This window comes from Pseudooceanicola endophyticus, assembly GCF_018760365.1.
Lineage (GTDB): Bacteria > Pseudomonadota > Alphaproteobacteria > Rhodobacterales > Rhodobacteraceae > Pseudooceanicola > Pseudooceanicola endophyticus.
Map to the genome: position 1 here is coordinate 1 of NZ_JAHIAB010000009.1, position 56,035 is coordinate 56,035.

55 protein-coding genes (1 of these 55 cut by a window edge) are annotated in these 56,035 nt (G+C 67.7%); 36 read left to right on the plus strand and 19 right to left on the minus strand.

Annotated features, from left to right (window positions below; translation table 11 throughout):
- The coding region (locus KM176_RS15315) for an electron transfer flavoprotein subunit beta/FixA family protein (protein WP_408004260.1) at positions 1-307 on the minus strand (307 nt) is incomplete at its 3' end.
- A 27-nt stretch (positions 308-334) separates the two neighbouring features.
- Positions 335-2,785, minus strand: a complete 2,451-nt coding sequence (locus KM176_RS15320) for a GcvT family protein (RefSeq protein WP_160895013.1) — start codon at positions 2,783-2,785, stop codon at positions 335-337.
- Between the two features lie 186 nt (positions 2,786-2,971).
- On the opposite strand from KM176_RS15320, the gene KM176_RS15325 reads away from it, so the two are divergent.
- Positions 2,972-3,529 (plus strand): helix-turn-helix domain-containing protein, encoded by a 558-nt coding sequence (locus KM176_RS15325; RefSeq protein WP_311136168.1) that lies wholly within the window; start codon positions 2,972-2,974, stop codon positions 3,527-3,529.
- Positions 3,530-3,628: 99 nt separating this feature from the next.
- The gene (locus KM176_RS15330) at positions 3,629-5,296 is read left to right on the plus strand and encodes a GMC family oxidoreductase (protein WP_160895012.1); all 1,668 of its coding nucleotides are present in this window, start codon (positions 3,629-3,631) and stop codon (positions 5,294-5,296) included.
- 4 nt (positions 5,297-5,300) lie between these two features.
- Here KM176_RS15330 and KM176_RS15335 read toward each other — a convergent pair whose 3' ends face one another.
- Positions 5,301-6,236: a LysR family transcriptional regulator gene (locus KM176_RS15335; protein WP_160895011.1), complete on the minus strand. Its 936-nt coding sequence runs from the start codon at positions 6,234-6,236 to the stop codon at positions 5,301-5,303.
- 131 nt (positions 6,237-6,367) lie between these two features.
- Between KM176_RS15335 and KM176_RS15340 the strand changes: the two genes are divergently transcribed.
- The 8 genes from KM176_RS15340 to KM176_RS15375 all read left to right on the plus strand — a co-directional run bounded on the left by KM176_RS15340 (position 6,368) and on the right by KM176_RS15375 (position 14,097).
- The gene (locus tag KM176_RS15340; protein WP_160895010.1) at positions 6,368-8,362 is read left to right on the plus strand and encodes an oxidoreductase; all 1,995 of its coding nucleotides are present in this window, start codon (positions 6,368-6,370) and stop codon (positions 8,360-8,362) included.
- Positions 8,363-8,505: 143 nt separating this feature from the next.
- Positions 8,506-9,453, plus strand: coding sequence for an ABC transporter substrate-binding protein (locus KM176_RS15345; protein ID WP_215558799.1), 948 nt, complete (start codon positions 8,506-8,508; stop codon positions 9,451-9,453).
- Positions 9,454-9,517: 64 nt separating this feature from the next.
- Positions 9,518-10,474: an ABC transporter ATP-binding protein gene (locus tag KM176_RS15350; RefSeq protein ID WP_160895009.1), complete on the plus strand. Its 957-nt coding sequence runs from the start codon at positions 9,518-9,520 to the stop codon at positions 10,472-10,474.
- The gene (locus KM176_RS15355) at positions 10,432-10,587 is read left to right on the plus strand and encodes a hypothetical protein (protein WP_160895008.1); all 156 of its coding nucleotides are present in this window, start codon (positions 10,432-10,434) and stop codon (positions 10,585-10,587) included. The genes KM176_RS15350 and KM176_RS15355 overlap by 43 nt, the downstream gene beginning before the upstream one ends.
- Positions 10,584-11,492: an ABC transporter permease gene (locus KM176_RS15360; RefSeq protein ID WP_160895007.1), complete on the plus strand. Its 909-nt coding sequence runs from the start codon at positions 10,584-10,586 to the stop codon at positions 11,490-11,492. Before KM176_RS15355 ends, KM176_RS15360 begins: the two co-directional genes overlap by 4 nt.
- Positions 11,492-12,310 carry an ABC transporter permease gene (locus tag KM176_RS15365; RefSeq protein WP_160895006.1) on the plus strand — a complete coding sequence of 273 codons (819 nt, stop codon included), beginning with the start codon at positions 11,492-11,494 and terminating at the stop codon, positions 12,308-12,310. The genes KM176_RS15360 and KM176_RS15365 overlap by 1 nt, the downstream gene beginning before the upstream one ends.
- A 329-nt stretch (positions 12,311-12,639) precedes the next feature.
- A complete protein-coding gene (locus KM176_RS15370) occupies positions 12,640-12,804 on the plus strand; it encodes a hypothetical protein (protein WP_160895005.1) in 165 nt (54 codons plus the stop codon).
- 174 nt (positions 12,805-12,978) lie between these two features.
- Positions 12,979-14,097: a porin gene (locus tag KM176_RS15375; RefSeq protein WP_160895004.1), complete on the plus strand. Its 1,119-nt coding sequence runs from the start codon at positions 12,979-12,981 to the stop codon at positions 14,095-14,097.
- A gap of 226 nt (positions 14,098-14,323) precedes the next feature.
- On the opposite strand, the gene KM176_RS15380 is transcribed toward KM176_RS15375, so the two are convergent.
- Positions 14,324-15,451: an S-(hydroxymethyl)glutathione dehydrogenase/class III alcohol dehydrogenase gene (locus KM176_RS15380; RefSeq protein ID WP_160895003.1), complete on the minus strand. Its 1,128-nt coding sequence runs from the start codon at positions 15,449-15,451 to the stop codon at positions 14,324-14,326.
- 225 nt (positions 15,452-15,676) lie between these two features.
- Between KM176_RS15380 and KM176_RS15385 the strand changes: the two genes are divergently transcribed.
- Positions 15,677-16,699, plus strand: coding sequence for a GlxA family transcriptional regulator (locus KM176_RS15385; RefSeq protein WP_160895002.1), 1,023 nt, complete (start codon positions 15,677-15,679; stop codon positions 16,697-16,699).
- Positions 16,700-16,742: 43 nt separating this feature from the next.
- Here the strand turns inward: KM176_RS15385 and KM176_RS15390 are convergent, their stop codons facing one another.
- Positions 16,743-17,345, minus strand: a complete 603-nt coding sequence (locus tag KM176_RS15390) for a superoxide dismutase (RefSeq protein WP_160895001.1) — start codon at positions 17,343-17,345, stop codon at positions 16,743-16,745.
- 88 nt (positions 17,346-17,433) lie between these two features.
- Here KM176_RS15390 and KM176_RS15395 point away from each other — a divergent pair, with 88 nt between their 5' ends.
- The 11 genes from KM176_RS15395 (at position 17,434) to KM176_RS15445 (ending at position 28,950) form a co-directional block, all read left to right on the plus strand.
- Positions 17,434-18,099, plus strand: a complete 666-nt coding sequence (locus KM176_RS15395) for a helix-turn-helix transcriptional regulator (protein WP_236045331.1) — start codon at positions 17,434-17,436, stop codon at positions 18,097-18,099.
- Positions 18,096-18,560 carry a group III truncated hemoglobin gene (locus KM176_RS15400; protein ID WP_160895000.1) on the plus strand — a complete coding sequence of 155 codons (465 nt, stop codon included), beginning with the start codon at positions 18,096-18,098 and terminating at the stop codon, positions 18,558-18,560. Before KM176_RS15395 ends, KM176_RS15400 begins: the two co-directional genes overlap by 4 nt.
- Positions 18,561-18,843: 283 nt before the next feature.
- Complete coding sequence (locus KM176_RS15405) at positions 18,844-19,788, plus strand: LysR family transcriptional regulator (protein WP_160894999.1); 945 nt, start codon at positions 18,844-18,846, stop codon at positions 19,786-19,788.
- The gene (locus KM176_RS15410; protein ID WP_160894998.1) at positions 19,779-20,699 is read left to right on the plus strand and encodes a LysR family transcriptional regulator; all 921 of its coding nucleotides are present in this window, start codon (positions 19,779-19,781) and stop codon (positions 20,697-20,699) included. Before KM176_RS15405 ends, KM176_RS15410 begins: the two co-directional genes overlap by 10 nt.
- 338 nt (positions 20,700-21,037) lie before the next feature.
- Complete coding sequence (locus KM176_RS15415) at positions 21,038-22,633, plus strand: ABC transporter substrate-binding protein (protein WP_202397850.1); 1,596 nt, start codon at positions 21,038-21,040, stop codon at positions 22,631-22,633.
- 49 nt (positions 22,634-22,682) lie between these two features.
- Positions 22,683-23,657, plus strand: coding sequence for an ABC transporter permease (locus KM176_RS15420; protein WP_160894997.1), 975 nt, complete (start codon positions 22,683-22,685; stop codon positions 23,655-23,657).
- Entirely contained in the window at positions 23,657-24,571 is a 915-nt protein-coding gene (locus KM176_RS15425; protein ID WP_160894996.1) for an ABC transporter permease, read from the plus strand. The genes KM176_RS15420 and KM176_RS15425 overlap by 1 nt, the downstream gene beginning before the upstream one ends.
- Entirely contained in the window at positions 24,571-25,587 is a 1,017-nt protein-coding gene (locus KM176_RS15430) for an ABC transporter ATP-binding protein (RefSeq protein ID WP_236045332.1), read from the plus strand. Before KM176_RS15425 ends, KM176_RS15430 begins: the two co-directional genes overlap by 1 nt.
- Positions 25,584-26,660, plus strand: coding sequence for an ABC transporter ATP-binding protein (locus KM176_RS15435; protein ID WP_160894995.1), 1,077 nt, complete (start codon positions 25,584-25,586; stop codon positions 26,658-26,660). The genes KM176_RS15430 and KM176_RS15435 overlap by 4 nt, the downstream gene beginning before the upstream one ends.
- Complete coding sequence (locus tag KM176_RS15440) at positions 26,657-28,117, plus strand: M20 family metallopeptidase (protein WP_202397849.1); 1,461 nt, start codon at positions 26,657-26,659, stop codon at positions 28,115-28,117. The genes KM176_RS15435 and KM176_RS15440 overlap by 4 nt, the downstream gene beginning before the upstream one ends.
- 11 nt (positions 28,118-28,128) lie before the next feature.
- Positions 28,129-28,950: an alpha/beta fold hydrolase gene (locus KM176_RS15445; protein ID WP_160894994.1), complete on the plus strand. Its 822-nt coding sequence runs from the start codon at positions 28,129-28,131 to the stop codon at positions 28,948-28,950.
- On the opposite strand, the gene KM176_RS15450 is transcribed toward KM176_RS15445, so the two are convergent.
- From KM176_RS15450 to KM176_RS15480, 7 genes are all read right to left on the minus strand, one after another.
- On the minus strand, positions 28,902-29,792 hold the full coding sequence (locus tag KM176_RS15450) for a MurR/RpiR family transcriptional regulator (protein ID WP_236045333.1): 891 nt from the start codon (positions 29,790-29,792) through the stop codon (positions 28,902-28,904). The two genes, KM176_RS15445 and KM176_RS15450, sit on opposite strands and share 49 nt — an antisense overlap.
- 56 nt (positions 29,793-29,848) lie before the next feature.
- On the minus strand, positions 29,849-30,820 hold the full coding sequence (locus KM176_RS15455; protein ID WP_160894993.1) for a hydroxyacid dehydrogenase: 972 nt from the start codon (positions 30,818-30,820) through the stop codon (positions 29,849-29,851).
- Positions 30,820-31,641, minus strand: coding sequence for an HpcH/HpaI aldolase family protein (locus KM176_RS15460; protein WP_160894992.1), 822 nt, complete (start codon positions 31,639-31,641; stop codon positions 30,820-30,822). Before KM176_RS15460 ends, KM176_RS15455 begins: the two co-directional genes overlap by 1 nt.
- 19 nt (positions 31,642-31,660) lie before the next feature.
- Positions 31,661-33,181 (minus strand): tripartite tricarboxylate transporter permease, encoded by a 1,521-nt coding sequence (locus tag KM176_RS15465; protein WP_202397848.1) that lies wholly within the window; start codon positions 33,179-33,181, stop codon positions 31,661-31,663.
- 23 nt (positions 33,182-33,204) lie between these two features.
- Positions 33,205-33,669, minus strand: coding sequence for a tripartite tricarboxylate transporter TctB family protein (locus KM176_RS15470; protein ID WP_160894990.1), 465 nt, complete (start codon positions 33,667-33,669; stop codon positions 33,205-33,207).
- Between the two features lie 71 nt (positions 33,670-33,740).
- Positions 33,741-34,694, minus strand: a complete 954-nt coding sequence (locus KM176_RS15475; RefSeq protein ID WP_160894989.1) for a tripartite tricarboxylate transporter substrate binding protein — start codon at positions 34,692-34,694, stop codon at positions 33,741-33,743.
- A 433-nt stretch (positions 34,695-35,127) separates the two neighbouring features.
- On the minus strand, positions 35,128-36,330 hold the full coding sequence (locus KM176_RS15480; protein ID WP_160894988.1) for a phosphopentomutase: 1,203 nt from the start codon (positions 36,328-36,330) through the stop codon (positions 35,128-35,130).
- Between the two features lie 403 nt (positions 36,331-36,733).
- On the opposite strand from KM176_RS15480, the gene KM176_RS15485 reads away from it, so the two are divergent.
- From KM176_RS15485 to KM176_RS15520, 8 genes are all read left to right on the plus strand, one after another.
- A complete protein-coding gene (locus tag KM176_RS15485; RefSeq protein ID WP_160894987.1) occupies positions 36,734-37,627 on the plus strand; it encodes a helix-turn-helix domain-containing protein in 894 nt (297 codons plus the stop codon).
- A gap of 142 nt (positions 37,628-37,769) precedes the next feature.
- Entirely contained in the window at positions 37,770-38,783 is a 1,014-nt protein-coding gene (locus KM176_RS15490) for a TRAP transporter substrate-binding protein (RefSeq protein WP_160894986.1), read from the plus strand.
- Between the two features lie 101 nt (positions 38,784-38,884).
- Positions 38,885-39,391 carry a TRAP transporter small permease gene (locus KM176_RS15495; RefSeq protein WP_160894985.1) on the plus strand — a complete coding sequence of 169 codons (507 nt, stop codon included), beginning with the start codon at positions 38,885-38,887 and terminating at the stop codon, positions 39,389-39,391.
- The gene (locus tag KM176_RS15500; protein WP_160894984.1) at positions 39,388-40,671 is read left to right on the plus strand and encodes a TRAP transporter large permease; all 1,284 of its coding nucleotides are present in this window, start codon (positions 39,388-39,390) and stop codon (positions 40,669-40,671) included. The genes KM176_RS15495 and KM176_RS15500 overlap by 4 nt, the downstream gene beginning before the upstream one ends.
- 172 nt (positions 40,672-40,843) lie before the next feature.
- Positions 40,844-41,056, plus strand: a complete 213-nt coding sequence (locus KM176_RS15505; protein ID WP_160894983.1) for a DUF1127 domain-containing protein — start codon at positions 40,844-40,846, stop codon at positions 41,054-41,056.
- A 312-nt stretch (positions 41,057-41,368) separates the two neighbouring features.
- A complete protein-coding gene (locus KM176_RS15510) occupies positions 41,369-42,514 on the plus strand; it encodes an isochorismate synthase (protein WP_160894982.1) in 1,146 nt (381 codons plus the stop codon).
- Between the two features lie 8 nt (positions 42,515-42,522).
- Positions 42,523-43,155 (plus strand): isochorismatase family protein, encoded by a 633-nt coding sequence (locus tag KM176_RS15515; RefSeq protein WP_160894981.1) that lies wholly within the window; start codon positions 42,523-42,525, stop codon positions 43,153-43,155.
- The gene (locus KM176_RS15520) at positions 43,152-43,925 is read left to right on the plus strand and encodes an SDR family oxidoreductase (RefSeq protein WP_160894980.1); all 774 of its coding nucleotides are present in this window, start codon (positions 43,152-43,154) and stop codon (positions 43,923-43,925) included. Before KM176_RS15515 ends, KM176_RS15520 begins: the two co-directional genes overlap by 4 nt.
- Before the next feature lie 12 nt (positions 43,926-43,937).
- On the opposite strand, the gene KM176_RS15525 is transcribed toward KM176_RS15520, so the two are convergent.
- Complete coding sequence (locus tag KM176_RS15525) at positions 43,938-44,393, minus strand: Lrp/AsnC family transcriptional regulator (RefSeq protein ID WP_236045334.1); 456 nt, start codon at positions 44,391-44,393, stop codon at positions 43,938-43,940.
- Positions 44,394-44,522: 129 nt separating this feature from the next.
- On the opposite strand from KM176_RS15525, the gene hppD reads away from it, so the two are divergent.
- Both hppD and KM176_RS24930 read left to right on the plus strand, forming a co-directional pair.
- A complete protein-coding gene (hppD, locus tag KM176_RS15530; protein WP_160894978.1) occupies positions 44,523-45,635 on the plus strand; it encodes a 4-hydroxyphenylpyruvate dioxygenase in 1,113 nt (370 codons plus the stop codon).
- A gap of 4 nt (positions 45,636-45,639) precedes the next feature.
- Complete coding sequence (locus KM176_RS24930) at positions 45,640-45,993, plus strand: Rieske (2Fe-2S) protein (RefSeq protein ID WP_160894977.1); 354 nt, start codon at positions 45,640-45,642, stop codon at positions 45,991-45,993.
- A gap of 35 nt (positions 45,994-46,028) precedes the next feature.
- Here KM176_RS24930 and KM176_RS15540 read toward each other — a convergent pair whose 3' ends face one another.
- Complete coding sequence (locus KM176_RS15540) at positions 46,029-46,697, minus strand: SGNH/GDSL hydrolase family protein (protein ID WP_160894976.1); 669 nt, start codon at positions 46,695-46,697, stop codon at positions 46,029-46,031.
- 419 nt (positions 46,698-47,116) lie between these two features.
- On the opposite strand from KM176_RS15540, the gene KM176_RS15545 reads away from it, so the two are divergent.
- The 4 genes from KM176_RS15545 (at position 47,117) to KM176_RS15560 (ending at position 51,367) form a co-directional block, all read left to right on the plus strand.
- Positions 47,117-48,013: a carbohydrate ABC transporter permease gene (locus tag KM176_RS15545; protein WP_160894975.1), complete on the plus strand. Its 897-nt coding sequence runs from the start codon at positions 47,117-47,119 to the stop codon at positions 48,011-48,013.
- Positions 48,010-49,116, plus strand: a complete 1,107-nt coding sequence (locus KM176_RS15550; protein WP_160894974.1) for an ABC transporter ATP-binding protein — start codon at positions 48,010-48,012, stop codon at positions 49,114-49,116. The genes KM176_RS15545 and KM176_RS15550 overlap by 4 nt, the downstream gene beginning before the upstream one ends.
- Before the next feature lie 18 nt (positions 49,117-49,134).
- Positions 49,135-50,376 carry an ABC transporter substrate-binding protein gene (locus KM176_RS15555; RefSeq protein WP_160894973.1) on the plus strand — a complete coding sequence of 414 codons (1,242 nt, stop codon included), beginning with the start codon at positions 49,135-49,137 and terminating at the stop codon, positions 50,374-50,376.
- Positions 50,377-50,473: 97 nt separating this feature from the next.
- Positions 50,474-51,367 (plus strand): carbohydrate ABC transporter permease, encoded by an 894-nt coding sequence (locus tag KM176_RS15560; RefSeq protein WP_160894972.1) that lies wholly within the window; start codon positions 50,474-50,476, stop codon positions 51,365-51,367.
- A gap of 31 nt (positions 51,368-51,398) precedes the next feature.
- Here KM176_RS15560 and KM176_RS15565 read toward each other — a convergent pair whose 3' ends face one another.
- The 5 genes from KM176_RS15565 to KM176_RS15585 all read right to left on the minus strand — a co-directional run.
- Positions 51,399-52,595: a YbfB/YjiJ family MFS transporter gene (locus tag KM176_RS15565; protein ID WP_160894971.1), complete on the minus strand. Its 1,197-nt coding sequence runs from the start codon at positions 52,593-52,595 to the stop codon at positions 51,399-51,401.
- A gap of 8 nt (positions 52,596-52,603) precedes the next feature.
- Positions 52,604-53,083 carry a DUF2938 family protein gene (locus KM176_RS15570; protein WP_160894970.1) on the minus strand — a complete coding sequence of 160 codons (480 nt, stop codon included), beginning with the start codon at positions 53,081-53,083 and terminating at the stop codon, positions 52,604-52,606.
- 88 nt (positions 53,084-53,171) lie between these two features.
- Positions 53,172-54,077, minus strand: coding sequence for a choline/ethanolamine kinase family protein (locus tag KM176_RS15575; RefSeq protein ID WP_160894969.1), 906 nt, complete (start codon positions 54,075-54,077; stop codon positions 53,172-53,174).
- Positions 54,078-54,085: 8 nt separating this feature from the next.
- Positions 54,086-55,063, minus strand: a complete 978-nt coding sequence (locus KM176_RS15580) for a phosphotransferase (protein ID WP_160894968.1) — start codon at positions 55,061-55,063, stop codon at positions 54,086-54,088.
- 13 nt (positions 55,064-55,076) lie between these two features.
- On the minus strand, positions 55,077-56,035 hold the 3' portion of the coding sequence (locus tag KM176_RS15585) for an amidase (RefSeq protein WP_160894967.1). Its footprint extends 409 nt past the window's final position; 959 of the gene's 1,368 nt are visible here — the last part of the coding sequence; the start codon falls outside the window, past its right edge; the stop codon is at positions 55,077-55,079.

Below are 56,035 nucleotides of genomic sequence, written 5' to 3' on the forward strand. Positions count from 1 at the left end.
TGGCCACGGCCAGCGGTTCGATGTCCTGATGCACATCCTCGGCGGCCACCACCAGGATCGCCCGGTCGGCGCCCATGGCCAGCGCGGTGCGCAGCGTTTCCTGCGCCTGCTTCACGCCGACGGAAACCGCCACGACCTCGGTTGCGACGCCCTTCTCCTTCAGACGGATCGCCTCTTCCACGGCAATCTCGTCGAACGGGTTCATCGACATCTTCACATTGGCAAGATCAACCCCGCTCCCATCCGCCTTCACGCGGACCTTCACGTTGTAGTCGATCACCCGTTTCACCGGGACGATAATCTTCATCTTCATGTTCTCTCTGGAAGGGTCCGGTCAGCCCCGCATCCGTTCGGAGCGCGGATCGTAGAGCGGTTTGAAGCTGGCTTCCGCGGCATGGCGGACACCGGCGATTTCGATGTCGTAGGACGAGGCCAGCATCTCGGCCATGGTTTCGCCCGGGGTGCGGCAGGGCACGTAGCCCATGCCGATCGCCCCGCCAAGCGCATGGCCATAGGCGCCCGAGGTGACGAAGCCCACGATCTCTCCGTCGCGCAGGACGGGTTCGTTGTGGAACAGCAGCGGCTCGGGATCGCTCAGGCGGAACTGTACCATGCGGCGCGACAGCCCGGCCTCGCGCTTGCGCAGCACGGCCTCCCGGCCGATGAAATCCCCCTTGTCGGTCTTCACCGCAAAGCCGAGGCCGGCTTCCAGCACATGATCCTCGTCGGTGATGTCATGGCCGAAGTGGCGGAAGGCCTTCTCGATCCGGCAGCTGTCCATGGCATGGAGCCCGCAGAGCTTCAGCCCCATGTCCGCCCCGGCCTCGACCAGGGTCTCGAAGACATGGGCGGCCTGGTCGCTGCTGACGCACAGCTCCCAGCCCAGCTCTCCGACGTAGGACACCCGATGCGCGCGGGCCAGGCCCATGCCGATCTCGACCTCGCGGGCGGTGCCGAAGGGATGCGCCGCATTGGAGAAATCGTCCGGCGACACCCGGGCCAGCAGGTCGCGCGACAGCGGGCCCATCAGCGGGAAGACCGCTTCGGAAGCGGTGATGTCGGTGATCACGACCAGCGCGTCGCCGACATGACGGCGCAGCCAGGCCAGGTCACGTTGCAGCGTGGCGCCCGGCACGACCAGGTAATAGGCGGTTTCCGACAGCCGGGTGACGGTCAGGTCGCATTCGATGCCGCCGCGCGCGTTCAGCATCTGGGTATAGACGATCCGGCCCGCCGGCACATCCATCTGGTTGGCGCAGACCTTTTGCAGGAAGGCCACCGCGTCCGGACCCTCGACGCGGATCTTGCCGAAGGAGGTCATGTCGAGCAGGCCGACGCCCTCGCGCAGGGCCATGTGCTCTCGCCTGGAGTTCTCGAACCAGTTCTGCCGTTTCCAGCTGTAGCCGTAGGCCTGCTCCTGCCCCGGATCGGCGAACCAGTTGGCGCGTTCCCAGCCGGCGGTTTCGCCGAAGACCGCACCGGCCTGTTCAAGCTGTGCATGGACCGGAGAGCGGCGCACGCCCCGCGCGGTGTCGGGCTGACGATAGGGGAAGTGGTCGGCATAGAGCAGGCCCAGGGTTTCCGTCACCCGCGCCTTCAGGTAGCGGCGGTTGCGCTGGAAGGGCTGGGCGCGGCGGATGTCGACCTCCCACAGGTCGAAGGGCGGCTCTGCGTCGGTCATCCACTGCGCCAGCGCCATGCCGGCGCCGCCCGACGAAATGATGCCGATGGAGTTGTAGCCGGCGGCGACCCAGTAGTTCTTCAGCTCGGGCGCCTCGCCCAGGTAGTAGCGGTCGTCGGGGGTAAAGCTCTCGGGGCCGTTGAAGAAGGTGTGGATGCCCGCCTCGGCCAGCATCGGCATCCGGTGGATCGCCTTCTCGAGGATTGGCTCGAAATGGTCGAAGTCATCGGGAAGCTGATCGAATTCAAAGCTTTCCGGGATGCCGTTCATGCCCCAGGGCTTGGCCTTGGGTTCAAACGCCCCCAGCAGGATCTTGCCCGCGTCTTCCTTGTAATAGGCGCATTCGTCCGGAACCCGCAGCACCGGCAGCTGCGACAGTTCGGGGATGGTCTCGGTCACGATGTAGAAGTGTTCGCAGGCGTGCAGCGGCAGGGTGACGCCATTCTGCCAGGCCAGGTCCCGGCCCCACATGCCGCCGCAGTTGACCACGTGATCGCAGTCGATATGACCCGGTGCGCCGTCCTGTTCATAATCGACGCCGGTGACACGGCCATCCTTCTGAAGGACCCTGGTCACCTTGACCTGCTCGGCGATGATCGCGCCGCGCTGGCGGGCGCCCTTGGCCAGGGCCAGGGCGATGTTGCCGGGATCGGCCTGGCCGTCATGGGGCAGATGCACGCCGGCGCGCACGCCTTCCAGGTTCAGATGCGGGTAGAGCGCGCCGACCTCTGCCGGAGACAGCTCGTTCACCTGGACGCCGAAGGCGCGGGCCTGGGCGGCCAGGCGCAGGATCTCCTCGCGGCGCTCATCGCTCAGCGCCACCGTCATGGAGCCGCACTGGCGGAAGCCCGTCGCCAGCCCGGTTTCGGCCTCCAGCCGGGTGTAGAGATCGGCGGAATATTTCGCCAGCCGGGTGCGGTTCTGGCTGGCCTGAAGCTGACCGATCAGCCCCGCCGCGTGCCAGGTGGTGCCCGAGGTCAGCTGCTTGCGCTCCAGCAGGACGATGTCGGTCCAGCCAAGCTGGGCCAGGTGATAGGCCACCGAGCAGCCGGAAATGCCGCCGCCAATGATGACGACGCGGGCTTTGGACGGGAGGGAGGGCATGACGGCTCCTGGCAATGGGGGGAGGACACCGGATCAGCCGGCGTGTCGTCATCTAGCCATGCGGATGTAAAATATGAAAGCATTTTTTTACATTGGTGGAGAAATTTTTACGATTGTTAAATTTCGTTGCCATTGCCGGCTATTCCCGTCACTTTCCCCAGGCCCCCGTCCCGGGCGAAAGGCAGCATGATGAACACTCAGGTCGGCGATGACATCCGGGCCCTGCGCAAGTCCCGGGGCATGACCCTGCAACAGCTGGCAGAGGCCGTCGGACGCTCGGCCGGCTGGCTGAGCCTGATCGAGCGCGGCAATGCCGATCCTGCCATCCGCGATCTGGAACAGATCGCCGCGCTGTTCGGCGTCAACATCTCATTCTTCTTCCGCTCTGCCAGCCGCGAGGCTGCTGAACGCGGGCTGATCCTGCGCGCGGCGGACCGGGTGCCGCTTGGCTCCAGCGACAGCGGGCTGGTCGAAGAGCTGCTCTCGCCGGTGCTGAGCGGCAGTTTCGAGATGATCAAGTCAACCTTCGCGCCGCAGTCGGACAGCGGCCCGCCGCGCCCGCCCCGCCCCAGGGAGGACGGCGGCCTGCTGCTGTCCGGACAGCTGACGCTGATCCTGGACGGCGAGGCCTTCGCGCTTTCGCCCGGTGACAGCTTCCAGTTCGCCGGCAAGCCTTACGGCTGGCGCAACGAGGGGGACACCCCCGCCGTGGTGATCTGGATCGTGTCGCCGCCCATCTACTAGCCGCATAATCTCAGGACATGGGCCCACAAGATTTTCCGCGCTTGGCGCGGCTCCGGTGGCGGCCCAGCATGGGGCAAATTCCCCAGCCAGCGGAAGATCATGTCCTCCTCCACGCCCCCCGATTACATCATCATCGGCGCCGGTTCCGCCGGCTGCGTCCTGGCCAACCGCCTGAGCGAGGATCCCGGGACCCGCGTGCTGCTGCTGGAGGCCGGGGGGCGCGACGGCGGGCTGATGATGACCATGCCGGCGGGCGTCTACCGGGTCTGGCACGATCCGCGCATCAACTGGAACTACCTCAGCACGCCGCAGCCGGGTCTTGGCAACCGCCAGATCGCGATCCCGCGCGGCAAGGTGCTGGGCGGGTCTTCCTCGATCAACTCGCTGGTCTACCTGCGCGGCCAGAAGGCCGATTACGATCACTGGGCGGCTTCTGGGCTGACCGGCTGGGGCTATGCCGACCTGCTGCCCTATTTCCGGCGCGCGGAACGTTCCGACCGGGGCGCCTCCGCCTATCGTGGCGACAGCGGGCCGCTGTCGGTCACCCGGGGCACGCTGCGATCGCCCATCTTCGACGCCTTCATCGACAGTGCCGAGGCTGCCGGCCATGCCCGCATCGACGATCTGAACGGCGCCGAGACCCTGGGCATCGGCCCGCTGGAGGCGACGCGGGCCAACGGGCGGCGTTGCTCGGCGGCGGTGGCCTACCTGCATCCGGTCCGCCATCGCCCCAACCTTCAGGTCATGACCCGGGCCCACGTCACCCGCCTGGTCATCCGCCGGGGCCGGGTGCGGGGCGTCGAGCTGCGGCGCAATGGCCGCACCGAGCTGATCGAGGCCGCGCGCGAGGTGATCCTGAGCGGCGGCGCGATCAATTCCCCGCAGCTTCTGTTGCTTTCGGGGATCGGCCCCGCCGCCCAGCTGGAGGCCCTGGGCCTGCCCGTCGTCATGGCGGCAGAGGAGGTTGGGCAGAACCTTCAGGATCACCTGAACATGAGCTTTTCCTGCCGGATCAGGGCGCCGGTCTCCCATGCCTGGATGGGCAGCGCTGCCGGCAAGGCACGGGTCGGCGCGCAGTGGCTGATGACCCGGGGCGGGCCTGCCGCCTCCAACATCTGGGAGGTCGGCGGCTTTGCCCGGGCCTTCCCCGAAACCGCGCTGCCGGCGGTGCATTACCACCTGGGTCCGATGAAGATCGACAAGCAGGGAGAGGTCTTCCGGCTGTCGCACGGCTTCACGCTGCACATGTCGCAGCTGCGCCAGCGCTCGCGCGGGGAACTGCGCCTGCGCAGCGCCGATCCCGCCGACGCCCCGCTGATCGACTTCCGCTTCCTCTCCGATCCCGGCGATCTGCACGAGATGCGCGAGGCGGTGAAGATGACCCGGGAGATCCTGTCGCAGGCCCCTCTGGCCCGGCTGGGCACCACCGAGGACCGGCCCGGCCCCGCCTGCCGCAGCAATGCCGAGATCGAGGCCTGGCTGCGCGAGACCCTGGACACCGAGTTCCACCCCAGTTGCACCTGCAGGATGGGCGCCGACGCGGGGTCGGTCGTCGATCCGCAGCTGCGCCTGCGCGGGATTGAAGGGCTGCGGGTCGTCGATGCCTCCGTGCTGCCGCATGTGGTGGGCGCGAACCTGAACGCCACGGTCATCATGCTGGCCGAGAAGGCCGCCGACATGATCCGGGGCCGCCCCGCCCCGCCCGCCGCCAAGGTGCCCGGCGCCAGTGCCGCCGAGATCGCAGAGGTGCAGGCGCTGGTGGGGTAGGCTCTCAGTGCTCGACCAGGGGCGGCGCCTGGTCTTCCAGGGCCGCGAATTCCGCCACCAGCCAGTCGATGACCGCGCGCACCGCCGGGCTTTGCCGCCCCGCCCCGCCCCGCGCCACCAGCGCGTAGCGATCCCGACCACGCAGTATGTGGCGGCTTGCCGGCACCAGCTCTCCGCTTTCCAGGGCGCTGCCGATGACGTGCCACCAGCCAAGCGCCACCGACTGGCCGCGGATCGCCGATTGCATCAGCAGGGCATAGTCGCCGAATTCCAGCCGCTGCGCCGCCGGCATGTCCGGCAAGTCCGTGCGGGAAAGGAACACGTCCCAGGGCACCCGCAGCTGGCCGCTCTGGCAGGCCAGCACATGGCCCGCGCCCCCCGGCGCATCCTCGATCCGGCCATTCTGCGCCAGATAGGCGGGGCTGCAGACCGGGATCACGCGTTCCTCGATATGGCAGCACAGGCTGTGGCCGGGCTCTTCCTCCCAGGCATGGCGGATCGCCAGGTCGGCATCGCCCAGCGGCCCCCCCGGTTCGCCGTGGATCAGCGCGTAGCGCAACGAGACCTCGGGCAGATCCTCCGTCAGGCGGCTGAAGCGCGGCATCAGCCAGTGCAGCGCGAAGGCCGAGGTCACCGACAGGGTGACGCTGCGCGATTCGCTCATCCGGGCGGCCAGCTCGTCCAGAACCAGTTCGATCTGGCCGAAACCGCCCTGAATGGCAGCAGTCAGCAGCTTGCCTTCCTCGGTCAGGCTCAGCCCGGTCGGCTGACGGTCGAACAGCCTGTAGCCCAGATGCCGCTCCAGCGCGCCGATGGCCCGGCTGATCGCGGGCTGCGTGACGTTGAACTCCCGGGCCGCAGCCGTGAAGCTTTGCAGGCGTGCGGCGGCTTCGAACATGAACAGCGCCCCCGTCGAGGGCACCTTGCTGCGCAGGGCCATGATCTCCTCCGGTCCGTGACCTCATAATCTCATGTCATGAGCCTGTTACTATTTCAACTTTTGAGCATGGAAATCACATAACTACGCTTCAGCAAGGCACCGCTGCCCATTTTCGCCTCGCGGAGTTTCCCTTGCGCCAGCTGCACCCCCACCTGTTTTCCGAAATCGACATTGGCCCGATGCGGGTCCGCAACCGCATCCTTTCCACCGGGCACCAGACCTACCTGTCGCGCGGCGGGCGCCCGAGCGAACACATGGTGGCCTATCACGAGGCCCGCGCCCGGGGCGGCGCCGGGCTGATCATCACCGAATCCGCACGTTTCCACGAAAGCTCGCTTTCGGATGCGCCGGACCTGACCATCCACGAGGACAGCGCCATCGCCCCCTTCGCCGCGCTGGCGGAGGCGGTGCATCGCCATGGCGCCCGGATCATCGGCCAGCTGTCCCATGCCGGGCGGGTCACCCGGCGCATGGGCGACGGGATGCGCGGCATCGTCTACGCCCCCTCGCCCGTGGCCGAGCACCGCAACCATGTCGTGCCCCGCGAGATGCCCGCCGGGATGGTCGAGGAGGTGATCGCCGCCGCCGCCGAGGGCGCGCGCCGCTATCGCGATGCCGGCTATGACGGGGTCGAGCTGATGGCCAGCCATGGCCTACTGTTCGCGCAGTTCCTGAACCCGCGCGTGAACCGCCGCAGCGACCGTTTCGGCGGAGCGCTGGAAAACCGGATGCGCCCGCTGGCCGACAGCCTTGCCGCGATCCGCCGCAGCGTCGGCCCGGGCATGGCGCTTGGCCTGCGGATCTCGGCCGAGGAGCTGGAGCTTGACGGGCTGGAACGCCCCGAGGTGATCGAGATCTGCCACCGCCTGGCCGGGGCGGGGCTGGTCGATTACATCAACGTCACCATCGGCTCCATGGCGGGGCTGGGCAGCTCTGTCCATGTCGTGCCGCCGATGGAACTTTCGCCCGCCTATGTCGCCACCGGCGCCGCCGCGATCCGCGCCGCGCTCGACATTCCCGTGCTGGTCGCGGGCCGGATCAACGACAGCGGCGTGGCCGAGCGGGTGCTGGCCGCGGGCCAGGCCGACATGGTGGCCATGACCCGCGCGCTGATCACCGACCCGGACCTGCCGAACAAGGTGCTGACGGGCCGCATGGACGAGGTGCGCGCCTGCATCGGCTGCAACCAGGCCTGCATCGGGCATTTCCATTCCGGTCACGCGATCTCCTGCATCCAGAGCCCCCGCACGGGCCGGGAGCTGCGCCTGCCCGGCCCCGAAACCGCCAGGCATCCCCTGAAGGTCATGGTGGTGGGGGGCGGCCCGGCCGGGCTGCGCGCCGCCATCACCGCCGCTGAGGATGGCCACGACGTCACCCTGCACGAGGCCGCCCCGGCCCCCGGCGGCCAGGCGCGGCTGGCGCAGATGCTGCCGGGCCGGGCGGAATTCGGCGGGCTGATCACCAACCTGCTGGGCGAGGCCGGGCGCCTCGGGATCACCCTGAAGACCGGCAGCCGCGTCGATGCCGCGATGATCACCGCCGAGGCCCCCGATTTTGTCGTGCTGGCCACCGGCTCGACCATGCTGCCGCCCGAGATCGAGGGCGAGGGCACCGTGCTGCCCTTCGAAGAGGTGCTGACGGGGCGTGCGCGCACCGGGGCGCGGGTGCTGGTCTGCGACTGGCGCTGCGACTGGGTGGGGATCGGCATGGCGATGCGGCTGGCCGCCGAGGGCTGCCATGTCCGGCTGGCCGTCAACGGCGCCACCGCCGGCCAGACCATCCCGCAATATGTCCGCGACCACTGGATCGGGCGCCTGCACGAGGCCGGGATCGAGGTCATTCCCTATGCACGCCTCTTCGGCGTGGAGGACGGCACCGCCTACCTGGCCCATGCCGCAAGCGACCAGCCGATCCTGTGCGAGGAGGTCGACAGCGTCGTGCTGATCAACGGCCGCGCATCGGACACTGCGCTGGCCGACGAGGTGGCCCGCCTCGGGCTGCCCTGCGTCTGCGTCGGAGACTGCAACACCGCGCGCACCGCCGAAGAGGCGATCTTCGAAGGGCTGGCGATGACCCGCCGCGCCCTGCGCAAGGTGACCCCCCCCTGCCCGGCCGAGGCCTCCTGAGGCACCGGCCCGCAGACCCAGACGACCAAGACGACAAGAACCCAGAAAAACCAAGCAACAGGGAAACCAAGATGAAAAAGACGTTTGCTTCCAGCCTTCTCGTGTTCGCCGCCCTGGCCGCCCCGGCCCTGGCCTAGGACGAGATCACCTTTGCCTCCTGGGGCGGCTCCTACCAGGAGGCGCAGCGCAAGGCCTATCTCGATCCGATCGAGAAGGAGACGGGCATCAAGATCCGCGAGGAAACCCTGGGCGGCCTGACGGAAGTGCGCGCGCAGGTGTTTTCGGGCGCCGTGACCTGGGACCTGGTGGACCTTGGCGCCACCGAATGCGCCCAGGGCCAGAAGGAGGGCCTGCTGGAGCCCCTCGACTACAACATCGTCAACGTCGACGGCTTCGCCAAGGATGCCTATGACAAGGACTGGGCGGCGATCATCTATTATTCGACCATCATCGCCTACAATCCCGAAGTGAAGAACCCGCCGAAGAACTGGACCGACTTCTTCGACGTCAAGGACTTCCCCGGCCGCCGTGCCCTGTACGGCCGCCCCCAGACCATGATCGAGGGCGCGCTGCTGGCCGACGGCGTGGCCCCGGACAAGCTTTACCCGCTGGACCTGGACCGAGCCTTCGCCAAGCTGAAACAAATCAAGCCCTCGATCGACGTCTGGTGGACCTCGGGCGCGCAATCCGTGCAGCTGCTGGCCGACGGCGAAGTCGACATGCTGGCGATGTGGAACGGCCGTGTCGACGCGCTGCGCGATGAGGGCATCCCCGTCGATGTCACCTGGAAGCAGGGCACGCTGTCGATGGACTGCCTGGCGATCCCGAAGGGCTCCAAGCACAAGGACGCGGCGATGAAGGTGCTGGCCAGGATGATCTCGCCCGAGCTTCAGGCCAACATGCCCAGCTACATCAACTACGGTCCGACGACCTCGCTGGCCTTCGAAACCGGCAAGATCACCGACGCGCAGAAGAAGATCAGCCCCTCCTCGCCCGAGCACGCCAAGGACCAGGCCGTCGTCAAGGCCGCCTACTGGGCCGAACACGGCGCCGAGATCCAGGAACGCTGGGACGCCTTCATGACCGAATGATCCCCGCCGCTTCCCGGGGGGGATCCCCCGGGAAGTCCCCCTGCCTCAACAGACGGAGACCGGCATGACCACCGCGGCCAACCTCGACATCATCGGTGTCGCCAAGAGCTATGGCACCTTCACCGCCCTCGACAATGTCAGTCTGGCCATCCAGCCGGGCGAATTCCTCACCCTCCTGGGCCCGTCGGGTTCGGGCAAGACCACCCTTCTGATGAGCCTCGCCGGCTTCGTGCGCCCGACCCGGGGCCACATCGTCTCGCGCGGGAAGGACCTGGCCCAGGTGCCCCCGCACAAGCGCAATTTCGGCATGGTGTTCCAGAGCTACTCGCTCTTTCCCCACATGAACGTGGCCGAGAACGTCGCCTACCCGCTGAAGCTGCGCAAGGTTTCGAAATCCGAGATCACCGAACGCGTCACCCGTGCGCTCGAGCTCGTGCAGCTCGCGCATCTGGCCGATCGTCCCATCGCCAAGCTCTCGGGCGGGCAGAAGCAGCGGATCGCGCTGGCGCGCGCCGTGGTCTTCAGCCCCGACGTGCTGCTGATGGACGAACCGCTTTCGGCGCTGGACAAGAACCTGCGCGAGGCCATGCAGTTCGAGATCCGCAACCTGCACGACAAGCTGGGCATCACCACGGTTTACGTTACCCATGACCAGCGCGAGGCGCTGACCATGTCGGACCGGATCGCGGTGCTGAAATCGGGCCGCATCGCCCAGATCGGCGCCCCGCGCGAGATCTACGATTATCCCACCGACAGCTTCGTGGCCGAATTCCTGGGCGAATCCACCCTGCTGCCGGTCGAATCTCGCGGCAGCCAGTACCATTTCGCCGGCACGCCCCTGCGCGTCGAGGCCGGCAGCCCCGATGCCCGCTTCCTGATGGTGCGTCCCGAAAGCTCGATTTCTGGGATCCCGCCTTCGGCGACAGCCACAACCGTTTCGATGGCAAGATCGAACGCAAGGTCTTCCAGGGCGACACGTTGCAGATCCAGGTGGTGCTGGACGGCGGCCAGACCCTGCTGATGCGCCGCTCGGCCCGCCGCGATGTGCTGGACCGGCTCGAGGCCAATGACGGCCGCGTCAGCCTGGCCCTGCACCGCGCGGACACCATCCTGGTCCCGGAGCACGCGGCATGAGCGCGGGCACCAACGACGGCCTGGGCTATGCCGGACCCGGCACCGACAACACCCGTGCCCAGGCTCGGATCGAGCGCCGCGACAGCTTCGTCAGCATGGCGCTGTCCTTCCCGGCCCTGCTGCTGGTGGTGGTGCTGATCTTCGGGCCCGTGGGCTGGCTGCTGGGCCTGTCCTTCGTCGATGACGGGCATTTCTCGCTTGCCAACTACCAGCGGATGCTGGCCCCCGCCTATGTCAGCATCTTCACCCAGACCTTCCAGATCAGCATCATGGTCACGGTCCTGGCGGTCGTGCTGGCCTATCCTCTGGCCTACCTGATGAGCCAGTGCTCGCGCACCGTGGCGGCGCTGCTGATGATCGGTGTCATGCTGCCCTTCTGGACCTCGCTTCTGGTGCGCACCTACGCCTGGATGGTGGTCCTGCAGCGGCGCGGCATCATCAACGAGGTGCTGCAATGGCTGCACATCACCGATGCCCCGCTGCGGCTGGTCAACAACATGACCGGCACCACCATCGGGATGCTGCATGTCATGCTGCCCTTCATGATCCTGCCGCTGCTCTCAAGCCTGCGCCAGATCGACCTGACCTACATGAACGCGGCCTCGAACATGGGGGCCTCGCCGCTGCGCGCCTTCTGGACGGTCTATTTCCCGCTGTCGCTGCCCGGTGTCTTCGCCGGCGCGATCCTGGTCTTCGTGATGTGCCTGGGCTTCTACGTCACCCCGCAGCTTCTGGGCGGCGGCAAGGTGATCATGATGTCGATCAAGATCCAGCAGAACGCGGCCCTCTATTTCAACTGGGGCGCGGCCTCGGCCCTTGGGGTGGTGCTTCTGGTGATCACCCTGGGACTTTTCGTGATCCTCGGGCGTTTCGCCCGGGTCGAAAGCATGTTCGGAGGCAAGTGATGCTCAACAGACCTGCAACCGACACCCAGATCACCCATCTGCAAAGGCTCTGGCTTTACGTGCTGGGCCTGCTGGTGGTGGCCTTCCTGGTCCTTCCGGTGCTGATCGTGGTGCCGATGTCCTTCAACGACAGCCGCTTCATGAGCTTCCCGCCCAAGGCGTTCTCGCTGCGCTGGTACCAGAACTTCGTCACCTCCCCCGAATGGCTTGAGGCGATCTGGGTCTCGATCCGGGCCGCCGTGCTGACCATGCTGATCGCCACGCCCTTCGGGGTGGCCACCGCCTACGGCCTGTCGAAATCGGGCTCGCGCTGGAGCGGGATCATCATGATGGCGGTGATCAGCCCGCTGATCGTGCCGGTGATCCTGGTGGCCATCGGCCTGTTCTACCTCTACGCACGGCTGGGCATGGTCAATTCCATGGTCGGGATCGTGCTGGCCCATGTGGTGCTGGCGACGCCCTTCGTGATCATCACCGTCTCCTCGGCGCTCAGCCATGTCGATGCCGGGCTGGAACGGGCGGCACGCAACCTGGGCGCCGGGCCGCTGCGCGCCTTCGTCAACGTCACCCTGCCGCAGATCCGCACCGGCGTGATGTCGGGGGCGCTCTTTGCCTTCGTCACCTCGCTGGACGAGGTCGTGATCTCTTCCTTCATCTCGGGCGGAGAGAACACCACCCTGACGAAGAAGATGTTCTCGGGGCTGCGCGATCAGGTCGATCCGACCATCGCGGCGGTCTCCTCGATCCTGATCGTGCTGTCGATCGTGATCCTGCTGGGGGTGACGCTCTACGACCGGCGCCGGGGCGCCGGCACCTGACGACGACACCGCCTGACAATGACAGTGGCGCGCGGCCCGACCGGTCGCGCGCCATTCACATCCGCGTGCCTCCTCCGCCGTCCCGGATCCGCCCGCCCCCGGGGCAGTGGCGCATCCGGCGCCAAAGCGCCCCATGATCAAGGACATGACCCGACGGAGATCTGCGCGCGGGTGCACAGCCAACCCTTCGGAAATGTTGTTTGTTCAATTTTGTGAAAAACAGAAACCGATGATCGGTGTCTAATCACCACCCGGTCACGGGGCTACACGGGGTGTTGAAAGACGCAGCCGTCAGCGTCCCGCCGGAACATTCACGAAAGACGCCCGACATGCACCGCGCAGTCCGCTCCCTGCCCGCCCTGATCGTCGCCTTCCCTGCCAGCGCGCTGCGCCATGCCGCCCGGCAGGGGCGCGACCTTGCCGCCGACGCGTCCTTCGTCGTGACCCGTTTCCCCCGCGCCGACCTGCCGCTGCCGATGGCTTCCGGCACCTAGGCCCGGCGCCCCGCGCGTCCGGCCCGGATCATCAGACAGTTCAGATCCTTGCGTCATCCGACGCATCCGGCGGCGGCCCGTGACGGGGGCGCCGCTCCTCCCCTCATGTCGTTTGAAACGGGTCCTGCGGTCATCGGCCAGGGTCCCGCCGGAACCATCTTCAGGAGATATCCCATGACCAAGTTCAGCCGATCCGGCCCCATCGCCGCCGCCGCGCTCTGCGCGCTTACCGCCGGAGCCGCCTCGGCCCAGGACTTTACCAGCGCCAACGGCGACACCGTGCATTTCTACGGCCAGCTGAACCTTGGCTACCTGGGCTTCGACGATGGCCAGGACACCGACAACGCCTTTGGCAACGTCGGCAACTCCACCTCGCGGCTGGGCTTCACGCTGGATCATGATGCCGATATCGGCGCCGTGCGCTTCCGCTTCGAGACCGGGCTGGGTCTGGGCTCCACCGGCAGCTTCTCGCAGTCGGGCGACGACCCCGAGGTCATCGACTGGAACCGCCGCCAGCTGCGCAAGCTGGAAGTCGTCCTGACCAACGACTACGGCGTGTTCTCGGTCGGCCAGGGCTCCATGGCGACCGATGGCGCGGGCGGTCTTGATGACAGCGGCACCACGCTGGCCGGCACCAAGAGCTTCGGCGATGTCGCGGGCTCCTACCTGTTCCGCAATGCCGATGGCACCCTCTCGAGCCTGAGCGTCAGCGACGTGTTCCACAACACGGACGGCAGCCGCCGGATGCGGGTGCGCTACGACACCCCCGAATACTACGGCTTCACCGTCGGCGCCGCCTATGGCCGCGAGGTCCTGGCCGAGGACAACGACAACGATTACTACGACGCGGCGGTCAACTGGGCCGGCGATGTCGGCGACTTCAAGATCAAGGCCTCTGTCGGCGCCAACTGGGTGGACCAGGCCGATGACGCCGGCACCGAGAAGACCGGCGTGGCCTCGGCGACCATCATGCATGCCAGCGGCGTCAACCTGACCCTGGCCGGGGGCGGCGACTTCAACTCCAGCGGCGACTGGGAATATGCGAAGCTGGGCTACACCACCGCCTCCTGGACCCAGGTCGGAGAGACTTCGGTGGCCGTGGAATACCTGGAAACCGACGATTACGGCGTCGAGGGCGCCCGCGGCGAGGCCTGGGGCCTGCTGCTGACCCAGAAGATCAAGCCTCTGAACGCCGAAGCCTATGTCGGCTACCGCCATTACGACGTCTCCGCGCCGGGCGCCTCCTTCCAGGACGCGCAATCGCTGCTGATCGGGTCGCGCTGGTCGTTCTGATCCCGCCACATGCGCGTCCCGGACGTCTGCCTGTAACCGGCGACGCGCAGCTCGGGGGACGGATCTGAACCCGTCCCCCTTCGCCGCCCCGCAGTGGCGGCGCGCCCGGTCCTCTCCCCAGGGCCGGGCGGCCCTGTTTCGGGCCTAAGAATGCGAAACGCGCCCCCTTTCGGGGACGCGTTCCCTGTCCGGATCGATCGGGGGCGGCCAGGCCGCCCCGGCGCGATCAGTACTCGACGACGGCGCGGATGGACTTGCCGGCGTGCATCAGTTCGAAGCCCTCGTTGATCTCCTCAAGCTTCAGCTTGTGGGTGATCATCGGGTCGATCTCGATCTTGCCGTCCATGTACCAGTCGACGAACTTCGGCACGTCGGTCCGGCCCTTGGCGCCGCCGAAGGCCGTGCCCTTCCAGACCCGCCCGGTGACCAGCTGGAACGGACGGGTGGAAATCTCGGCCCCGGCAGGTGCCACGCCGATGATCACCGACACGCCCCAGCCCCGGTGCGAGCATTCCAGCGCGTCGCGCATCACCTTGACGTTGCCGGTGGCGTCAAAGCTGTAGTCCACGCCGCCGATCTGGTCGATGCCGCGCTTGGTCAGATCGACGATCGCCTGGACGGTGCTGTCGACCTTGGAGGGGTTGACGAAATGGGTCATGCCGAACTTCTTCGCCATCTCGGCCTTGTCGTCGTTCAGATCGACACCGATGATCATGTCGGCGCCTGCCATGCGCAGGCCCTGGATCACGTTCAGGCCGATGCCGCCCAGGCCGAAGACCGCCGCGGTTGAGCCGATCTCGACGCCGGCGGTGTTGATCACCGCACCGATGCCGGTGGTGACGCCGCAGCCGATGTAGCAGATCTTGTCGAAGGGCGCGTCCACGCGCACTTTCGCCAGGGCGATCTCGGGCATCACGGTGTGGTTGGCGAAGGTCGAGCAGCCCATGTAGTGGTAGATCGGCGTGCCATCCAGCATGTGGAAGCGGGTGGTGCCATCGGGCATCAGGCCTTGACCTTGGGTGCCGCGGATCGCGGTGCACAGGTTGGTCTTGCCCGACAGGCAGGAGGCGCATTCGCGGCACTCGGGCGTGTAGAGCGGGATCACGTGGTCGCCGGGCTTCAGCGTGGTGACGCCCTCGCCCACTTCCAGCACGACGCCGGCGCCTTCATGGCCCAGGATGCAGGGGAAGATCCCCTCCGGGTCGGCACCGGAACGAGTGAATTCGTCGGTGTGGCACAGGCCGGTGGCCTTCACCTCGATCAGGACTTCGCCGGCTTTCGGCCCGTCCAGTTCGACTTCCATGATCTCGAGGGGTTTGCCGGCCTCGAGGGCGACGGCGGCGCGGGTTCTCATGGTGTTTCCTTCCGGAGTGTTCGGGGGACGTCGGGCCGCCCCGCCCGGAAGGGCCGACGATCCTGGATCCCGGGGAATCTGGGAAAACCGGGGCGCCCTGCGGCGGCTCCGGCTTTCGTCGGAACCATAAATCCTATACCCGGGGCTTCGGCGCAATCGGGATGACCGGCCTTTTCCGGACAAGTTGCCCCCAGATCGCGCACCCATGGTCCAAGCAGAGCCCGCATGTCCGACACCCAGAGCCGTCCCGTCCTGCCCGATACCCCGACATCCGGCCTTCGCACGGTGCAGATCGTGATCTACCCCGGCTTCAAGTGCCTCGAGGCCGTGGGGCCGGTGAATGTCTTCACCGCGGCCAACCGCGCCCTGGCTGCCGCCGACCACCCGGCGCGCTATGCGGTCGAGCTGGTGGCCCCGACCCCGGGCCCGGTGCCCTCGGAAAGCTTCCTGACCCTGACGGCGGAACGGGCGCTGGAGGATTGCCGCCCCGAGGACACGGTGATGATCGCCGGCGCGCTGGAGATCGAGGCGGCGCTGGCGGCCAATCCCCGGATCGTCGACTGGTGCCGCCGCCATGGCGGGCGGGCCGCGCGCTTTGCCTCGCTGTGCACCGGCACCTTCTTCCTGGCGGAGGCCGGTCTTCTGGACGGCTGCCGCGCCACCACCCACTGGAGCGTGGCCGAGCGCCTGCGCACCACCTATCCCGACATCCGCGTGGAAGCCGACGCGATCTTCCTGCGGGCCGGAAACCTTTACACCTCGGCCGGGGTCACCGCCGCCATCGACCTGGCCCTGGCCTTCGTCGAACAGGACTTTGGCCGCGACCTGGCGTTGTCGGTGGCGCGCGACATGGTGATCTACCTGAAACGCCCGGGCGGCCAGTCGCAGTTCAGTGCCGCCTTGACCGGACAGGCCCAGGCCCGCGCCGGCATGGCCGATATCCGAACCTGGATCCAGGCCAACCTCGACAGCAAGCTGCAGACCGGCGACCTGGCCCGGCGCGCCGGGATGAGCGAACGCAACTTCGTGCGCCAGTTCACCCGCGATGTCGGACAGAACCCGTCGGATTTCGTGATGAATGCGCGCTGCGAACGCGCCACCACCCTGCTGCTGGAGACGTCCCTGCCGGTCAAGACCATTGCCCACCGGGTCGGCTTTTCCTCCGACGACCAGATGCGCAAGGTGTTCAACCGCAAGTTCTCTCTGACCCCGCGCGGCTACCGCGAGCGGTTCTCGACCTCGGCCTAGGGTCCTGCCGCACCCTTGGGGCGCGGCAGGGAAGCGCGGCAGGTCAGGCCAGGTTCGCCTCGGCGAACTCGTAATTGGCCAGGTTGTCGAGGAAGTTGCTCACGTAGTCGGGGCGGCGGTTGCGGAAGTCGACGTAGTAGCTGTGTTCCCAGACATCCAGGCCCAGCAGCGCCGTGCCTTCGCCGGTGGCCAGCGGATTGACCCCGTTGGCCGTCTTGGTCACCGCCAGGGTGCCGTCGGCCTTCTGGATCAGCCAGGCCCAGCCCGAGCCGAACTGAGTGGTCGCGGCGGTCTTGAAGGCGGCCTTGAAGGCCTCGACCGAGCCGAACCCCTCGACCAGCTTGGCTTCCAGCGCGCCGGGGATGCCGCCGCCGTTCGGCGACAGCGCATTCCAGAAGTGGATGTGGTTCCAGTGCTGGCCCGCCTGGTTGAACACGCCGGCCAGGGCCGCGTCGCCATGGCTCAGCGCGATGATCTGCTCCAGGGTCTTGCCCTGCAGGTCGGCATTGCCCTCCACGAAGCCGTTCAGCGCCGTGACATAGGCCAGGTGGTGCTTGTCGTGGTGCAGCTCGAGCGTCTCCTGGCTCATGCCGCGTTCGGCAAGGGCGGAATGGGAATAGCTCAGGTTGGGAAGTTCGAAGGTCATCTCGGCTCTCCTTGCGGCCGGCGCTTGCGCGGCGCGGCCCGCATCGTTATTAAACAAAGCACGGACTTTGAAAAATATCGGAGCCATTATGTCAAGCCAGAACTTGGAAAAAGAAGAGGCCGCGCCCCGGGCCGCCTCCGACCGGCTGCTGATGACCCTGAAGATGCATGGTCCCCAGACCGCCGCCGAGGTCGGGCGCCGCCAGGGCATCACCGCAGAGGCGGCGCGCCAGCAGCTGCTGCGGCTGCACGAGGAGGGGCTGCTCTTGGAAGAGCGGCGCAGCGCCGGGCGGGGGCGCCCCGCGATCTACTGGCACCTGAGCGAGAAGGCGCAGGCGCGTTTCCCCGACACCCATGCGGCGCTGACCGTCGACCTCCTGCGCAGCATCTCCGAGGTGCTGGGCCCCGCGGCGCTGGAGCGCATCATTGCCGAACGCGAAAGCGCGACGCTGCGCCAGTACCGCAGCGCCCTGGCCGATTGCGAAGGCACCCGCGACCGGCTGGACCGGCTGGCCGCGCTGCGCAGCGCCGAAGGCTACATGGCGCAGATCGAGGAGGCAGAGGACGGCAGCCTGCGCCTGATCGAGAACCACTGCCCGATCTGCGCCGCGGCCCGGACCTGTCAGGGCTTCTGCCGGTCCGAGAAGGCGATCTTCCAGTCCGTGCTGGGCGCGGGCACCCTGATCGAGCGCGACGAGCATATCGTGAACGGCGGCCGGCGCTGCACCTACGTGATCCGGGACCTCGGCGCATGAGCCGCGTCGCCCCCGCGTCGAGCGAGCCCAGCCTGAAGGCCGCGCAGGCCGCCGGCCTCGACCAGGACATGATCCGGCGCGTCGTGCACCGTTTCTACGAACTGGTCCGGGACGATCCGCTGATCGGCCCGGTCTTCCACACCCGCATCCCCGAGGATCACTGGCCGCAGCACCTCGACAAGATCACCGCCTTCTGGAGCTCGGCCCTGCTGGGCACCCGCAGCTACGGCGGTCGCCCGATGCCCAAGCACCAGGCCATCGCCGAGCTGGAGGATGCCCATTTCCGCCGCTGGCTGGCCCTGCTGCGCCACACCGTGACCCTGCTGTGTCCGCCCCCCGTGGCGGCGGTGTTCATCGCGCGCTCCGAACGGATGGCCGAGGCGTTCCGGACCAACCTGTCCATGCACCGCAGCGCGGTGCCGACCTTCCTGCGCCCGCTGGAGCGCGAAGACTACCCCTGATCCCGACGGCCTCGCCGGAGCGCCGTTGCGACCACGGCGAAGACCTGACGGGCCCGGCGCCCGCAGCCGACGATCGCGGATGCAAAGGGGCGCCGGGGCGCACAGGTCACGGGACGGCGGAAGGCAAGGCGGCCCCTTGGGATCGCGAGCCGGGCGCATTCCTTCCGCAAGCCCCGGGGCGGCATGACCAGATGTTGCGTTCCGGTCAGGGAACCCCTGCGCGGCCCCGGCCGGACCGCTGGCCCGTTGTGCGCCGCGCCGCCCTGTGCGATGGCTTGCCGAAATGGGCCATTTCGATCTCAACCTCGTGCGCGTCTTCCTGGCGATCTGGGACCACCGCTCCGTGACCGCCGCCGCAGAGCGCCTCCAGCTGACCCAGCCGGCGGTCAGCCAATCCCTGCGCCGGCTCCGCGACCTCTATGCCGATCCGCTGTTCCTGCGCGTCGGCAACGTGATGGAGCCGACGCAGAAGGCGCAGGCGCTATGGGCCCCGCTGCGCGCCGCGCTGGACGCCATCAGCGCGACCGTGCTGCAGGACCGGGAGTTCGACCCGGCCGTTTCGGACCGGCGCTTCCGGGTCACCATGTCCGACATCGCGGAGGTCAACCTGCTGCCCCGCCTCGCCGCCATGCTGGAGCGCCAGGCGCCCCGGCTGCAGCTTGACGTCAGCCGGATGGAGCCCGGTCAGGTGGCCACGCAGCTGCGCGCCGGGCTGATCGACATTGCCCTGGGCCATGTCCCGGACCTGTGCGGCCCGGAGATCCGCAGCGTCACCTGCTGGAGCGACAGCTACGTCTGCCTGATGTCCGAGAGCCACCCGCTGGCCGGGCGCTCCGTCACGCCGGCGGACTTCGCCCGGCTGCGCTTCGTCGACACCGCCAGCCAGGCGCCGGGCTTCCAGCGCATCCGCCGCGCCCTGGCGGACATGAACCTTGAGCGTCAGGTGGTGATGACCACAGACCTCTATGCCGCGGTCCCCGAGATCCTGCGCCGCACCGGGCTGGTCGCGCTTTATCCCTATTCCGCCGCCCTTCAGGCCAATGCCCATGGCGACTTCTACCTTTCGCCGCTGCCCGGACCGCTGCCCCCGGCCGAGATCGCCGCGCATCACCATGCCAAGTTCGACACCGACCCCGGTATCCGCTGGCTGCACGGAGCCATCGTATCGGTGCTCAGCTCTCTTGCGCCGCCGCCCTTCGATCCGGAGGCCACCCGGTCATGGAACTGAGACAGGTCCGCCATTTCGAGGCCGTCGCCCGCCACGCCAGCTTTGCCGCCGCCGCGCAGCAGATGAACCTGACCCAGCCCGCGCTCAGCAAGTCGATCCGCGCGCTGGAAACCGACCTGGGCGTGCCGCTGTTCCACCGCAGCAGCACTGGCGTCACCCTGACCGAGTTCGGCGAACGCTTCCTGCTCTATGCCGACCAGGTGCTGAACCTCAGCGACGACGTGCGCGGCCAGCTCGACGAGATGCGCGGCGCCAAGCGCGGCTCGATCCGGATCGGCGCGCTGGTCTCCGAGGTGCGGGTCATGGTGCCGCGCGTCACCAAGGATTTCCTGCTCGATCACCCCGACGTCCAGGTCGATGTCACCGCCGAGACCAACCGCGGTCTGCTGAGTGCCCTGCACGAGGGGCGCATCGACATCGCGCTGGTCTCGGGGTTGCAACCCCAGGACGTGGGCCTGGTCCGGACCGAGCTGCTGACCCGCACTCCGATGGAGATCATCGCCGATCACACCCATCCGCTGGCGCGGCGCAGTTCCGTCGACCTGAAGGAACTGACCGAGTATTCCTGGGTGCTGCCGGTCAGCGGCGAAAAGGATCTGGCCACGCTCGAGACGCTGTTCCTGATGGCCGGGCTGCCGACCCCCGAGGCGATCTGCAAGACCACCTCCAACACCTTCCTGATCCCGATGCTGGAGGGCACCGAATGGCTGTCCTTCGCGCCGCGCACCGCGCTGTCCTCCTTCTTCGAGATGCAGGGCCTGGTGCCGCTGCCGCTGAGCGTGCCGACCTGGACCCGAGAGATCCACGCCGCCTACCGCGCCGCCGGCGCCAATCGTCCGCTGGTGCGTGCCTTCCTGCGCCGGCTGAGAGCCTTCTATGCCGAGCCCTTCGTCTCTGGCGGCGCCCGATAACTTCGGGATATGCAGCACATCATTTCGGATGATCCAGATTCAAGGCACTGTCCTTGAATGATTTTCCATGACATGCGCCGTGAAATTGGGCGCGCTTGATATAACTGAAAGTTCTCGAAACTCGATTTCAATTCATTTGTTTCATGGGTTGGATCCAGCCTAGGGTCCCCCTGTTCCCGACGGACAGGCCGGGTCGCCGCAACCAGAAACAGCCGATTTGACACCCGGGTCTCAGGATCCGGGCAGGCGCAGGGTTCCCTGTCTGCGCCTCCGGATCCGTGCGGCCCGGTCGTCCCGGGGGCCAAGAACCCTCGAACTCTCCACCGACAGGACGCACCATGCCCCCCCTTTCCCAGACCTTCGGCAGCCTGCTGCGCGCCGGCGCCGTCGCCGCCGTCAGCACCCTTGCGCTGGCCACCGCCCCCCAGGCCGCCGACCTGACCATCGGCCTGAAAAGCGAGCCGACCTCGCTGGATCCGCAGTTCCACGTGCTGGCCAGCAACACCCAGGTTTCCATGGCGATCTTCGAACCCCTGGTGGCCCAGAACACCGAGCTGGGGATCGAGCCCGACCTGGCGACCAGCTGGACCTTCGAGGGCACCGTCTGGACCTTCAACCTGGACCCGGCCGTCACCTTCTCGGACGGCACGCCCTTCACCGCCGATGACGTGGTCTTCTCGATTGATCGCGTCGCCAAGGTGCCCAACAGCCCCAGCCCCTTCACCCTGTTCACCCGCCAGATCGCCAGCGTCGAGGCGGTGGATGCCCATACGGTGAAGATCACCACCAAGGAGCCCTACCCGCTGCTGGTCAACGACCTGGCCTATCTGCCGATCCTGTCGAAGGCCGCCGCCTCGGGTCCCGCGCCCGAGGGCCGCACCACGACCGAGCTGAACCGCGGCGAAGGCCTGATCGGCACCGGCCCCTACAAGTTCCAGAGCTGGGAACGCGGCGCGAGCCTGGTGCTGGCGCGCAACGACGCCTTCCACGGCGCCGCGCCGGAGTGGGATCACGTGGTCTACAAGCCCATGGTCAACCCCGCCTCGCGCGCCGCCGCCCTGCTGGCCGGCGACATCGACGTGATGGAAGCCCCGCCCACCACGGACCTCAAGGACATGGAAGCCAACCCCAAGGTTTCTGTCGTGGCCGGTCCGCCGGCCCGCGTGCTCTACGTCGGCCTCGACCAGTTCCGCGATGCCACCCCCGGCGTCAAGGGCACCGCGCACAACCCCTTCCTCGACATCCGCGTGCGCGAGGCGATGTCGCTGGCGATCGACCGCAAGGCCATCGTCGCCCGGGTGATGGGCGGCGCGGCACAGGCGGCCGGGGATCTGGTGCCCGCGACCATGTTCGGCGCCGATCCCGGCCATGCCGAGGCGCCCGCTGCCGACATCGCCCGCGCCAAGGCCCTGCTGGCCGAGGCCGGCTATGCCAAGGGCTTTGATCTGGTGCTGGGCGCGCCCTCGGGTCGCTATGTCAACGATGCCCGCATCGCCCAGACGCTGGCCGCCATGTGGTCGCGGATCGGCATCCGCACCACGGTCGAGGCCAGCACCCCCTCGGTCTTCTTCAAGAACTACTACGACATGTCCTACAGCGCCTATCTGGCCTCCTGGGGCAACAACTCGGGCGAGGTCGGCACCACGCTGAAGGCGCTGGTCCTGACCCGCGATCCCGCGAAGGGCATCGGCACCGCCAACAACTCCGGCTACGCCAACCCCGAAGTCGACAAGCTGGTGCTGGAAGGGGCCTCCACCATGGATCCCGAGGCCCGCGAAGCGCTGCTGGCGCAGGCCGACAAGATCGTCCTCGACGATTACACCCTGCTGCCGCTGCATTTCGAGCAACCCCTCTGGGCGCTGCGCGCCGGGCTGACCTACGCCGCCCGTGCCGACCAGTACACCCTGCCGCAAGACGTCCACAGCGTGAAATGACCTGCGGGCAGGGGGGCCACCGGCGCCCCTGCCCCAACGGAGCCCGCCGATGCAAGCCTTCATCGTCAACAGAATCCTGCAATCCCTCATCGTCGTGCTGGTCATGACCCTTCTGGTCTTCGCCGGCCTCTTCGTCATCGGCGATCCGGTCCAGATGCTGGTCAGCCCCGACGCCACCGACATCGAGAAGGAGGCCGTGCGCCAGTCCCTCGGCCTCGACCAGTCCTTCGTCGTCCAGTACCTTTCGTTCATGCGCGATGCGCTGCACGGCGATCTGGGCAACAGCTTCCTGACCGGCGCCCCGGCGATGGACCTGATCCTGAAACGCATGCCCGCCACCTTCGAGCTGGTGATCTGCGCCATGATCCTGGCCACCGGCATCGGCCTGCCGCTGGGCATCCTGGCCGGCCTGCGCCCCGAGGCGCGCAGTTCCAAGACCATCATGGCGGGCTCCATCCTGGGCTTCAGCCTGCCGAACTTCTGGGTCGCGCTGGTGCTGATCATGATCTTCGCCGTCGGCCTGGGCTGGGTGCCGGCCTCGGGACGGGGCGAGACCGTGCAGATCGGACCGATCGCCGTCAGCTTCCTGACGCTCGACGGGCTGCACCACCTGATCCTGCCGGCACTGACCCTGTCGCTGACCAAGATGGCACTGATCATCCGCGTCGCCCGCGCCGCCACCCGAGAGGTCGCCGGGCAGGAATACATCAAGTTCGCCCGCGCCAAGGGCCTGCGCAAGAACCGCATCGTCGGCGTGCACCTGCTGAAGAACATCATGGTGCCGCTGATCACCGTCATCGGACTGGAGTTCGGGCGCACCGCCGCCTTCGCCGTGGTGACCGAAACCATCTTCTCCTGGCCGGGCATGGGCAAGCTGCTCATCGACTCGATCCTCACGCTCGACCGGCCCGTCGTGGTCGCCTACCTGCTGCTGATGGTCGTCTTCCTGGTCTTCCTGAACCTCGTCGTGGACCTGGCCTATCTCTGGCTCGATCCCGCCGCCCGCGAAAAGGGTCGTGACTGATGACCGACGCAACCTCCTCCCTGCCCCGCCGGGCCGCGAAGAAACCCTCGCGCCTGGCCATGCTGACCACCCGCTTTGCCGAGAACCGGCTGGCCGTCTTCGGGCTGTTCCTGGTCGTGCTGGCGATCCTCGCGGCGCTCTTCGCGCCCTGGATCGCGCCGCAGAACCCCTTCGACCTGGCGACGCTCGACATTTTCGACAGCATGTTGCCGCCGGGCAGCACCGGGTCGGAAAATGGCCTGCACTACCTGCTGGGCACCGACGCCCAGGGCCGCGATGTCTTCTCCTCCATCCTCTACGGGCTGCGCACCAGCCTGATCGTCGCCTTCTCCTCGGTCGGTTTCTCGATGGGGATCGGGCTGGTCGCCGGGCTGTCGGCGGCCTATTTCGGCGGCGCGCTGGACGCGATCCTGATGCGGATCGTCGATATCCAGCTGTCCTTCCCGGCAATCCTGGTGGCGCTCGTGCTGCTGGCGATCCTGGGACAGGGCGTCGACAAGGTGATCCTGGCGCTGATCATCGCGCAATGGCCCTATTTCGCCCGTACCGCCCGCAGCGCGGCGCTGGTGGAACGCAACCGCGAATACATCCTGGCGGTGCGCTGCCTGAACCTTTCGGCGCCGCGCATCATCGCCCGTCACCTGCTGCCGAACTGCCTGCCGCCGCTGATCGTCATCGCGCTGATCGACCTGGCCTCCTCCATCGCCATCGAAGCCACGCTGTCCTTCCTGGGCGTCGGCGTACCTGTCACCAAGCCGTCGCTGGGGATGCTGATCTCGAACGGGTTCGAATTCCTGATGTCGGGCTCCTACTGGATCTCGCTTTTCCCGGGCTTCGCCCTGGCCCTGGTGATCATGGGCATCAACCTCGCCGGCGACCACCTGCGCGACATCCTGAACCCGAGGAACAGCTGATGAGCACCGACATGATGAGCAAAGAGACCCGCGACGCCGACCTGGGCGCGCCGGTCCTGAAGATCGAGAAGCTGTGCACCTGGTTCGACACCCGCGAGGGCACCGCCCGCGCCGTGGATGGCGTCGACCTGGAGCTATACGAGGGCGAGATCCTGGGCCTTGTCGGCGAAAGCGGCTCGGGCAAATCCGTCACCGGCTATTCGGTGATGGGGCTGATCGACCCGCCGGGGCGCATCGCGGGTGGCCGCATCCTGCTGGACGGGCGCGACCTGACGCGGCTGTCGGAGGAAGAACACCGCCGGGTGCGCGGCAAGGACATCGCGATGATCTTCCAGGATCCCTCGATGACGCTGAACCCCACCCTGCGCATCGAGACCCAGATGATCGAGGCCGTGCGCGCCCATGAGGCCTGTTCCACCGCCCAGGCGCGGCGGCGGGCGAAGGATGCGCTGGACATGGTCGGCATCCCCTCGCCCGAGGAACGCCTGCGCGCCTATCCGTTCGAACTTTCGGGGGGGATGCGCCAGCGCGTCGCCATCGCCATCGCGCTGCTGAACAAGCCGCGCCTGATCATCGCCGACGAGCCCACCACCGCGCTCGACGTGTCGATCCAGAGCCAGATCATCTACGAGCTTCAGACGCTCTGCCGAGAGACCGGCACCGCGATGATCTGGGTCACCCACGACCTGGCGGTGGTGGCCGGCATGGCCGACCGTCTGGCGGTCATGTACGCCGGCCGCATCGTCGAGGTCGGCACCACCAAGGAGGTGATCGAGCAACCCGGTCACCCCTATACCCGCGGCCTCATGGGATCGGTGCCCATGCACGAGACCCGCGGCCGCCGCCTGGCGCGCATTCCCGGCGCCACGCCCTCTCTGCTGCACCTGCCGCAGGGCTGCTCCTTCCGCGAACGCTGCGCCCTGGCCGACAAGGCCTGCACCCGCATGCCCGAACTTGCCCAACATCACCAGGCCCAGTCGATCCGCTGCTGGCACCCGGGAGAGACCGACCGATGACCCAGACCCCCCATCTTGCGCTGGTGCCCGGCACCGCCCCTGCCGCCGCGCCCGCCCCCGAAACGCCCGTGATCCTCGAGATCGAGGGGCTGACCAAGAGCTTCATCTCAACCCCCGGTCTTGGCGGGCATATCGCCAATCTCTTCGGCGCCGGCATCAAGCGCCAGGAGGTCCGTGCGGTCTCGGGTGTCGACCTGAGCGTGAAGACCGGAGAGATCGTCGGCATCGTCGGCGAATCCGGATGCGGCAAGTCCACCGTGGCGCGGATGCTGGCCGGCATTTCCAATCCCACCGGCGGCGAGATCCGCTATCGCGGCAAGGCCCGTTCGAAGATGACCAGGGCCGAGCGCGAGGATTTCGCGCTCTCGATCCAGATGATCTTCCAGGATCCCTATGCCTCGCTGAACCCGCGGATGCGGGTGCGCGACATCATCGGAGAGGCGGCGGTGGTGCATGGCTACGTGACCCGCGCCGAGATGCCCGCCTATGTCGAGGATCTGATGACCCGCGTCGGCCTGGCGCCCGACATGGCCGACCGCTTTCCCCACCAGTTCTCGGGCGGGCAGCGCCAGCGGATCGGCATCGCCCGGGCGCTGGCGCTGAAACCCGACGTGCTGATCTGCGATGAAAGCGTCGCGGCGCTGGACGTGTCGATCCAGGCGCAGGTGCTGAACCTCTTCATGGACCTGCGCGACAGCCTGGGCCTGACCTACCTGTTCATCAGCCACAACCTGGGCGTGGTCGAACATATCTCCGACCGGGTGGTGATCATGTACCTGGGCCGGGTGGTGGAAAGCGCCCCCACCGAAGAGCTTTATGCCCGCCCGCACCATCCCTACACCCGCCTGCTGATGGATCACCTGCCGACGCTCAGCGTCGAGCGGCGCACCCACCGCCCCATCGCGGGCGATCTGCCCTCGCCGCTGGATCCGCCGCCGGGATGCCCGTTCAACCCGCGCTGCCCGCTGGCAACCGACCGCTGCCGCAGCGAACGCCCCGCGCTGCGCGAAGTGACGCCCGGCCATATCTCGGCCTGCCATTTCGACGATACCAGCAGCGCCGAAATCCGATGAAAGACAAGACCATGCAGAACGACACGCTTCCCCTTGAACAGGTCCTTGCGGCCATCGACGCCCGTGCCCCCGCCTTCACGGCCCTGGCCGACCGCATCTTCGACATGCCAGAGCTGCGCTTCGAAGAGGTGAAATCCGTGGCCGAGCAGATCGCCGCGATGGAGGCCGAGGGCTTTGCCATCACCCGCAACGTCGGCGGCCTGCCCACCGCCTTCATGGCCGAATCCGGAGACGAAGGGCCCTGCGTCGCCTTCCTGGGCGAATTCGACGCGCTGGCGGGGCTGTCGCAGGAGCCGGGCGCACTGGAACCGAAGACCGACACCCCCGGCGCCTCGGGACATGGCTGCGGCCACAACCTGCTGGGCTCGGCCTCGGCGCTGGCGACCGTGGGCCTGCGCGATGCGCTGCGGGCGGCGGGCGTGAAGGCGCGGGTGCGCTACTACGGCTGCCCGGCGGAAGAGGGTGGATCGGGCAAGACCTACATGGTGCGCGCCGGTGCCTTCGATGGCGTCGATGCCGCCTTCACCTGGCATCCCTGCGTCTTCAACTTCGTGCAGTCGGCGGTGACGCTGGGCAATATCCAGGCCTATTTCCGTTTCACCGGGCGTCCGTCCCACGCCGCCATGTCGCCGCAGGTCGGTCGTTCGGCGCTGGACGCGATGGAGCTGATGAACATCGGCATCAACTTCATGCGCGAACACATGCCCGATGACGCCCGCATCCACTACTCGATCATCGACGGCGGCGGCATTTCCCCCAACGTGGTGCAGGGCCAGGCCGAGGGGCTCTACCTGATCCGCGCGCCGCGCTCGGAGGATGTCGAGAGCCTCTATGCCCGGGTCACGCGCATCGCCGAGGGCGCCGCGCTGATGACCGACACCACCTTCGAGGTCTTCCTGGACCGCGTCACCGCCGAGATGCTGCCGAACCGTCCGCTGGAGGAAGCCATGCAGCGCAAGTTCGACGAGATCGGCGCGCCGCCCTTCGACAAGGCCGATTTCGCCTTCGGGGATGCGCTGCAGAAGGCCGCGCTGACCCAGGAGGACATCGACGCCTGCGCCGTGGCCTATGGCGGGCCCGACGATTATTCGAAATCCTTCCATGATGCGGTGCTGCCGATTGCTGCCAAGCCCGGCGTCCTGATGGGATCGACCGATGTGGCGGACGTGTCCTGGGTCGTGCCGACGGCGCAATGCCTGACCGCGACCCATGCCATCGGCACGCCCTTCCACGCCTGGCAGACCGTCACCCAGGGCAAGCTGCCTTCGGCGCACAAGGCCATGGTCACCGCGTCGAAGGTCATGGCCGCCACCGCGCTGGAGGCGGTGCAGGACCCCGACCTGCTGCGCCGCGCCCGGGAGGAGTTGACCAAACGCCTGAAGGGGCGCGACTATTTCCAGCGTTCGACCCTGAACGCCGATCTGACCCCGCCGACCTCTTCGGTCCGCCAGCACTGAGGAAACCGCCCATGCCCCGGCTTCGCCCGCAACACCTGGCCCTGCCCTCGGGCGGCACGCTGCACTGGCAGGAAGCCCCCGGGGCGGGCGACCCGCTGCTGCTGCTGCACGGGCTGGGCGGGGCCGCCACGGTGGAATTTCCGATGTTGCCGGAAGCGCCCGGCCTGTCCGGACGCCGGACCCTGCTGATCGACCTTCCGGGCTTCGGCCTGTCCCGCGACGCCCCGCAGCGCGGCATCGCGGGGCTGGTCGACGGCCTTGAGGCGCTGGTCACGCATCTCCGAGCGAAGCGGTTCGCGCTGATGGGCCACAGCATGGGCGGCCTCGTCGCCCTGCTGCTGGCGGCGCGCCATCCCGAGCGGATCTCGGCGCTCTGCCTGGCCGAGGGCAACCTTGCGCCCGGGCACGGCCAGCTCAGCCGCGGGATCGCGGCCATCCCCCTTGAGGACTGGTGTGCCGGAGGCCGGGAACGGGTGGCGGATCGCCTGCCCGCAGGCTTTGCAGACACCTTCCGGCAGGCCGATCCCGCCGCGCTCTGGCACGCCGCCCGCGATCTGGACCGGGGCACCAGAGAGGACTGGCGGGCCCTGTTCAGCGGGCTGAAGATGCCACGCAGCTACCTGATCGGTGAACGCAGCAACGCCTGGAACCTGGACTGGCTGGATCTGGCCGGGCTGCAGCGCGCCGGCATCGCGATCCGCACGGTCACCGGGGCCGGGCATTTCATGGCCCAGGACGCCCCCGCCGCGCTGGCCGCGCAGATCGCCGCCGCCCTCGATGCGCCTCAGGTGCCGGTCACGGTGGGGATGCGCGGATTGTCCGGATCCTGCTGAACCCGGGCCGCCACCGCCACGGTCAGCGCCTGCGCCAGGCACATCGGCGCCGCGAGCGAGCGCGAGAAGGTGTAATCGTGCTCGGGCACGGCAAACAGCACCCGCGCCGTCTTCGCCAGCGGTGACAGCGTGCTGTCGGAGATCGCGATCACCGGCACCCCGGCAGCCCCGGCCTCTTCGACGATATTGACGACCTCGGTCGCGTAGAAGCGGAACGACACCGCCAGCAGCACGTCGTCGGGGCGCATGGTCCGCGCCATGTGGGTTGCCAGCCCGCCGCCCTGCGACAGCAGCAGACAGCGCTTGCCCAGCATGGTCAGCACGTAGCGCAGCAGCTCCACCACCGGGGCCGAGCGCAGCTGGCCGATCAGATAGACCGTGCCCGCCCGTTCGATCAGGTCGGCGGCGGCGGCCAGATCCTCGGCCGGGGTCTCCTCCAGCAGATCCTGGAGCGAGGCCATGTCGCGCACCACCAGCTCGCGCAGGAAGCCGAATTCCGAGCGGTCCTCGCGGTTCGCCAGATCGGCGCTGAGCGCGGCCTTGCGGGCCTCGAACCCCGGGGCGGCGGTGGCCAGGCGCTTCTGGAACAGCCCCTGAAGATCCTTGAAGCCGCGATAGCCGAAGGACTGGGCAAAGCGCACGAAGCTGGAGGCATGGATGCCGCATTGCGCCGCGATGGCCGTCACCGACAGCACCGCGACATCGTTGGGGTTCTGCGTCAGGAAGACCGAGATGCGCTGGTAGGTGCTGCTCATCCGGTCATGGCGGTCGTGGATCTCGCGGATCAGGTCCTCGTAGGTTTCGGGCGGGGTCCGCATCGGATCGGTCTTCCTCTCTGCCATGGGACCTCTTTAGCAACGCCGGGCAAGGCTGTGCAATATTCGTTGCAGACCCCGGATCAGGCGGTCGCGCGCGCAGGGTTGACCACCAACCCCGGGTCGATGGTGCCCGCCAGGAAGTCGAGCGCATTGGCGATCGCCGCCAGCGCCATGCGTTCGCCGCACTCGTTCGTCAGCCCGGCGATATGCGGCGAGAGCAGCACGTTCGGCAGATCGAACAGCGGTGAGGTCCCGTCGGGGGGTTCCGCATCGAAGACATCCAGGCCCGCCGCCGCCACCTGACCGGTGCGCAGCGCCTGCGCCAGCGCCGCCTCGCAGACCACGCCGCCCCGGGCGGTGTTCGACAGGATCATCCCGGGCTTCATCGCCGCGAAGGCCTCGGCATCCAGCAGGGGCCGGGCGGCGCGCGGCACATGGACCGACAGGCAATCGGCCCAGCCCAGCCCCTCGGCCAGGGTGGTGACGGGGCGCACCGGCCCCTCGGGCCAGCCGGCGCCCTGCAGGAAGGGGTCGAAGGCGCGCACCTCCATGTCGAAACCCGCCGCCATCCGCGCCAGGTGCCGCCCGATCCGCCCATAGCCCAGGATCAGCAGCCGCTTGCCGGAAACCTCGCGTTGCAGCAGCCGGTTGCGCCAGTTCCACTGGCCGGAGGTGCGCACCGCCAGATCCGCCGCCCGGGCCTGCTTGGCCACCGCCAGAAGCTGCATCATCGCATGTTCCGCCACCGAGACCGAATTCACGTCGCCGACGATGGTCAGCCCGATGCCGCGCCGGTTCAGCGCTTCCAGATCGACGGAATCGTATCCCACCCCATGCCGCGACACGACCCTGAGCCGCCTGGCCCGCGCGATGGTTCCAGCCCCGAGGGGCTGGGTGCGGATCACCAGCGCGTCGGCCTCGGCAATGCGCGCGGCGCAGGAGGCTTCCGAGACTTCGGTGATGTAATCCACCGTCACGCCCTGCGCCGCGACCTCGCGCAGCAGCGCCTCGCCTGCGGGATGCAGCTGTCCGGCCACCAGAAGACGGGTCATCAGTAGGCCCCTTTCACGGGTTCGGGGGCGGGATCTGCCGGCGTCTCCTCGGTCAGGCGGCGCCATGTGGCGACCGATTGCGCCGCCGCCGCCGCCAGCAGCCGCGTATCCCCCGACACCGTCGTCATGTCAAAGCCCCAGCCCACCGCGCGGGCCGCGTATTCCGGCGTGCCGCAATGGATCGCCGCCTTCAGCCCGTTGCGCTTGCAGGCCGCGAGGATGGTCTGGATCGCCGCGATCACCTCGGGTTCCTCGCGGTCGAAGGCCGGGGTCAGCCGCCCCTCGGAAAGCGAAAACGCCAGATCCGCCGGACCGATGTAGATCCCGTCCAGACCCGGGGTCGCGGCGATCTCCTCGAGGTTCTCCATCGCCTCGGCGGTCTCGATCATGGCCCAGGCCAGGACCTCGCGGTTCGCCTCGGCGGCATAGTCGGCGCCGGCGGCAAAGACCGCGCGGGTCGGGCCAAAGCTGCGTTCGCCCAGGGGCGGATAGCGCATGTAGCGCACGAAATCCTCGGCCTGGGCGCGGGTGTTGATCATCGGGCAGATGATGCCGTAGGCGCCCGCATCCAGCACCTTCATGATCCAGGCCGGATCCAGCCAGGGCACCCGCGCCATCAGCACCTTGTCCGAGGCGCGCATGGCCTGGAACATCGCCAGCACGTCCTTGTAATCGACCGCGCCGTGCTGGATGTCGATCGAGATCGCATCATAGCCCTGCGCGGCCATGATCTCGGCGCCGAAGGGGCTGGCGATGGACAGCCATCCGTGCAGCACGGGGCGGCCCTCGGCCCAGATCTGGCGCAGCTTGTTCTTCTTCATGGTCATTCCTCCGGGTCTGTCAGTGGGGCGCGCGCAGCGCGTCGGGATCGGTGTCGGCGTCGGGGGTGGGAGCCTCGCGGTGGCGCTGCCACAGGACCGCCCCCAGGAAGACGGCGGCCAGCAGCAGCAGGGTCAGGCTGATCGGCTGGCGCAGGAACTGCGTCCAGTCGCCGTTGAAGACCAGCATGCCACGGCGCAGGTTGGATTCCATCAGGCTTCCCAGGATCAGCCCCAGGATCACCGGCGCGGTGCCAAAGCCGTAACGGTTCAGGAAGAAGCCCAGCAGGCCGAAGCCGAACATCAGCCAGACCTCGAACAGCGATCCGTTGACCCCGTAGACGCCAATCACGCAGAACATCAGGATCATCGGCATCAGCAGGCGGAACGGCACCTGAAGGATGCGGATGAACAGCCGGATGCCCAGCAGCTGGGTCAGGAACATCACCACATTGGCCAGAAGGAAGGCCAGCAGGATGCCGTAGAACAGCGTCGCCTGCTGCTCGAACAGGCCCGGGCCCGGGCGCACGCCCTGGATCGTCAGCCCGCCCATCAGCACTGCGGTCGCCACCTCTCCGGGCACGCCCAGCGTCAGCATCGGGATCAGCGCGCCGCCCGCCGTGGCATTGTTGGCGCTTTCCGAGGCGATGACCCCCTCCGGGTGGCCGGTGCCGAATTTCTCGGGCGTCTTCGACATGCGCCGCGCCTGGTCATAGGACAGGAAGGAGGCGATGGAGCCCCCGGCCCCCGGGATCGCGCCGATCACCGTGCCGATCACCGTCGAGACCGAGATCACCTTCCAGCCCCGCGCCAGCAGGCGCCAGGGGATATGGGCGGCGCGCGGCTGGGCCATCGTCTCGGGCGGGGTGGTCAGGCCGGTGCGCTCGGCGATGTCCTGAAGCACCTGCGACACCGCGAAAAGGCCGATCAGCGCCGGCAGCAGGCCGATGCCGGTGATCAGCGCGGGCTGGCCGGCGGTAAAGCGCAGCACGCCGGTCATCGGGTCCGATCCCACCGTCGCCAGCCCCAGCCCCAGCAGCCCCGCCGCCACCCCGCGCAGCACCGATCCCGACGAGACCGAGGCAATGATGACGATGCCGAAAACGCCCAGGGCAAAGAACTCGGCCGGGCCGAAGGCCAGCGCGAAGCGGGCGATGGGCGGTGCAAAGAGGATCAGGAACAGCGCCCCGATCACCCCGCCGATGAAGGAGGAGGCCAGCGCCAGGCCCAGGGCCTCTCCGGCGCGGCCGTTGCGCACCATGGGAAAACCGTCGAGCGTCGTGCAGACCGAAGAGGGCGTGCCGGGGATGTTGAGCAGCAGGGCCGGGATCGCGCCGCCGGCAATGGCGCCGCAGAAGGCGCCCAGCAGCATCCCCATGCCCATGATCGGCCCCATCCCGAAGGTCAGTGGGATCAGCAGCGCGATCGCCATGGCCGCCGACAGGCCCGGCAGCGCCCCCATGATCAGCCCCAGCAGCGTGCCCGCCAGGATGCCCAGCAGCACCCGCAGATCGGCAACCATCGCCAGGGAGTCCAGTAACATGTCCATCCGGTGTCTCCTTTCGCTTACGGGAAGACCAGGCCGAAGCCACGGGTGAAGGTCAGGTAGGAGGCCAGCGCCACCAGCACGGAAAAGAGCGCCGCGCCCGCGAGCCCCTTCCAGGTCGGGCGGGGGGCGGCTGGCTCCAGCAGGCGGGTGCACAGCAGTACCGCCAGGAACAGGAAGCCGATGGTTGCGGGCAGGAAGCCCAGCCAGCCGATTACCGCAACATAAAGGCCCAGCAGCCCCGCCGTGGCCACCAGCCCCAGGGCCGGCAGGCCGCGCAGGCCCGGGCCAGAGCCGGTGCGCGCAGCCCGCAGGTCCTGCCACAGCAGCGCCAGCATCACCGCGACACCCAGGCCGCTGATCACGCCGGGAAAGGCGCCGGGGCCGATGCCCATTCCGCCCTGCGGCATGTTCAGCGCCGCCACGGCCCCGCCCAGGGCCAGCACCAGCAGCGCCAGGTCGAAGAAGATCTTTCCGGAGAGCATGTCATATCCTTCCCGTCCGAGGGCCAGAAAGGGCGGGCCCCGAAGGCCCGCCGCAGGTCACGAGGCGGGGGTTACTGGGTCGCCACCGCTTCGGTCAGGGGCAGGAACAGATCCTGTGCCTGCTGCACGAAGGCCTGAAGATCCGCGCCGTAGATCGGGTTCAGGTCGAAGCCGAGGTTGGTCATGGTCTGGCGGAACTCCGGATCCTTGACCGCCGTCTTCAACGCGTCCTCCCAACGGGCCAGGATGGCCGGATCGACCCCCTTGGGCGTGGCGATCCCGCGCCATTGCGCCGTGGTCAGATCGACGCCCAGATCCTTGAACAGCGGCACGTCCTTCAGCAGCGCCGAGGGCGCCGTGGCGGCCAGCGGGATCAGCCCGCCCTCGCCTTCAATCGCTGCGGCGGCATCGGAGGGTTGCAGCACCACGCCGTCGATATGCCCGCCAAGGGCCGCCGCCGCCGCATCGGCATTGCCGCCGTAGGGAATGAAATTCGCCTTCAGGCCCAGGTCCTGCGCCATGGCGATGGTCATGATATGCCCCGAAGAGCCCACCCCCGCGACACCCAGCGTCACCGGCTTTTCCTGCGAGGCGGCGATGAAGCTTTGCAGATCGCTCCAGCGGTCCGAGCGGGTGACGGTCAGCACGTAGGGTTCCTCGGTGATGCGGGCGATATAGTCGAAATCGTCGACCTTGAAGGTCACGTTGCCCATCCCCACAAGCGTGAAGATCGCGTTCAGCGGCACGGTGACGGTATAGCCGTCAGGGCGCGCCGCCAGCGCCTGCATGTAGCCCACCGCGCCGCCGCCCCCGGCGACATTGCGCACCACCACATCGGTGCCAAGCGCGCTTTCCAGCGGGCGTTGCAGCGCCCGGGCAAAGCTGTCGGCGCCGCCCCCGGCGCTGTAGGGCACGATGATGGTCACGGGCTTGGCGGGAAACTCCCGCGCCCAGGCCGCCGGGCTCAGCGTGGATACGGCCAGCGTCAGCCCAAGGGCCGCGGCCTTCACGAGGTTCGCGATCATGTTGTCCTCCCATATGATCTGGCCCGGCGGGGTGCGACAAGGCGCCCCCGGCAGGCCGGGCGGTCCCGGGCGCGCCCGAAAACCGGTGATGATGTGCAATGACTGTTGCGCCGTCGCGCGCCGCCTCCTGCGGGGCAACGGCCTCCTCCCGTCATGGCGGCCTCCTGCAACCGCCGGGGTCAGGTTGCAACGTTTATTGCCAACATTGCAAGTTGCAATTTTTAAATCACAGCTGTGCCGATACCGTGCCGCGGCCTCTCGTCCCGGAGGCCCTTGATCTGAAATATCAATCTGCCCTGCGCCGCCGCGAGGATTTTCCATGGCAGGGAGGAAGGACGCGCCGGGCGCCCTGCCGGCAGGGACTCAGGCTACGCACCGGAAGGCCGGAAGGGGCACCACGCGATTTCGCCGCGAAACCGGCCCGAGGCGATCTCTAGAAGAGGCTTTGGGCCACGATCCGGGCGCAGTCGGTGAACGGCAGGATCTGCCCGGCCTCGGCCAGCGGGCGACCGGCAGCCAGCAGCGGCACGCGCTCTCGGGTGTGGTCGGTACCGACCCAGCTGGGATCGTTGCCGTGATCGGCGCTCAGCAGCAGCTGGTCGCCGGGCCGCAGCCGCGACAGTACCTCGGGCAGGCGCGCGTCGAAACGCTCCAGCGCGGCGGCATAGCCGGAGATGTCGCGGCGATGGCCGTAATGGCTGTCGAATTCGACGAAATTGGCGAAGACCAGATCCCCCGGAGCGGCGGTGCCGGTGGTCTCGATCAGGTGGTCGAACAGCGCCATGTCGTCGGGGCCCTTCAGCACGCGGTCGATCCCCTTGCCGGCGAAGATGTCGCCGATCTTGCCGATGCCGATGACCTTGCCGCCCCGCGCCTGCACCCGGTCGCACAGCGTGTCCTGCGGCGGCGTGATCGCATAGTCGTGGCGGTTGGCGGTGCGGCGGAACCCGGTTTCGGGACTGCCCAGGAAGGGCCGGGCAATGATCCGCCCGACGTTCATCGGGTGATAGATCGCGGCCGCCGCCTCGCAGAGCGCGAGCAGCCGGTCGAGGCCGAAGCGATCTTCGTGGGCGGCGATCTGCACCACGCTGTCGGCCGAGGTATAGACGATGGGCCAGCCGCTTTGCAGATGCGCGGCGCCGTATTGCGCCAGCAGGTCCGATCCCGAGCCGTGGCAATTGCCCAGCGTCCCCTCCAACCCGCCGGCAGCGCGCAGCCGCGCCAGCGTCTCGGGCGGGAAGGCCGGAATTTCGCGCGGGAAATAGTGCCAGTCGCGTTCCAGCCGCAGGCCCGCCAGCTCCCAGTGGCCGGTCTGGGTGTCCTTGCCGGCGGAATGCGATTCCAGCACCGCCCAGGAGGCCGCCCCGCCGGCTGGATGCGCCCCGGGATAGCCCTTGCCGGAGGCCAGCCTCAGCGCCGTATCCAGCCCCAGGCGGTCCATCTGCGGCAGGTGCAGCGGCCCTGTCCGGCCCCGGTCGTCGCAAGCCCCCGCCGCGCAGGCCTCGGCGATGTGCAGCAGGGTATTGGCCCCGGTATCAGGCTGCCCGTCGTTGAAGAACTGCCCGGCATCGGGCGCCCCGCCGATCCCGAAGGAATCCAGCACGCAGAGAAACACCCGGGCCGCGTCCTCAGACATCTGCCACCTCGGAGCGGAACATCCGGACGGGCCGGTGCGGAAGGGGAACGGAACCTAGCATGGCGCCGTTAAAGCACCCAACCCGGGAGCTGAAAAGAGGTCTTGCCGCCGCGCCCACCCCGCCCCGCTGGCGGGGAGCCGACTGCCCAAGCGTCATCTCAATTTCAAGACACATGAGGATTTCACGGCGGAATTCTGACCGAATTTTGGGCAGACACGGCGAAGTGTCCAGGGAAATATACCGAACTTCCATCTACATCTCGTCCCCTTTATCTTTGATAAATTTGAGATTTGATGGCCCCACCCGCCGATCTGAGCGCTTGCAGTTCCCGCCGAGGCACGTTTGGATCATTCCCGAGACAACCGCCCGACAAGACCGGGCAGGGCCAGGAAGAGACGCAGCATGACACAGGCAACCCCCCAGGCGGGCAAGGTGAACTTTGTCGAGCTCGGCGCCCGACTGCGGGCCTACCGCATGGGTCGCGCCCTGACCCCGGAGGCGCTGGCTGCGCGGCTGGGCATCTCGCGCGCGGCGCTCTACCGCGCCGAGAAGGGTGAAATCGCCAAGATCGAAATGCTGACCGCCATCGCCGAAGAGCTGCGCGTTTCGCTGCCGTCCCTGCTGGGGATCGGGATCGAATATGTCGACAACGCCGTCAGCTTCTTCGAACGAATGCGCCAGATCGAGGAGGATTGCGACCAGATCATCGGCCTGTTCAGCCCGATTTCCTACCTGGTGACAACGGCGGGCTACGACCGCGTCCTGTCCGATGTCATGACCGAGGGCACCCCGCAAGAGGAACATGAGGATGTCACGCAGATCATTGAAATCCTGAAGAAAAGAAAAGACCGTTTTGCGGCCAGGCGGCCTCTTCTTGCGTCCATCGTGTCGGATGCCGACATAGGGCGCTTCCTGCGCGAGGGGCTGGTGGGGCGCATGGACCTGCCCGAGGAAACCCGCGCCGAACGCCGCCGCATGGCCCTGCGCGAAGCCCGCAACATCAGCGCCCTGCTGCGCGATCCCCAGATCGGCCTTCAGGTTGGCGTGGCCCGTGAACCGATCCCGTCGACCTCGTTCCAGATCGTGCGCTCGGCGGCGGGATCGACCCTGACGATCAGCCCGTTCCGCCTGGGGCACAACCCCAACACCCGTATCGGCGTCGGGCTGATCACCTCGGCCCCGGAGGCGCTGGACCTGCATGAAAAGATCACAAGGCGGCTCTGGGCTTCGTCCCTGAAGGGGCGCGAGGGCGCCGATCATGTCGATGCGCTGATCGCGCAGCACGGCATCGCCTAGCCTGCCCTGATTTTGAGCGGCCCCGCCGGGCCGTCCGGAAAAGATCCGGAGCGTCTCATTTTTTAGATTTTTCGAGTTGACCCCCGCGCCAAGGCAGTGCTCCTGTCGCCTCAGAAGCAGAGCATATTTCGGGGAGTTCCAGATGTTCAGAAAGACCTTTCTCCTGTCCGGCGTGGCGGCGTTCGGGCTGATGCTGGCAGGGGCGGCCTCCGCCCAGACCTATGTCGCCAAGATCGGCCACCTGGAAAGCGCCCAGCAGACCCGCAACCAGACCCTGGAGAAGGTCGCGGCCCTGGTGAAGGAGCGCACCGGCGGCGAGGTCGAATTCCAGATCTTCCCGCAGGGCCAGCTGGGCGACCAGCGCCAGATGAACGAGGGCGTGCAGCTGGGCACCATCGAGGGCACCGTCGCCCCCGCCGCCTTCCTGGGCGGCTTCAACCCGGTCGTGTCGATCCTGGACATCCCCTACCTGCTGCCCGAGGACCCCGAGAAGGCCCAGGCGCTGCGCGACGGCCCCTTCGGCCAGCAGCTTCTGGACAGCTTCAAGGACAAGGGCATGGTGGCGATCACCCTCTGGCCGAACGGCAAGAAGCAGTTCACCTCCAACAAGCCGATCGACAACCTGGCGGAATTCGCCGGCCAGAAGTTCCGTGTCATGGACAGCTCGATCCTGATCGAGCAGTTCAAGGCGCTTGGCGCCTCGGCGATCTCCCTGCCCTTCGGCGAACTTTACACCTCACTTCAGACCGGCGTCGTGGATGGCGAGGAGAACCCGCTTGATACCATCGCCTCGATGAAATTCTACGAGGTGCAGAAGAACCTGGTGGTGTCCGATCACGGCGCCATGGAAGACGTGGTGCTGTTCAACCCGATGTGGTGGGCCAGCCTGCCCGAGAAGGACCAGAAGATCATCGTCGACACCTTCCACGAGGTGATCCCCGAGATGACCAAGGCCAAGGCCGCCGCCGTCGAGAAGGCGCTGGAAACCGTCAAGGCCTCGGGTACCAACGTGCGCGTGGCCGGCCCCGAAGAGCGCGCCGAGCTGCGCGAGAAGACCTTCGGCCCGGCCTCCGAAGCCTATGTGGCCAAGGCGGGCGATGCCGGCAAGGCGCTGCTGGCGACCTACGAAAAGGAATATGGCGCGCTCGGCCAGTGATCCGCCGGCTGCCCCGTAGGGGCCGCGCCCCTTGCCACCCTGTCGAAGGCCCCCTCTACGGGGCCTTCGTTGCATTTCCACAGTAACGGAGGGACAGGCCGATGAAGGTCCTGAAGCTTCTGCGCCTTGCCGAACGGTCCGTCCTGGTGATCCTGTTCCTGGCCATGGTCGCGCTCTTCTTCACCAGCGTCATCGCGCGCGAGATCGGCGGCAACGTCGCCACCAGCATGGCCTGGGTGGAAGAGGCCGTGCGGCTGATGAACATCTTCCTGGTCTTCCTGTCGCTGGGCCTGGCGCTGGAACGCGGCAAGCATGTCGCGATCACCAACCTGCGCGACCGCCTGCCCGAGCTGCCCCGACGCATCCTGCGCGCCGTGATCGACCTTGCCGGGCTGGGCTTCTCGCTCTACCTCGCCTGGCTCGGCACCGAGATGGTGCGCTTCGTGCTGAAGATGGGCCAGACCTCTCCGACGCTGGGCATCCCTATGGGCTGGATCTACATGGCGCCGGTGCTGGGCTTCGGCCTGCTGGGGCTGCGCTACGGCCTCAGCCTGTTCGGCCTCTATGACCGCTACACCGAAGACATGCCGGCGGAGGCCACGCCATGATCATCGCCCTGATCGTCCTGCTGGCGGTGGCCCTGCTGGCCGCCGGATTCGAAATGCTGATGGTGCTGGGCGTTCCGGCCCTGGTCTACAAGCAGGCCTTCTGGCCGAACCTGCCCGATGCGGCGGTGGTCCAGAAGATCCTGGGCGGCGTCGATCACAGCACGCTCTTGGCCATTCCCTTCTTCATCTTCGCCGCCAACCTCATGGGCTCGGGGCAGATCGCGGGCCAGCTGGTCGGCGTGGTCAAGGCACTGGTCGGCCATACCCGTGGCGGCATGGGCCATGTCACCGTCGGCGGCTCCATGGCCTTCGGCGCAGTCTCCGGCTCGGCGCCGGCGACGGTCGCCGCCATGGGCCGGATGGTCTACCCGGAGATGCGCGCGGCAGGGTTTTCCGAGAAATTCAGCCTCGGGCTGCTGGTCTCCTCGGCGGAAACCGCGCTGCTGATCCCGCCCTCGATCACCTTCATCGTCTATGGCTGGATGACCGGCACCTCGATCTCGCGGCTGTTTGCCGGCGGGCTGGCGGTGGGCATTGTGCTGGGCCTGGCCTTCGCGCTGTTCGTGCGCATCCAGGCGGCGCGCGACGGCGTCACCTCGGCGCCCCGGATGCCCTGGAACGACCGGTTCCGGGTGATCTGGGCGTCGAAATGGGCGCTTGGAATGCCGGTGATCATCCTGGGCGGCATATACTCCGGGATTTTCACCCCGACCGAGGCCGCCGCCGTCAGCGTCGTCTACGCGATCCTGGTCGAGATGGTGATCTTCCGCAGCCTGTCGCCGCGCGCCCTCTTCCGCCTGACCGAGCAGAGCGCCGTCAACACCGCCATCATCTTCGTGCTGCTGGCGATGGGCGGGCTGATCAGCTTCTTCGTCACCCTGGCCCAGGTCCCCAACGAGATCCTCGCCTTCCTGCAGGCCATCGACGCCAACTGGATCAGCTTCCTGATCGTGGTGAACATCTGCTTCTTCATCGCCGGCATGTTCATCGACCCGAACTCGGCCCTGCTGATCCTGGTGCCGCCGCTGTTCCCGGTCGCCACCGCGCTTGGCATCGACCCGGTGCATTTCGGCATGATCGTGACGCTGAACATCAGCCTCGGGATGATCACGCCGCCCTTCGGGCTGGACATCTTCGTGGCCTCCTCGACGCTGGGCAAGCCGGTGACCGACATCATACGCGGCGTCTGGCCCTTCGTGCTGGTCAATATCCTGGTGCTGCTGCTGATCACCTACGTGCCACAGATCTCGCTCTTCGTGCCGAAGCTGATCTTCGGATAGGACGGCAACGGGGGACTTCGGCCCCCCGTTCTGCATCCGGCGCATGGCCTTCCACCTTCCGCCATTCCGTCGCTGCATAGCGGCAATTCCGAAACGATGTTAGCGCCAACAAGCGATCCCGCCTATCTCTGTCTCAAGACAAACACACCGATTCAGACCAAGGATGATCGCCATGACCACGCAGACGACGAACCTCCCCGTCTTCGACCGCCTGACCCTCGCAACCCCCTTCGCAGCGCCCCTCGGCAACCCGATCGCCGCCCTGCGCCGCCTGTTCACCGTTCGCCGCGCCGTCGCCGAACTGCAGAACCTGTCGGACTACGAACTGGACGACCTGGGCATCGGCCGCTCCGAGATCCGCGCACGGGTCGAAGCCGCGCTCTGAGGCGCACCATCGCCTTCGGGCGATCCTGACGGGGGCCCCCAAGGCCCCACCCCGGCGCGCGATCCCGCCCGCCCCTGATCCGCCCCCTGGGCCTTCGGCGCCGCACCCCGACCGGGTGAGGCGCCGTACTTGTTTCCGGGATCCGGGCCACCAGCGGCAGCCCGCCGCCCGTCCGGATAATTCCTGACTTTTTTACTTGAGTATAGATCCCAAACCTGACATGCGCGGGGCAGAAGCCAGCCCGCGCCTTTCGCGCCTCGCCCGCCTGATGACCCGCGATCCCCTTGGGATCATTTGCAGGATGGGAAAAACATGACGCGCCCTCTTACCCGGATCCACTCTGCCACCCCCGTCGGCGAACCGGCCTTCGCCTTCCTTGAAACCGACGGCCCCCGCATCGCCGGCCCCGAGGCCCGCGCCCTGCCCCAGGGCACCTCCGAAACGCTGTCCGAGCGCCTGGCCGAGGCCCTGAAGACCCTGCCCCGGGACGGGCTGATCGGCGGCGCGCTGCCCTTCGACCGCAGCGCCCTGGATATCTTCTGGGCCAGCGACACCTCGGCCACCAGCCGGCGCCCCGGCGGGCTGATGCCCGTGGCCCTGGGGCTGAGCGCCGAACCCGCCGCCTCGGCCTATGCCGCCGCCGTGGAACGCGCGCTGGAGCGCATGGCCCTCAGCACCCGGCTGGAAAAGGTCGTGCTGGCCCGCTCCCTGGCCTTGGACTGCGCCACCGAGATCGACCGTGCCGCCCTGCTGGAGGCGCTCTCGGGCGATCCTTCCGCCACCGCCTTCGACGTGCGCCTGCCCGGCGACACCCCCCGCCACCTGATCGGCGCCACGCCGGAACTGCTGCTGCGCAAATCGGGGGCCGAGATCAGCTCTCATCCGCTCGCAGGCTCCGCCCGGCGCAGCCGCGATCCCGTCGCCGACCGGGCGGCCGCCGACAGCCTGTCGGGCTCGCCCAAGGACCGGCGCGAACATGCCTTCGTGGTCGAGGCGATCCTCGACACGCTGGCGCCGCTCTGCCGGACGCTTTCCGCGCCCGAGGGCACGACCGTCACCTCCACCGGCAGCATGTGGCACCTGGGCACGAAGATCATCGGCAAGCTGAGCGATCCGGAGACGCCCGCGCCGGTGCTGGCGGCCCTCCTGCATCCGACCCCGGCGGTCTGCGGCACCCCCCGCCCCGAGGCCGCCCAGCTGATCGCCGATCTGGAGCCGCGCGATCGCGGCTATTACGCCGGTGCGGTCGGCTGGTGCGACGCGCAGGGCGACGGCGCCTGGTACGTGGCGATCCGCTGCGCGGAGGTCTGCGGCACCCAGGCGCGGCTGTTCGCCGGCGCGGGCATCGTGCCCGGATCGGATCCCGCCGCCGAAGCCGCCGAGACCGGATCGAAATTCGCGGCCATGCTGGAGGCCTTCGGCCTGCCGCGTGACGCCGCCCTGACCCTGACGGAGTAAACCGCCCCATGGCCCTGCCCGGCATTGCCCCCTATCCCCTGCCCGCCCCGGGTGACCTGCCCACGCCCCGCGCCCCCTTCCGACCGGAACGCGACCGCCTGGCGCTGCTGGTCCACGACATGCAGCGCTATTTCTGCCGGCCCTACCCCGAAGACACGCCGCTGCTGCCGCTGGTCGCCAATATCGCCCGGCTGATCGGCGCTGCCCGCGCCGCCGGCGTGCCAGTCTTCTGGACCGCCCAGAAGGGTGACCAGTTCCGCCCGGACCGTGGCCTTCAGGCCGATCTCTGGGGGCCGGGCATGTCCGCGATCCCCGAGCACGAGGAAATCCTGCCCGCCCTCGCCCCGCGCGCGGACGAGATCGTGCTGCACAAGCACCGCTACAGCGCCTTCCAGCGCTCCAACCTGGAGCACCTGATGCGCGCGCGCGGCCGCGACCAGCTGATGATCACCGGGATCTATGCCCATATCGGCTGTCTCTGCACCGCGACCGAGGCCTTCCAGCGCGATATCGAACCCTTTGCCGTGGCCGATGCCCAGGCCGATTTCGACCGCGCCCGCCACGACATGGCGATGAACTGGGTCGCGGCAACCTGCGGCGGCGTGCTGTCCACCGACATGGCGGCGGAGGCCCTGGCATGAAGCTTTCGGGGTTCGACGGACAGACCGCCTTCGTGACCGGCGCTGCTGGCGGCATCGGCCAGGCCATGGTGCACCTGCTGCGCGAGGCCGGTGCCCGGGTGCTGGCAACGGATCACCCCGATGCCCTGGCGGCCCTCGCGCCGGCTTCCGATGACCGGGTGCTGTGGCGACCGCTCGACGTGCGCGATGCCGAGGCCGCCGAGGCCCGCGTGGCCGAGGCAGAGGCCCGTTTCGGCCCGCTTTCCCTTGGCGTACATGCGGCGGGGGTTCTGGCGACCGGCAACGTGCTGGACTGCCCGCCCGCCGAATGGCAGCGCGTGATGGAGATCAACGCCGGTGGCACCTATGCGGTGGGCCGTGCCATGGGTGCCGCGATGGCGCGCCACGGCGCCGGGGCGATGGTGGTCATCAGTTCCAACGCCGCCGGGATTCCGCGCGCCGGGATGGGGGCCTATGCGGCCTCCAAGGCGGCGGTGACGATGCTGACGCGCTGCCTCGGACTGGAACTGGCCGCGCAGGGCGTGCGCTGCAACATCCTGGCGCCGGGCTCGACCCTGACGCCGATGCAGACCGGCATGTGGGCCGACGACAGCGGCGCCCGCCGGGTGATCGAGGGCGACCTGGCCAGCCACCGCACCGGCATCCCGCTGGGCAAGCTGGCCACCCCCGAGGACATCGCCCGCGCCGCGATGTTCCTGCTGTCGCAGGAAGCGGGCCATATCACCATGGCCGATCTCTATGTCGACGGCGGCGCCACGCTGCGCGGCTGAGGCAGCGCAAGTTCAGACCAGGGCGACCCCGCCCTGGTCCTTCAGCGTCTTCAGCACGATCTCGGAACGCACCTGGGACACCTGGGGATGCGGCAGCAGGCGGTTGTGGATGAAATCCGCGAAGGCCGCCAGATCGGGCACCCGGATCTCGAGCACGTAATCGGCATCCCCCGAGACCGAGAAGGCCGTGGTCACCTCGGGCTGGGCCTCGATGAACTGGGCGAACAGGTCGTCCCGGTCCTGGCCGTGGTGGCGCAGGTTGACCCGCGTCACTGCCCTGAGGCCGAAACCCAAGGTGGCCGCGTTCAGCTTCACCACGTAGCGCTCGATGATGCCGCGGGCCTCCAGCGCGGCGCGGCGGCGCGACACCTGGCTGGCCGACAGGTTCACCCGCTCTGCCAGGGCCGCATTGGTCAGGCTGCCATCGCCCTGAAGCGCGATCAGAATCGCGCGATCAAAGTTGTCCATGCGCATTTCATGCACCTCCCCCTCTGGTTGTGAGGGTATCGTGCAAATGGCCCTCTCTCCAATCCTCATTTTGCGCCCCCCGCGCGGGCGATCCGCGCCAGACTGGTTGCAGGAGCAGAGGAGACACCCATGGGACCCTTCCCCCACGACGCCCCCAGGGCCACCATCACCCCCGAGAACCCCGCCGGCACCGACGGGTTCGAATGGGTCGAATTCGCCCATCCCGAACCGCAGGTACTGGACCGGATCTTTCGCCAGATGGGCTTCGTGCCCGTCGCGCGGCACCGCAGCCGCGACATTACGCTCTATCGTCAGGGCGACATCAACTACCTGCTGAACGCCGAGCCCGGCAGCCATGCCGCAGGTTTCGTAGAGGCCCACGGCCCCTGTGCCCCGGCGATGGCCTGGCGGGTGGTCGATGCCCAGGTCGCGCTGCGGCGCGCGCTGGATCTGGGCGCACAGGAATACACCGGCCCGGGCAAGTCGCTGGAGGTGCCTGCGGTGATCGGCATCGGCGGCTCGCTGCTCTATTTCGTCGACACCTACGGCGACAAGGGCAGCTGCTACTCGGCCGAGTTCGACTGGCGGGAAGGGGTCGATCCGCGCCCCGAGGGCTTTGGCTTCTACTACCTGGACCACCTGACCCACAACGTGATCCGTGGCAACATGGACACCTGGTATCGTTTCTACGCCGAGACCTTCAATTTCCGCGAGATCAAGTATTTCGACATCAAGGGCAAGCAGACCGGCCTGACCTCCCGCGCGCTGACCAGCCCGGACGGCAAGATCCGCATCCCGATCAACGAAAGCGCCGATGCGCACAGCCAGATCGAGGAATACCTGCGCGAATACAAGGGTGAGGGGATCCAGCACATCGCCATCGCCACCGAGGATATCTATGCCGCGACCGATGCCATTGCCGGGGCCGGCATGGACTTCATGCCGCCGCCACCCGATACCTATTACGAGATGTCGCACAAGCGGGTGAAGAACCACCAGGAGCCGCTGGAGCGGATGCAGCGCCACGGCATCCTGATCGACGGTGAGGGCGTGCTGGGGGGCGGCGAAACCCGCATCCTGCTGCAGATCTTCTCGCAGACGGTGATCGGGCCGATCTTCTTCGAATTCATCCAGCGCAAGGGGGATGACGGCTTTGGCAACGGCAACTTCCAGGCCCTGTTCGAGTCCATCGAAGAGGACCAGATCCGCCGGGGTGTCCTGAAGGACACCGCCGCCGAATAACCCGGTGGCCTGGACGGACTATCGTGCCGCCCCGCCGCCCGGCACCCCGGTCTGCGCCGCCGCGCGGATCGAGGGGGTGCTGGCGCTCTCGGTGCAAAGCGCGCAGGGCGCCCTGCCGCTCCTGCTGGCGCGCACGCCCCTGGGGCTGCGCGCCTATGTGAACGCCTGCCCGCACCAGTATCTGCCGCTGGATTATCGCGGGCCGCAGGTGCTTTCGGCCTGTGGCGGGGCGCTGCTGTGCACCGCCCATGGCGCCCGTTTCGACATTGCCACCGGCGCGGCGCTGGCGGGGGCGGATTGCGGCCTGGATCCGGTGCCGCTGGAAGAACGCGACGGCATCGTCTTCATCGCCGGTTAGGACAGCGCCGCCCCCGCCGGAGCGGCGCAGATCGCTCAGGCCTTCGGGGGCAGGATTTCCTGCACCTTGCGCGCCATCGCCGCGCCAAGCTTGAGGTTGCTTTGCGCGCTCAGGTGCAGCCCGTCGACGCCGTCGGTCTCGATCACCTCGGCGGCGTTCAGGAAATGCACCTTCATGAAGGCGGCCAGGCTTTCGTAAAGCGGCCCGAGGGCCTCGGTCTTTTCGCGTCCACCGACGAACATCTCGGCGAAGAACGGGTCTTCCAGCTTGCCCATCACGGGCGGCGCCACGACCAGAACCTGCGGCGCAGGATAGGTGGTGCCCCCCGCCCCGGCCGAGGCCATCACCTGCCCGATCAGCAGCTGCATGCCGGTGACGATGTCGAAGGGCGTGCGGCGGAAGATCGTCTTGGTGTCGTTGCTGCCCAGCATGAGGATGACCAGATCCAGCGGCAGATGCGAGGCCAGCGCGGTCGGCAGGTGCCGGCTGCCGTTCAGCCGCGGATCGGTGGGATCATCGACTGCGGTTGCGCGCCCGCTCAGCCCTTCCTCGACCACCTTGTAGCCCGCCCCGAGCGCCCCGGCCATGGCGCCGGTCCAGCGCTGCTCGAAGGGATAGCGCGTCGTGGGCACCGACTCGGGCACGGGAATCCAGCCCCAGGTCAGGGAGTCGCCAAAGCACATGATGGAATAGGAGTCGGACATGATCTTGCCTCTCGGTCTGTTGCCCGCCCAGCGGAGCCAGAAAGCCCCGCTGCCGTCGAGCCAAACTGCCGTGAGCCGTGGCACCTCTCCACATCACGCCGCATATTGCCTATTTTAACAACCAAACACACATACATTGCCCCGCTGACCGGAACGGATCCCTGCAGGGGAAGCGCCTGAAACCGGGACCGAAATTTGCAGGAAACATGCTGATTCTGTGTGAAAACAGGAATTTTCCTGAAACATCCGCCCCGAATTCCTGAACAGCCCCGATTATCGGAGGCCGCCCCATTCCGGCGCGCAAAAATGTGGCGTTTACAGGGCCGAATGTGCTTTTGGTTGCTTTTCGTTAGCGGTAGCGCCAAAAACCTACCATATACTCGGGTTACAATCTGCGCAGCCACAGAGGACCCGAACCCATGACGACATCCCCCACCGCCCGCAGCCGGGGCAGCCGGCCCGGCACCGGCCTGCCGGTCGGACGGATCGGCCTGTGGGCCTTCATCCTGCTGACGGTGCTGTTCTTCCTGGCGCCGCTCTACGTGATGATCGTCACCTCGCTGAAGACCATGGACGAGGTTCGCCTGTCCTCGATCTTTGCGCTGCCGATGCACCCCACGTTCGAGGCCTGGCGCTTTGCCTGGAGCGAAGCCTGCACCGGCATCGAATGTCATGGCCTGCAAAGCGGCTTCTGGAACTCGGTCCGCATCACCGTGCCCAGCGTCGCGGTTTCGGTGCTGCTGGGGGCGATCTCGGGCTATGCGCTGTCCTACTGGAAACCGCGCGGCGGAGAGATCCTGTTCGCCCTGCTGATGGTCGGCGCCTTCATTCCCTACCAGCTGTTCATCTATCCGCTGGCCTTCGCCTTCGCCAAGACCGGGCTGGCGAACACGCTGCTGGCGGTCGTCATGGTCCATGTCTTCTTCGGTCTGCCCATCGTCACGCTGATCTTCCGCAACTACTACGCCGGCCTCCCGCATGAGCTGGTGAAGGCCGCGCAGATCGACGGCGCCGGGTTCTGGCGGATCTTCCGCTCGATCATCCTGCCGCTGTCGCGCCCGATCCTGGTGGTGGCGGTGATCCTTCAGACCACCGGCGTCTGGAACGACTTCCTGTTCGGGCTGATCTTCGGGGGCACCAACAACCAGCCGATGACCGTGCAGCTGAACGCGCTGGTCAGCGCCCAGTTCGGCGAAAAGCCCTACAACGTCCACATGGCCGCGACGATCCTCACGGCCCTTATTCCCCTCGCAATCTACCTCGCCTCCGGCCGCTGGTTCGTCCGCGGCATCGCGGCCGGCGCCGTCAAGGGATGACCCTCATGCAAGAAACCTCTGTCGAAGTCCGGGACCTGAAGGTCAGCTACGGGTCCTTCAATGTGCTCGACGGCCTCAGCCTAGATATCTACCAGGGCGAATTCCTGGTGCTGCTGGGGTCCTCGGGCTGTGGCAAGTCCACCCTGCTGAACGCCATCGCCGGGCTTCAGGACACCGCCGATGGCAGCATCGCGATCTCGGGGCGGGACGTGACCTTCACGCCGCCCAAGGACCGCGGCATCGGCATGGTGTTCCAGAGCTACGCGCTCTATCCCCAGATGACGGTGGCGCAGAACATGGGCTTCGGCCTGAAGGTGCGCAAGATGAAGGCGCCCGAGATCGAGGCCCGCATCACCCGCGCCGCCGAGATCCTCCAGATCACCCATCTGCTCAAGCGCAAGCCCTCGGACCTGTCGGGCGGGCAGCGCCAGCGGGTCGCCATCGGGCGTGCCCTGGTGCGCGATGTCGATGTCTTCCTTTTCGACGAGCCGCTTTCGAACCTGGATGCGCAGCTGCGCACCGACCTGAGGGTCGAGCTGAAAAAGCTGCACCAGAACCTCGGCAACACGATGATCTACGTCACCCACGACCAGGTGGAGGCGATGACGCTGGCCGACCGGATCGCAGTGATGAAGGACGGGCGCATCCAGCAGCTGGCCCCCCCGGATGAAATCTATGCCCGTCCCGCCAACCTTTTCGTGGCCGGTTTCATCGGCTCTCCGAAGATGAACCTGATCGCCGGCTCGCTGGAACAGGGCACCACGTTCACCGCCCCCGGCCTGCGTATCGCCCTGCCCGGTATCCAGGCGCGTCCGACCTCTGGCGGCCTGACCCTGGGCCTGCGCCCCGAACACCTGACCCTGCTGCCCGAAGGCGCCGTGGCGACCGGTCCCGTGATCGAAGGCACGGTCGATCTGGTCGAGGCGCTCGGCCCGGAAACCATCGTCTGGCTGCGCGCCGGGGACAGCACGATCGCGCTGCGCTGCGATCCCCGCTCCGCCCCCGCCCAAGGGGCCACGGCCCGGGCCCTCATTTCCCTCCAGGACGCCTCTCTCTTTGAAACCGAGACCGGCGACCGCCTTGATTTCCGACCCCTCCCTTGACTGTGAAGGACTGATCCGATGACGAAACGCAAGTTCCGCAGCCTCCTTCTGGGCGCTGTTTCCCTGGCCACCCTGGCCGCCCCCCTGCAGGCGCAGGACCTGACCGCCGACGTGATGCACTGGTGGAACGCCGGCAACGAGGCCGAGGGCGTGAAGGTGCTGGCAAAGGCCTATGACGCCGCCGGGGGCACATGGGTCGACCGCCCCGTGCCGGGGATGGAGGCCGCCATGGCCACCGGGATTTCCGCCGTGGTCAGCGGCACCGCCCCCGCCGCCATGCAGTTCAACATCAACCGTCAGCTGAAGGAACTGGCCGCCTCGGGGATGCTGAGCGATGTCACCGACTACGCCAAGCGCGACGGCTGGATCGACCAGGTGCCGCAGGCGCTGCTGAAGTCGATCAGCGTCGATGGCCATATCTACGCCCTGCCGGTGGTGGTGCAGAACTATACCACCGTCTGGACCGTCAAGAGCACCTTCGAGAAGGCCGGCGTGACCTATCCGAAGACCTGGGACGATTTCATGGCCAGCCTGGAGGCCTTCAAGAAGGCCGGCATCATCCCGTTGGCGAAAAGCGGCGAACCCTGGAGCGACATGCTCTTCGTGCAGGCGATCATGCTGTTCAGCGGCCATCGCGACATGTTCGATGCGCTGTTCACCGAAGGCGATATCGACAAGCTCAACAGCCCCGCGTTCCTGGACGTGGCCAGGACCATCCGCCAGGTCGTCGCCTATACCGATCCGGGCGCGCCCAGCCGCACCTGGGACCAGGCCGATACGCTGCTGGTGCAGGGCAAGGCCGCCTATACCTTCATGGGCGACTGGGCCAAGGGCAGCTTCACCTCTGCCGGGCTGACCCCGGGCCAGGACTTCACCTGCGAGCTGGGCATCGGCAAGAACCAGTTCTTCGTGCTGATCGGCGATACCTTCGTGCTGCCGAAGAACGCCAAGAAGACCGAGGCCCAGTCGCTGTTCGCCAAGGTGGTGATGGATGCGCCGACCCAGGTCGATTTCACCAATGCCCGGGGCGGCAAGTCTCCGCGTCTTGATGCCGTGCCGACGCAAAGCGACGGCTGCACCGATTATCAGCAGCAGTTCGCGGCCAATGGTGGCACCCAGCTGATGAACACCTCGGCCGAGATGTCGGGAGATCGCTTCGGCGCGGTGAACGACGCGGTGTCGCAATACATCAACACCCCCTCGATGACGCCCGAGACCTTCCAGCAGATGATCGTCCAGGCCATCGAGTCCACCGAGTAACGGGCAGCCCCTGCCCGCCCCCGCCTGTGTCCCGGCCCGACCGCTCCTCCCCGGGGCGGGCACAGGCGGCCCTGATCCTTCCAGTCGAGGAAATTCCATGTCTTCTGCGCGCAGCCGCAACCGCTCGCGTCCCTCGCTCGCCGCGGGCCTCTCGCTGGGGCCGGCCTGGGTGATCGTCGTGGCGATTTACATCGGCACCGCCATCTGGACGGTCGCCATGTCCCTGACCACCTCCAGGCTACTGCCGACGGCGCAGTTCGCGGGCCTGTCGCAATACCGGCGCCTGTTCACCACCCCGCGCTGGATGCAGTCGCTGGAAAACCTTGTGCTGTTCGGCGTGGTCTTCATCGTCGTGGCGCTGGTGCTGGGCTTCCTGCTGGCGGTGGCGCTGGACCGCAAGATCCGCTTCGAGGGCGCGATCCGCACCATCTACCTCTATCCCTACGCGCTGTCCTTCATCGTCACCGGCGTGGTCTGGAAATGGATGCTGGATCCGACCATGGGCATCCAGAAGACCATGCATGACCTCGGCTGGACCAGCTTCAGGATGGACTGGGTCGTCGACATGCACATGGCGATCTACGCGCTGATCCTCGCCGCCGTCTGGCAGGCCACGGGGCTGGTCATGGCCCTGATGCTGGCGGGGCTGCGCGGCGTCGATGGCGACCTCTGGAAGGCGATCGAGGTGGACGGAATCCCGACCTGGCGCGCCTATGTGGCGATCATCCTGCCGATCCTGAAGCCCATCGTGGTGACAGCCACGGTGCTGCTGGGCGTCGCGGTGGTGAAGGCCTACGACCTGGTGGTGGCGCTGACCGGCGGCGGCCCGGGCTATGCCACCGACATGCCCGCGAAATTCATCATGGATTTCCTGTTCCAGCGCGCAAACATCGGCCTGGCCTCGGCGGCAGCCACGGTGATCCTGCTGATCTCGGTGCTGGCGATCCTGCCCTGGATCTACGTCACCTACCTGCGGGCGCCGCGCCGCTAAGCGGCGCGACCCCGAAGCGTTGCCCGGGCGCTCAGCCCGGGTAGCGACGCATCAGGAACAGGTAGAGCCCCGCCCCGATCCACAGCGTGCCCGCCGCGATCCGCAGCGAGATGTCGAAGCCCGTGTTCATGTCGGTCGTGTGATGCATCACCAGCTGGACCAACGGCGGGCCGAGGATCTGGCCGATGGCGAAGGCCGCCGTCAGCAGCCCGATGAACTGGGCCGGGCGGTGCGGCTGCAGCCGGTGGGCATCGTCCATCGCCAGGAAGTTGATCGCGGTGAAGGGCAGGCCCGCCAGCACGCTGCCCAGCACGAAGCCCGGCAGGCTGGGCCAGACCGTCGCCAGCGCCACCCCCGCGCCCTGCATCAGGTGGCAGCCCACCAGCAGCGCGCGCGGGCTGCCAAGGCCCGCGATCCGCGTCACCAGCAGCGATCCCGCCGCCGCCGCCACCCCGTAGATCGGCCAGAACAGATCCAGCCAGACCGAGGGCGGCAGCGCCGCGCGCGCGATCACCGGCAGGTAGGTCGCGGTGATGATGTAGCCAAAGCCCGCGATGCCGTAGGCCAGGATGAAGACCGGCAGCTGCAGCCCGGCAACGGGGGCCGCGGCGGACGGCACGCTGCCCTTCGGGCGCGGCGCGGCGGTGACCTCGGCCTTCGGGTCGACGATGCGCCAGACCAGCGCCGTCAGCGCCAGGCCCACCACGGCAAAGCCGCTCCAGGCGGCGCGCCAGTTCCAGTGCGCGGCGATCATGCCGGTGGCCACCAGACCCGAGACCGCGATCCCCAGGCCCACGCCCATGAACATCGCACTGCCGAAGGCACCCTGCCCCCGCCGGGACAGCGCCCCCATGCACCAGCGCGCGGCATGGACCAGCGCCACCGCGCTGACCACCCCCGAGACAAAGCGCAGCCCCAGCCACAACCGCCAGTCGGCGATCACCATGGCGGCGGTCGCCAGCACCGTCAGCACCAGCCCCCACCGCACCAGGCGGGCGCTGGAATGGTGGTTGGGGATCCACATGCAGCCAAGCGCCCCCACCAGGTAACCGGCATAGTTGACCGAGGCGAGCGTGCCGCCGAACCCCAGGTCCAGCGCCTTTTCCGAGATCATCAGCGGCAGGATCGACGTGTAGGAGAACCGCCCGATCCCCATCGCGATGGCAAGGCAGGCGGCCGCGGCCACGACAATGGCCAGCCCGCCGGTTTCGCGTCTTTGCATCTCCATCCCGGGTCTCAGCCCGCGACCAGGAAGGCCGACAGCCACAGGCCCACCCCGAAGGACAGATGCGCCGAGACGGTCTTGAGGGTGCCGCGCCAGGGCTGCGCCGCGCGCCACCCGAACAGGCCACCGCCCATGGCGGGTTTCAGGAAGAACATCGGCGCCGCCAGCGTCAGCGCCCCGAAGAGCAGCGCATTGGCGAGGCCCGGCGCCGCCCCGAAGGCCATCAGCGCCAGCAGGTAGACCAGCCCGTAGCCCACGCCGATGACGTAGTGGAACACCCAGCCCACGGCGTTCTCGCCGGGCAGTGCCGGGCGGCTGGCGAAGTCGGGGTCCATCAGGCGGCCCTTCGGCACGCCCAGCACCCAGCGACCGACGCTGCGCCAGTTCGGGACCTTGTCCTCGGTCAGCTTGATCACCAGCGCCTGCCAGAGATCCGAGACCACCGTCGCGCCCACCCCGAGAACGAGGGTTTCCGTCACAAATCCGTTCAATGTCCTGTCCTTTGTCCCGGGGACCGTCATGCAAGCGGCCCCGACCGGCATCCGGTCGGGGCCATGTCCGTCGCCATGTCCTTGCGGATCAGACCTTCGAAAGCGCCCAGTCCCAGTCCGCAGAGCCGATCTGACGCCGGGCCCGCAGCAGCAACATACGGGAATATTTCGCGAAATCGAACCCGATCGGAGAGTTCTCCGACTGGTAGATCGCCCAGAGGCCCCAGCGGACCATGGCGACGCCGATATAGAGGTAAGTGCGCGCCAGAACGTCCTCGCGCACCTGGCCCTCGTACATCTCCAGCATCGAGGCGACGCCGCGCAGATCGTCGAAGAAGATCTCGAAGCTGAACATCGCAACGTCCCAGTAGGGATCGTTGGCGGCGGCATATTCCCAGTCGATGATGCGGATCTCGCCCGCATCATTGCGCATGTAATTGGAAATGTAAGCGTCGTTGTAGCACCCGGCCAGCGACACGCCCGAGGCTTCGATCGCGGCCTTCGCACGGCGGCACTGCCAGATCAGCTGATCGATGTCGGCGGGCACCTGCGCGGACCGGCCCACCACCTTGGCGGTGAAATCCTCGAACTGCTGGAGGCCGGTGTTCACCAGATCCAGCTTCAGGCTGTCGTGGACATCCTTGTAGGCCGCCATGATATTGGCGCGCACCGTGGCATCCTGGGCATCATCGACGCCGCAGCTGGTGAAGCCCTGGAGGAACTCGTGCACCTCGATGCCGGCATCGCCGTCATGGAAGAAGACCTGCGGCCCCACCCCCTTGGCGGCGGCGATCTTTGCCGCGCTCAGCGCGGTCTCGCGGTCGATGAACTGCTCGGTGCCGGGGCCGTGCAGCTTGACGAAGAAGGTCTCGCGGGTGGCCTGATCGACGACGCGCCAGTTGATGTTGGTGATCCCGCCGTTGATGCGGAAGGCCTTCATGTCGCGGCCCCCGAACAGCGGGACGCGGGCGATGGCCGCGGTAATGTCGGTCATGTCCATGATCAAACCTCGCGCAGGAGCCGCGCCATGTCGAAGACCGACAGGTGCAGGCGGAAGCGGACCAGCCGGTTGGCGGCATATTTGTAAAGCTCGGGGCCGCGGCGGTCGGCCTCGGTTTCCCCGATCAGCGCCCAGAAGGCCCAGAGCGCATCGTCGTAAAGCCCCCAGAGCTTGAGCCGCGCCATCTGCGACGCGGTGGCGGGCGCGCCGGCATAGGCGGCGATCAGGCGGGCGCGGTCGTCGTCATCGACGCAGACCTCATGCGCCAGGGCGCCCAGGTCGCGGAACGCGTCCCCCATCACGCAGCGGTCGAAATCGAGCAGCCGGATATTGCCCTGATCATCGGTCAGCACGTTCGACAGCGTGTTTTCGCCATGCAGCGGCACCGGGGCCTCGGTGACGCGCGACAGCGCCTCAAGGATGCGGGTAATCCACTGTGCGATGCCGGTGTCGTCCATGCGGATGGTGACCGGAAGCGGGGCCGCGTCGCGGGACCGCCAGCGCGCCAGCAGGGCCTCGAACTCTTCCGCCGGGCTCAGCTCGGGGGCGGCAAAGCCCGCCTCGTGCCAATCCTTCTTGGCATCGACCAGGGCGGCCAGCATGGCCGGGTCCAGGAAATCCTTCGCCGAGGCCATGCGCCAGGGCGCTCCGAACTGCATGGTGATCAGGCTGCGGGTCTCTTCCTGCACCGCGACGACCGCAGGCCCAAGGCCTGCGGCGCCGGCATGACGGGTGGCGCGCGACGCCTCGGCAAAGCCGAAGGGGTAGAGCGATCCGTCATGATAGGTCTTGACGATCTGCGCCCCGGCATCCCCTTCGATGCCGGTCAGCAGGCCATCAAGTCCCATGTGCATGGGCATGGCGATGGCGGGCAGGGCATCACCCCGTCCCTCGGCCTCGGTGGCGGTGCCAAGGCGCTCCAGCGCGGTCTGGTGGCGCGCCTTCGTGGTGACGGGCATGTCCTGGGTCTGTCTCGTCATGTCCTCGCTCATCTCAGATCTCGGCGGGAAAATCGCGCAGCTTGCCGCGCGCGGCCTCGTAGGCCAGGCAGGCGCGCAGGATGTCGATATCCTGCCCCAGAGAGCCGATCAGCTGAAGCCCCACCGGAGAGGTCCCCGAGAAGCCGCACAGCACGGTCGCCGCCGGCTGGCCCGACTGGTTGAAGGGGGCGGTGAAGCCGACGTGATCATGGGGATGTTCGGGGTCGGCGGCCACGGCCTCGGCCGCGTAATTGGCCATCGGCATGGTCGGGGAAAGCACCATGTCGAAGCCGCCCACCGCGCGTTTCAGCATCAGCTGGGCCTTCTCGACCGTGCCGAGCGCCTTGGCGAATTCCAGAGCGGTCATCGCCGCGCCGCGATCGGCGCAGGTGGTCAGGATCTCCAGCATGTCGCCGCGCCGGTCCTCGGGCAGGCCGGCACGTTCATAGGCAGCCTTGACCGAGAAGTAGCCGGACAGCGCCCGCAGGAAGGGGAAGCCCACGGGGTTCTCGATCTCGATGATCTCGGCACCAAGGCCACGGAAGACCTCTGCGGCCTGACGGATCAGGTCGGCGACGTCGGCATCAACCTCGGGGCCGTCCCCGACCGAGAGCATCAGGCCGATGCGCTTGCCGGTCAGGTCCATCGGCGCCAGCACCTCGGGGATGGTGGCGCCGGGTTCGAAGGCGCGCTCATCGGGCTGACCCAGCACCGACATCATCAGGATCGCGTCCTCGACGGTGCGGGTGATCGGCCCGGCGGACCGGTCGCGGCTGTAGGGCAGATGCGGGATCGCGCCGGCAGAGGGCTTCAGCGCCACCAGGCCGCAGTGGCTGGCGGGAAGACGGACCGAGCCGCCGACATCGCTGCCCACGGCCACCGGCACCAGGCCCGCCGCGACGGCGGCCGCCGACCCGGCCGAGGAGCCCCCGGTGTTCAGCGACAGATCCCAGGGGTTGCGCGTGACCCCGC

Coding starts and splice junctions, on each gene's coding strand:
- KM176_RS15320 (WP_160895013.1), bottom strand. CDS start 2,785: ATGCCCTCCCTCCCGTCCAAAGCCCGCGTCGTCATCATTGGCGGCGGC.
- KM176_RS15325 (WP_311136168.1), top strand. CDS start 2,972: ATGATGAACACTCAGGTCGGCGATGACATCCGGGCCCTGCGCAAGTCC.
- KM176_RS15330 (WP_160895012.1), top strand. CDS start 3,629: ATGTCCTCCTCCACGCCCCCCGATTACATCATCATCGGCGCCGGTTCC.
- KM176_RS15335 (WP_160895011.1), bottom strand. CDS start 6,236: ATGGCCCTGCGCAGCAAGGTGCCCTCGACGGGGGCGCTGTTCATGTTC.
- KM176_RS15350 (WP_160895009.1), top strand. CDS start 9,518: ATGACCACCGCGGCCAACCTCGACATCATCGGTGTCGCCAAGAGCTAT.
- KM176_RS15360 (WP_160895007.1), top strand. CDS start 10,584: ATGAGCGCGGGCACCAACGACGGCCTGGGCTATGCCGGACCCGGCACC.
- KM176_RS15365 (WP_160895006.1), top strand. CDS start 11,492: ATGCTCAACAGACCTGCAACCGACACCCAGATCACCCATCTGCAAAGG.
- KM176_RS15370 (WP_160895005.1), top strand. CDS start 12,640: ATGCACCGCGCAGTCCGCTCCCTGCCCGCCCTGATCGTCGCCTTCCCT.
- KM176_RS15375 (WP_160895004.1), top strand. CDS start 12,979: ATGACCAAGTTCAGCCGATCCGGCCCCATCGCCGCCGCCGCGCTCTGC.
- KM176_RS15380 (WP_160895003.1), bottom strand. CDS start 15,451: ATGAGAACCCGCGCCGCCGTCGCCCTCGAGGCCGGCAAACCCCTCGAG.
- KM176_RS15385 (WP_160895002.1), top strand. CDS start 15,677: ATGTCCGACACCCAGAGCCGTCCCGTCCTGCCCGATACCCCGACATCC.
- KM176_RS15390 (WP_160895001.1), bottom strand. CDS start 17,345: ATGACCTTCGAACTTCCCAACCTGAGCTATTCCCATTCCGCCCTTGCC.
- KM176_RS15395 (WP_236045331.1), top strand. CDS start 17,434: ATGTCAAGCCAGAACTTGGAAAAAGAAGAGGCCGCGCCCCGGGCCGCC.
- KM176_RS15400 (WP_160895000.1), top strand. CDS start 18,096: ATGAGCCGCGTCGCCCCCGCGTCGAGCGAGCCCAGCCTGAAGGCCGCG.
- KM176_RS15405 (WP_160894999.1), top strand. CDS start 18,844: ATGGGCCATTTCGATCTCAACCTCGTGCGCGTCTTCCTGGCGATCTGG.
- KM176_RS15410 (WP_160894998.1), top strand. CDS start 19,779: ATGGAACTGAGACAGGTCCGCCATTTCGAGGCCGTCGCCCGCCACGCC.
- KM176_RS15415 (WP_202397850.1), top strand. CDS start 21,038: ATGCCCCCCCTTTCCCAGACCTTCGGCAGCCTGCTGCGCGCCGGCGCC.
- KM176_RS15420 (WP_160894997.1), top strand. CDS start 22,683: ATGCAAGCCTTCATCGTCAACAGAATCCTGCAATCCCTCATCGTCGTG.
- KM176_RS15425 (WP_160894996.1), top strand. CDS start 23,657: ATGACCGACGCAACCTCCTCCCTGCCCCGCCGGGCCGCGAAGAAACCC.
- KM176_RS15430 (WP_236045332.1), top strand. CDS start 24,571: ATGAGCACCGACATGATGAGCAAAGAGACCCGCGACGCCGACCTGGGC.
- KM176_RS15435 (WP_160894995.1), top strand. CDS start 25,584: ATGACCCAGACCCCCCATCTTGCGCTGGTGCCCGGCACCGCCCCTGCC.
- KM176_RS15440 (WP_202397849.1), top strand. CDS start 26,657: ATGAAAGACAAGACCATGCAGAACGACACGCTTCCCCTTGAACAGGTC.
- KM176_RS15445 (WP_160894994.1), top strand. CDS start 28,129: ATGCCCCGGCTTCGCCCGCAACACCTGGCCCTGCCCTCGGGCGGCACG.
- KM176_RS15450 (WP_236045333.1), bottom strand. CDS start 29,792: ATGGCAGAGAGGAAGACCGATCCGATGCGGACCCCGCCCGAAACCTAC.
- KM176_RS15455 (WP_160894993.1), bottom strand. CDS start 30,820: ATGACCCGTCTTCTGGTGGCCGGACAGCTGCATCCCGCAGGCGAGGCG.
- KM176_RS15460 (WP_160894992.1), bottom strand. CDS start 31,641: ATGAAGAAGAACAAGCTGCGCCAGATCTGGGCCGAGGGCCGCCCCGTG.
- KM176_RS15465 (WP_202397848.1), bottom strand. CDS start 33,181: ATGTTACTGGACTCCCTGGCGATGGTTGCCGATCTGCGGGTGCTGCTG.
- KM176_RS15470 (WP_160894990.1), bottom strand. CDS start 33,669: ATGCTCTCCGGAAAGATCTTCTTCGACCTGGCGCTGCTGGTGCTGGCC.
- KM176_RS15475 (WP_160894989.1), bottom strand. CDS start 34,694: ATGATCGCGAACCTCGTGAAGGCCGCGGCCCTTGGGCTGACGCTGGCC.
- KM176_RS15480 (WP_160894988.1), bottom strand. CDS start 36,330: ATGTCTGAGGACGCGGCCCGGGTGTTTCTCTGCGTGCTGGATTCCTTC.
- KM176_RS15485 (WP_160894987.1), top strand. CDS start 36,734: ATGACACAGGCAACCCCCCAGGCGGGCAAGGTGAACTTTGTCGAGCTC.
- KM176_RS15490 (WP_160894986.1), top strand. CDS start 37,770: ATGTTCAGAAAGACCTTTCTCCTGTCCGGCGTGGCGGCGTTCGGGCTG.
- KM176_RS15495 (WP_160894985.1), top strand. CDS start 38,885: ATGAAGGTCCTGAAGCTTCTGCGCCTTGCCGAACGGTCCGTCCTGGTG.
- KM176_RS15500 (WP_160894984.1), top strand. CDS start 39,388: ATGATCATCGCCCTGATCGTCCTGCTGGCGGTGGCCCTGCTGGCCGCC.
- KM176_RS15505 (WP_160894983.1), top strand. CDS start 40,844: ATGACCACGCAGACGACGAACCTCCCCGTCTTCGACCGCCTGACCCTC.
- KM176_RS15510 (WP_160894982.1), top strand. CDS start 41,369: ATGACGCGCCCTCTTACCCGGATCCACTCTGCCACCCCCGTCGGCGAA.
- KM176_RS15515 (WP_160894981.1), top strand. CDS start 42,523: ATGGCCCTGCCCGGCATTGCCCCCTATCCCCTGCCCGCCCCGGGTGAC.
- KM176_RS15520 (WP_160894980.1), top strand. CDS start 43,152: ATGAAGCTTTCGGGGTTCGACGGACAGACCGCCTTCGTGACCGGCGCT.
- KM176_RS15525 (WP_236045334.1), bottom strand. CDS start 44,393: ATGGACAACTTTGATCGCGCGATTCTGATCGCGCTTCAGGGCGATGGC.
- hppD (WP_160894978.1), top strand. CDS start 44,523: ATGGGACCCTTCCCCCACGACGCCCCCAGGGCCACCATCACCCCCGAG.
- KM176_RS15540 (WP_160894976.1), bottom strand. CDS start 46,697: ATGTCCGACTCCTATTCCATCATGTGCTTTGGCGACTCCCTGACCTGG.
- KM176_RS15545 (WP_160894975.1), top strand. CDS start 47,117: ATGACGACATCCCCCACCGCCCGCAGCCGGGGCAGCCGGCCCGGCACC.
- KM176_RS15550 (WP_160894974.1), top strand. CDS start 48,010: ATGACCCTCATGCAAGAAACCTCTGTCGAAGTCCGGGACCTGAAGGTC.
- KM176_RS15555 (WP_160894973.1), top strand. CDS start 49,135: ATGACGAAACGCAAGTTCCGCAGCCTCCTTCTGGGCGCTGTTTCCCTG.
- KM176_RS15560 (WP_160894972.1), top strand. CDS start 50,474: ATGTCTTCTGCGCGCAGCCGCAACCGCTCGCGTCCCTCGCTCGCCGCG.
- KM176_RS15565 (WP_160894971.1), bottom strand. CDS start 52,595: ATGGAGATGCAAAGACGCGAAACCGGCGGGCTGGCCATTGTCGTGGCC.
- KM176_RS15575 (WP_160894969.1), bottom strand. CDS start 54,077: ATGACCGACATTACCGCGGCCATCGCCCGCGTCCCGCTGTTCGGGGGC.
- KM176_RS15580 (WP_160894968.1), bottom strand. CDS start 55,063: ATGACGAGACAGACCCAGGACATGCCCGTCACCACGAAGGCGCGCCAC.